A 57,671-nucleotide genomic window follows, 5' to 3' on the forward strand; every position below is an offset into this window, starting at 1 on the left:
AATCGCTGCTCTCTATGAAATTATTGAATGGATTGCGGGCAAGATAGCAAAACGTGAAACTAAAGACTTTGTTGGTGCTCAAGGAGATATATGGGATGCTCAATGGGACATGTCACTTACGCTACTCGGTTCATTCATCGCATTGCTATTACTCACTTCTTGGCATAACAAGTTGATTGAAAAAAATAAGGGATAATTAGCTGTTTCATTAGTATTAGATCTATTCAAGATAAATCCTTCTATTGTTTTCCCTTTTTTCGTCCTATACAAAACTGAGGTGAGAAAATGCAAAAGGTAACTTCAATGGTTTTTACATTTATTGCAGGATTTTTATTGTTCTTCGCATGGTCAGGGTATTTAAGTGAGGAATTTAACATAAGTGAGTTTCGAGGTAACATCGTTAAAAAAGAAAGAATGGAAAAAGTAATAAATATTGGAGATTCCTTTGTAACAGCACCACATTACACGGTTTTCTTCGAGAACGGTAAGAAACTGAGTGTGCCAAAAGCTATCTATGTGAAAATAAAAGAAGGCTGTTATACCGTGCTCATGAAACAAAATGAAACCATCACTTTAATGAATTAAAGAGACTGAAATGATATTCAGTCTCTCAATCTGATAAGGATCTTACATCTGTATTTGGCAGAAGAGGGTATTGGATAGAAAGAAGATAAGCGAGTCCTAACAGAACAAGAAAATAGCATAAGAAAAATAGATCATTCCTTGAAAAGCCGATCTCATAATAATAGGTCCTCTTTCTGTTCGATTGAAATCGTTTTGCTTCCATTGAAATGGCTATCCGATAAGCTCTGCGAATGCTTTGGGATAATAATGGAATCGCGATCCTTTGCATCCTTTTAAGAAAGTTATTCTTTTGTTCGAACCCTCTTATTTTTTGAGCATTCATAATGATTTGGTATTCCTCCACCATGATAGGAATCAATCGGATGGCTGCCATAAAACTATAAGCAAACTTTGGAGGCAGTTTAAGCTGTTGCATGAGCGAGTAAAACAATCTAACTGGTTTGGTAGTTAAAGCAAATATCAATCCAAGCATTGCGAAAGATAAAGCTCTAAATCCTAAGTGAATGCCTCTTATCAAACTCTCTTCTGATATTTGAACATATGCCCATTTAAACAGAATCGTTTCTCCCTTTCCAAAAAGAATCATAGAAGAAGAAGTTGAAAGAAAAACAAGCAAGAAAGGCAGAGATAGTAAGAGTAATTGCTTATAAGAGTAGCCTGTACCAAATATAAACAAGGTTAAGATCACACATGAAAAACCAAGCATAAAATTAAGATAATGAATGTTGATGGCGAATCCGAACAGACCTACTATCGTTAATAGTTTTAAAGAAGGGTTTATGCTGTGTAACCAAGTGTACTTTCCACTAAATAATGAGTTCATTCAGCATCTCCTTCTGTACTTTACAACTGTTATTAAGTTGACGATCAGCTACAATTTTACCGTTCTGTACCTTCCATAACCGTGTTGCAAAACGTTCGGTGATATGTTGGTCATGTGTGACCATGAGAATGATGGTTCCTTTTTGACGCTCTTGTTCAATCCATTCCAGAATTCTGAACGTGTTTATAGAATCTTGACCAAAAGTTGGTTCATCAAGAAGTAATACAGTTGGCTTTTGCAAGAAAGCGGTTGCCACGCTTAGGCGCCTCTTCTGACCAACAGAGAGATGATAAGGATGTTGATTTATTTTGCTCGTCAACTTAAGAGAAGAAAGTATCTCTTTTGCATCTGCTTCAATATTCTGCTGGTTTTGTAATCCATAGGTTATTTCATCGTAAACAGAATGCGTTAAAAACTGATATTCTGGGTTCTGAAATACAAGGTAAACAAGTCCAGAGATGTCCTTAATTTTTTTTACAAGGAGATCATTTATAAAATAGTTTCCAGATGTTTTTATGAGCTGCATAAAAGCTAACAATAATGAGCTCTTTCCTGCTCCGTTTTCACCAATGATCGTGATCCATTCTCCCGATTGAACCTCCATGTCATCAGCCCATATCTTAATTTCCTTGATTCGATACCCTTTAAAATCTTGCAACTTCAATGTGTTCTGATATTCAAACTTATTTTCAGCAAGTCGTTTAAATTTGTATTCATCCCATGCACCAGGATACCAGATTCCATACTCTTTTATCTTTTCCTTATATTGAGTAAAGACCATTGAAGTGTTGCCATCAGCAAGAATTTCTCCACCTGGTGTAAATACAATTAGACGATCGGCGAAATCCATGATTTTTTCAATTTTATGTTCTACAATGATTAACGTCTTATCTTTCCATATTCTTTTAACCGTTTCCCAAATTTGTTCTGTTCCCTTTTCATCTATAAAAGCAGTAGGTTCATCTAAGAATATGACATCCGGTTTCAGTGCTAGTACAGATGCGATCGCTAACCGCTGTTTCATTCCACCTGATAGATGTTGAATCGGTGTATGAATGTTATCAAGTTCAAGCCCAACCTCTTTTAATAAAGAACAAATCTTGCTGGACATCTCTTCTCGAGGCACCTGTAGGTTCTCAAGAACAAAAGCTAATTCTTCATCAACATATGGCATACAGAATTGCGTATCAGGATCTTGAAATACAAATCCCCATTGATCAGGGATCTGTATTTCATCAAACTTTATAGGTATGTCTATCGTTTGTGGAACAAGGCCAGAAAGGACTTGTAACAATGTGGATTTGCCACAACCGGAGGTGCCAAGAAGTAGCACTTTTTCACCACGATTAATAGACAAACTCATATCTTTAAACAACATTTCTGATTCGCCCGGAAACTTTAATCTTAAGTTCTTCACAGATGTTATGCTGGTCATATTACCACCTCAGTTATTGATCTAATGCTTCGTGATCTTCTTTTGAAGACGATCGCACTAAATTTGTCACACCTGTAGCTTCTAAAGCTTTTGCGATAGAGATGGCAAACAATCCTGTAAACAATATAGAACCGATTATTCTAAATACGATAAATAAAGTTAGGTTCCATGTTGAAAGATCTCCGATATATCCTTTGTAAAAGTCCATGATTAAAGATCCTGCACATGAACTGAACGCAGCGAGTGAGATGACGAAAAGGTCAAACCGTTTATAACGAAATGCAAATAGGATAAATTCTGCAAACAATCCTTGAATGATTCCGTATAATAACACTTCAAGTCCAAATTCAGAACCCATTAAAAATTCTCCTGAAGAAGCAGCGATTTCAGCCAATAGGGCAACTCCAGGCTTTCGAATGATGAGGAACGCAACTGTTGCTGCCATGAACCACATCCCATATATCAACTGATCGATGTGAAGGCCAAAAGGTTTTACGGCATAATATAGAGGTCCCCAAATCTTATATAAAATTCCAAATGCGATTGAAATTACGATCGTTACAAGGATATCGGTTAACTTTAACCCTTTTTGCATGCTACCCTTCACTTCCAATCGGTGTTGTGGTCATGCTGAATGGAATTGGCCACTTTTCTAACGTATATGCCATTTCCCAAAAGGAATACTCATACTGACAACTGATCAAGAAATGTTGAATCATTTTGTTTTTTTCATATTCACTTGCTTTTTCAGCCAATTGATTCAATCGATCAATCTGTTCTTGTACAAGTTCTGAGAACCATTCTCCTCCATAGGCAGCGATCCACTCTTGATAGATCGGCTCTTGTGGAGTAGCCCCTTTGAACGTTTCACCAATCTCTTGATAGATCCAATAACATGGCAGAATGGCTGCGATAATTTCTCCTAAACTTCCAGACTCTGCTACACGATATAGGTGAGATGTATAATTGTATGCAGTTGGGGCAGGTTCAAAGTTAGCTAGTTCTTCTTCTGTCACACCAAGCTGTTTCATAAATGTCTCATGAAGTCCTAACTCCGCATCATTCGTACCTTGTGCATGCGCGGCCATCCTAGAAGTCGTATACAAATCTTCAGCTCTTGCCGCACCCATCGCTTGTATTCTTGCAAAATGAGATAGGTAATACGAATCTTGTAAAACATAGTACCTAAAGCGTTCTAAAGATAGGTCACCATCTGCAATTCCCTTCACAAATGGATGTTGAAGGTTCGCTTCCCAAATGGAAGCCGCTCTTTCTCGCAAGATATCAGTAAATGTGTTCATATGAATCCTCCTTGTTTTATCCAACAAAAAAACCACTCTCAGCTTAGAAAGTGGTTGTATATGGAGAATTCAAGATAGGAATAAATACTCCGCAACACCACTTCCCTACGCTGGTATAATCCAGATCAGGTTCTAAGAGTCTCAAAGTTTCACTTTGATCTCAGCCTTATAAAAGGCACCCCTAGTGGTTAGTTTTTATGTAGTTGGTTTCTGTCTTAAATGATAGCAGTCTCTTTTAGATTGTCAATACTGTTTTTATGAAGCACAAATATTGAATGGCACAATAAAAGGGTAAAACCTTCGTTTGGTTTTACCCTTTTGGCACTTATTTTACTTACTCATTGCTTCTGTTAATACAGGTACGATTTGTTTTTTACGAGAAACAACACCTTTAAGAACAGCTGTATTGTTCTCTAATTTAACGTTATATGCTTCTTCGACAGATTGTGAACTCTTACCAAGAGCTAGAGCTGTTGAATCATTTGTTAAGATATCTGTTACAACAAACATGAACAGGTCCAGACCTTTGTCAGCAATAACTTTAGTAATGGCTGATTCTAATTCTTCTTGATGTTTCATTACATCGCTAGCATCCACGGTATTCACTTGAGCAACTTCAATTTTGCTTTCACCGATGTTAAATTCTTTCGCATCAAGTGAGATTAACTCTTCAACAGATTTATCACTTAGGTCTGCACCTGCTTTTAGCATTTCTAAACCGTACTTTTCCGCATCTACTCCTGCAATTTCAGCAAGTTCGCGTGCTGCAGCAACATCTTCTTCTGTGCAAGTAGGTGATTTGAACAACAAAGAATCAGAAATAATCGCAGAAAGCATAAGTCCTGCAATATTTTTCTCTACTTGAACACCGTTCTCTTTGTACATCTTGTTCAAGATTGTAGCTGTACAGCCAACAGGCTCTGCACGATAGTATAACGGATCGCTTGTTTCAAAGTTCGCGATGCGATGATGATCAATAACTTCTAATACTCTTACTTTTTCAATATCATTTGCACTTTGTTGACGTTCATTATGGTCAACTAAGATTACTGCGTTTGCTTCAGCAGAGACATGTTCAACAAGTCGAGGAAGCTCAGCATTGAAATAATCTAATGCATATTGTGTTTCACCGTTAATTTCACCTAGGCGAATAGCTTCTACATTTTGTCCTAATTTAGATTTTAAGTCAGCGTAAACGAGTGCTGATGTAATCGTGTCAGTATCTGGATTTTTGTGTCCAAAAATAAGTACTTTTTCCATGCGTCTACTCCTTATAAATGAAAAATTATGTTTTACCTAAGCCTTATTTTATCATAGATAAAAAGCTTATGGCTTTTGGAGTTTATTGTAGCATGGAAAAAAGTATTAAGGCAAAACCGTACTGCCCATCAACGATAGATCAACTTGACGTGCACAATCACGACCTTCTTGAATTGCCCAAACGATTAAACTTTGACCTCGTCTAGAGTCACCGGCTGCAAATACCCCATCTACATTTGTACGATAGTCACCATGTTTCGCACTAACTTTATTTTTATTAACTTCTACACCAAATTCTTTTAAGACTGGCATTTCTGTACCTTCAAAACCGATCGCAACAAAAACAAGATCTGCTGGCCAAACCTTCTCTGATCCCGGGATTTCTTCAAAAACCATATTTCCAGCACCATCTGACGTACGTTTCATTTGAATCGTATGAAGTTCTTTTAATCGACCATTATGATCTGATACGATTTTTTTCGTTTGTACAGAGTACTCTCTTGGATCATGTCCGTATTGAGCAGTCGCTTCTTCATATGCATAATCCATTGTAAAAATATTAGGTTGCTCAGGCCACATGTTTGCATCACTGCGTACATCAGGAAGTTTAGGATGTTTGCCAAATTGAACGACACTCTTACACTTTTGCCTTAGAGCTGTAGCCACACAGTCAGCACCAGTGTCGCCTCCACCTATTACGATGACATTCTTACCTTCTGCATCAATAAGTGGTTCAGAAAATTCAATGTTCAATAATCTTTTTGTTGCCTGAGTTAGATAGTTCAAAGCAAAATGAACACCTTCAGCTTCTCTTCCAGGAAGAGTCAAATCTCTTTGTTTCTGTGCTCCTGTACATAGAATGATTGAATCAAATTCATTTTTAAGTTCTTCAGAAGTAATATCTTTTCCTACCTCTGTGTTAAGGATAAAATCAATGCCCTCTTGTCTTAATAACTTGATTCTTCTTTCCACTACATCCTTATCTAATTTCATGTTAGGAATTCCATACGTTAACAATCCGCCAGCTTTGTCTGCTCTTTCATAAACTGTAACAGAATGACCCGCTTGGTTCAGCTGATCTGCTGCTGCAAGCCCGGCTGGTCCTGATCCAACGATTGCGACCTTTTTTCCTGTTCTTTTATCTGGAATTCTAGGGTGAATCCAGCCGTTTTCAAAACCTTTATCAATGATTGCTTTTTCAATGTTCTTTATCGTAACAGCAGGACCAGCTAACTCAACTGTACATGAACCTTCACAAGGAGCCGGACAAACTCTACCAGTAAATTCAGGAAAATTATTTGTTTTTAATAGACGATCAAGAGCTTCTTTCCATTTCCCTCTATAAACAAGATCATTCCACTCTGGAATGAGGTTATTAATGGGACAGCCAGCCGCAGCCCCATTAATCTCTATACCAATATGACAAAAAGGTGTTCCACAATCCATACATCTAGCGCCTTGTCTTTTTAACATATCTTCAGGTTGTTTTTCCGTATATTCTTTCCAATCTTTAAGACGTTGGAGAGGCTTTCTCTCTATCGTTTCTTCTCTTGGGTATTCCAAAAATCCGGTTGGTTTGCCCATTTAAATCTCTCCTCTCATCTCAATTTATTTCAGAATTAATTTTGTTGGTCCGGGTCTACCACTTGCTTTCGCTGAGCTTGATCCAGCTTCAAAAGCATTCATGATCGCTTCATCTTCTGTATACCCCGCTTTTTTCTCTTCTTCTATTTTCTTAATCATTTCTTTATAGTCATGTGGGATGACTTTCACAAAATGTGACTGTTCTAATTTCCAATTTTGCAGAATAGTAGAGGCTTTTTTACTCTGAGTGTATGAAAAATGATTAATAATCATCTGCTTAACCGTTTCTGTTTCTTCAGAATCCAGTAATCTCTCAAACTCAATACCTTCTTTGTTGCATAACTGTTTTAATAAAAGTGGCTGATGCGTGTAGATATAGGCGATTCCTCCACTCATACCTGCACCAAAGTTCTTTCCAGTATCACCTAAAACAACTACTCGACCACCTGTCATATATTCACAGCCATGATCTCCGATTCCTTCGACAACGATGTTAGCTCCACTGTTTCTAACTGCGAATCTTTCACCAGCTAAGCCGTTAATGTATGCTTCGCCACTCGTTGCGCCATAAAAAGCAACATTACCCAGAATGACATTGTCATCAGCCAAATATTCTGCTGATTTAGGAGGTGCGACAATTAATTTACCCCCTGATAATCCTTTTCCAAAATAGTCATTGCTGTCTCCGTTCAAATAAAGCGTCATGCCACGTGGCACGAATGCTCCAAAACTTTGTCCAGCAGACCCAGAAAAGTTAAGAGTTACGGTATCTTCAGAAAGACCTTCTTCTCCAAATCGTTTCGTTATTTCACTACCAGCAATTGTACCTGCTACACGATTCGTATTTTTAATCGGTAGGTTGAGTGAAACAGTCTTCTTCATTTCTAAAGCTGCCTTTAGCTTCGGTAAAATCTCATTCATATCGAGTGATTGATCGATCTTATGATTTTGAGAAGTCTGTTTCGTACGAATTCCGTCTGCTTGATAAAGGAGCTTAGATAAGTCGAGATGCTTCGCTTTCCAGTGTTTTTTTGCACGGTCACCAACTGTTAAAACGTCAGTGCGCCCGACCATTTCTTCCATCGTACGGAAACCGAGTTCAGCCATAATCTCACGAATTTCTTCAGCCACAAATCTCATATAGTTGACCACATGATCAGGGTCACCCATATATTTTTTTCTTAATTCAGGATTCTGTGTAGCTACACCGACAGGACATGTATCAAGATGACAAGCACGCATCATGACACAACCTAATACAACGAGAGGCGCTGTAGCAAAACCATATTCCTCAGCGCCTAACAATGCAGCAAGCACAACATCTTTTCCTGTCATCAGCTTTCCGTCTGTCTCAAGTGTTACACGTTCACGAAGACCATTAAGCATCAACGTTTGATGGGTTTCTGCAAGTCCTAACTCCCATGGAAGACCAGTATGCTTGATACTTGTTTTTGGAGAAGCTCCTGTACCTCCGTCATAACCACTGATTACGATTACATCAGCTGCACCTTTTGCAACACCTGCAGCAATCGTACCAACACCGGATTTCGCAACAAGCTTAACGCTAATTCTTGCTTCACGGTTTGCGTTCTTCAGATCATGAATAAGTTGTGCCATATCTTCAATCGAGTAAATATCATGATGTGGTGGAGGGGAGATCAATCCTACCCCAGGAGTTGATCCACGAACATCTGCTACCCAAGGATAAACCTTGTTACCAGGCAACTGCCCGCCTTCACCTGGTTTAGCTCCTTGTGCCATCTTGATCTGCAGTTCATCTGCATTTACAAGATAGTGGCTTTTTACACCGAATCTACCTGAAGCTACTTGTTTGATACTGCTTCTCCGGTTATTGCCAAGTTTATCAGGGATAAAACGAGCTGGATCTTCTCCGCCTTCACCACTATTGCTCTTTCCACCTAAACGGTTCATCGCGATAGCAAGAGATTCATGTGCTTCTTGACTAAGAGAGCCAAAAGACATCGCGCCTGTTTTGAAGCGCTTTACAATCTCTTCTACAGGTTCAACTTCATGGAGTGGTATAGACGTTGTTTCAGGCGCAAACGAGAATAAGTTTCTTAAAAAAGTTGTTCTCTCGTCATCAGCCAGTTTTGAGAACGTTTTAAACAGTGAATAATCATTCTTACGGCAAGCCCATTGAAGGGTATGGATTGTTTTAGGATTAAAAGCATGGTGTTCACCAGTATTTCTCCATTGAAAATCACTTCCTGAATCCAAAGTATCATCGATGGTCTCTTTAAAGCCTTGTTGATGTCTTAGAGTAGCCTCTTTTTCGATCTCAGCTAAGGTGATTCCATCAATTTGAGAAGAAGTAGCTGGGAAATAAGAATCGATCACTTCTTTTCCGATTCCGACTGCTTCAAAGATTTGAGCACCTCGATAACTCTGAACCGTTGAAATACCCATTTTTGACATCACTTTAACGATGCCATCTGTTATTCCTTGTTTATAGGTTCTGATGGTCTCAGATAAAGAAAGTTTGATGTGTTGATCTTGAATCGCTTCTTCAAAGGTTTTATAAGTTAAATAGGGATAGACAGCATCTGCGCCATATCCAATGAGCGCTGCAAAATGATGAACTTCTCTAACTTCACCTGATTCAACGATCAAACTTACTTTTGTGCGGAGTCCTTCTTTTATAAGATGATGATGCAGAGAACTTACAGCAAGTAAGACAGGAATAGGAATAGAAGATTTATTCATTTCTCTGTCTGACAAAACTAATAACGTTGCTCCATCTTGAATGGCTTCTGCCGCATTTTTAAATAGAGATTGCAATCCGATTTCTAAATCTTCCGAAAATAAAGTTTGCAGAACAGCCGTTTTAAATTCATAAATCATGTTATCTGTTATTTGATTAAACTCATTCGATGTTAACACAGGAGAGTTCAATTGAATTCTCTTCGCATTCTGTGGCCCAGGATGCAGAAGATTTCCTTCAGCTCCGAGCAGCGTCATCGTAGAAGTAACAATCTTCTCCCGAATAGCATCGATCGGTGGATTCGTAACTTGGGCAAATAGCTGCTTAAAATAATTAAATAGGGACTGCGGGTTATCAGATAAAACCGCTAAAGGTGTATCGTTCCCCATTGACCCGATTGGATCTTTCCCTTCTGTAATGACAGGAATCAAATATTTATGAATATCTTCATACGTATAGCCGAATGCTCTTTGTTTACTTCTTACATTTTCTATATTGATTTCTGGCTCTTCGCCATTTTCATCCAAGTGATGCAGTCCATTCGTCAGCCATAATTCGTAGGGTTCTTTACTAGCCATTTCTGTTTTGATCTCATTGTCTGTAATTATTCTTCCTTCTTCTAAATCGATAAGAAGCATTCTTCCTGGACTTAACCGCTCTTTATATAGAACATTCTCTTCTTCAACTTCAATAACTCCTACCTCAGAAGAGAAGATAATGTAATCATCCTTCGTTACATAATATCTCGCCGGCCGGAGACCATTTCGATCGAGTATGGCTCCAATTTGCTTTCCGTCTGTGAAAGAGATAGCAGTTGGCCCATCCCATGGCTCCATCAGGCAACTATGATACTCGTAAAATGCTTTTCTCTCTTCTTCTAGATGAGGATTCTCACTCCATGGTTCTGGAATTAGCATCATAGCTGTATGGGAAGGCTTTCTCCCTGCCAGTACAAAAAATTCAAAGGCTTGATCAAGGATAGAAGAATCACTGCCATCGGCATCAAGAATAGGAAGCAGCTTTCCAATATCATCTCCGAATGCTTCAGAAACAAATTGCTTCTCACGTGCCTTCATCCAGTTCATGTTTCCTTGTAAAGTATTAATTTCTCCGTTATGAATAATGTATCGGTTTGGATGTGCTCGTTCCCACGTTGGAAACGTATTTGTGCTAAAACGGGAATGCACTAAAGCGAATGGAGACACGAAATCAGTATCTTGTAGATCAGAATAGAAGGCATCCACCTGTTCTGGTGTTAACAGACCTTTGTATACGATCGTTTGTGATGATAGACTAGCAAAATACGTTTGAAGTCCGTGTTCTCTTGCCCAGTGCTCTGCTTGCTTTCTGATTACAAATAGTTTTCTTTCAAAAGCTAGGTTCTCTGAAATCGTTTCGTTGCATGCAATAAAAACTTGTTTAATTAAAGGACAAGTTTCTTGAGCCTTTTTCCCGATTGTTGTTACGTTGACGGGTACCGTTCTCCAGCCTAATAGTTGTTGTCCTTCGAGTTTAATAAATTGATTAATTTGATTTTCTAACTTCTGTTGAGCTCCCGTATCATTGGGAAAGAAGATCATTCCTACCCCGTACCGTCCTTTTTCAGGCAGTTCAAAATCTGTGACTTTTTTAAAGAAATCATGCGGTATCTTTGTCATTAAGCCTGCTCCATCCCCCGTCAAAGGATCACTTCCTTGTCCTCCCCGGTGATCAAGCTGGCATAGCATATGAAGTCCTTTTTCAACAATCTCATGGGTAGCATGCCCTTTCAAATGAGCATATAGACCAATGCCACAAGCGTCATGTTCATTCTTAGGATTATATAAACCTTGTGGTTCTGGAAATTGACTAAAGGTCATTTTGAACTCCCCCTTAAGTTTATCAACTTTAAATATTCGAAACTTTCTTTCATTTAGTTTAGGTTTTATAATTAATCGAAACAATATATAATTTAGATTAAAACGATCTCAAATTGAGAATGATTGGTTGTGACAACGCATGGAATTCAGACAATTACAGTATTTTATTGAAGTTGCAGAACGAGAACATGTTTCGGAAGCAGCAATTGCTTTGCATGTTGCACAATCTGCAGTCAGTCGTCAGGTTGCAAACTTAGAAGCTGAACTTGGCGTAGAGTTGTTTGAAAGAGAAGGTCGTAATATTAAGCTTTCTCCTGTTGGTAAACTGTTCTTGATACACGCAAAAACAGCTATGAAAGCGATCGAACATGCAAAAAAGCAGATTGATGAATATTTAGATCCTGAAAGAGGAACAATCAAGATTGGATTTCCTACAAGTCTTGCAGGACATCTTTTGCCAACTGTTGTATCAGCTTTTAAACGCGAACATCCGAATATTGCCTTTCACTTAAGACAGGGTTCTTATCGATTTCTTACAGAAAGCGTTAAGAGTGGAGATATTGATCTAGCTTTTTTAGGACCTGTCCCTACAAATGATCCTGATTTAGAAGGACATATCCTTTTTACTGAAAAAATTTCTGCACTATTACCTGAACAGCATCATCTAGCAGAGAAAAGAAGTTTATTATTAAGTGATTTACGAAATGATGAATTCGTTCTATTTCCGGATGGGTATATTTTACGAGATGTAGTAGTAAATGCTTGTAAAGAGTCAGGCTTCGTTCCTAAGATTGCATGTGAAGGTGAAGATCTAGATGCGATAAAAGGGCTAGTTACTGCTAGTATGGGTGTTACCCTATTACCCGATAGTTCCTTTTATGAAACGAAGCCACGGTTTACAGTGAAAATACCGATCGAGATCCCTGATGTTAAGCGCACGGTAGGAATCATCACCCCTAGGAGTCGTGAACTAGCACCTGCTGAACAAGTCTTCTTTGAATTTGTGATTAAGTTCTTCTCAGTTTTGGAGCAATATCAGTAATTTTCTGTTACTTAAAGATGTTGAATAATGAACAGAAAAAAGCTTGGCAATTTTTTTGCCAAGCTTTTTTATCTTAGTCAATTACTTTTAACTTGCAACATGAGATTGATTGTTTTCTTTTCTTATGTTCCGAATATTGATGCGAATAAGCAGGGAGATCGCAAGGGCCAGAACAAACGCACCTGTAAAGATATACAGCGTTAAAGAATAACTGTTCGTGGATTCACGTATCCAAGAAACAACTAATGGACCTACTAGTCCAGCTGCTGCCCACGCGGTTAGAATATACCCATGGATCGCTCCCAGTTGCTTCGTTCCGAACAAGTCTCCTATATATGCAGGTATAGAAGCAAAACCTCCTCCATAACAAGTAAGAATTAAATATACAAGCAACTGAAAGAAAAAGGCGTTCGTAACATTCGGTAAAAGGACGAATGCCACCGTTTGTATCGCGAAAAACGTAGTGTAAACGTTGGGGCGACCGATATAATCTGAAATCGACGCCCAGCCGATTCTACCAAAACCGTTAAACAATCCCATGATCCCAACCATCGTAGCAGCTGACGCGGCACTGAGATTTGCAATATCTTGTGCCATTGGAGACGCTACAGAAATAATGGCGATCCCGCATGTAACATTTATAAATAACATCGCCCATAAAGCCCAAAAACGGATTGTTTTAACTGCTTCATTTGCCGTTAATTGGGCAAGATCTTTTGTTTGATCATCTTTATTCTTAGTTTCATCTTTCATTCCTTCTGGCTTCCAATTCTTTGGAGGTGGTGTTAGATATAAAGAAGAAAGTAACATAATAGTAAAATAAACAGCACTTAATACGTAAAACGTATTAGAAATACCTATACCTGTTATAAGCCTCGCGATTACAGGGCTAGCAATAAGGGATGCAAAACCAAACCCCATAATAGCAAGACCTGTTGCTAATCCTCTTCGATCAGGAAACCATTTTACAAGTGAAGAGACAGGTGTGATATAGCCAATACCCAGTCCGATCCCTCCTAAAGCACCATAAAAAAAGTAAAGCAGATAAATAGAGCCTAATTGATCAGCAAAGCCTGAACCTAGCAACCCTGCACCAAAACAAAATGATGCTATGATGCCAGATTTACGAGGTCCATATCGTTCAACAAAATGCCCCATAAAAGCAGCGGATAAACCTAGAAACAAGATTGCGATACTGAACGTTAAAGAGATTTCACTTAGCCCCCAATCGTGTTCATCCCGGAGCGGATTTGTGAATACACTCCAGGAGTAGACAGATCCGATCGATATGTGAATACCTACAGCAGCTGCAGCAATCAACCAGCGGTTTTTCACCTTTTTAGCCATCCGGATTACTCCTCTACACTTTTATTCTAAGGTTTTTCCCTTACTCTGATTTATACGTTTTTGAGGTGAGTTCCCTGTTGTCTTTTCAATATGTTCTGTTTCTTGGCCCATCCCCTTTAGGAACTGCATGAGTATGGTCACAGCTTTATTAATTTCAGGATCTTTAAGTGAACGAACTAAATCAAAGTAACTCGTCTTCTCTTCCGTATCTTTGTATTCAGCAACTCTTGCAATGCCTGCATCTATTTTTAAAAGAAAAGGTTCAAGTTGCTTTACATTAATCATTCCTAGGGTACCTAAGAGCAATAGAAGATTTTTTAAAGTATTTGTGTTCTCAGGCTTATCCATCGCTTTGACCGCAATATCCATTACTTTATCTCCTTGCCCGAACAATCCATTTAATAGAGGTAAAATTCCTTTATCGTGCATATGGTTCATGATCTCAAGTGTTTGTAGAATCGCAGTCTTGTTTTGAATGAGAGCATCTTCGACTTCTCGGAGGTCATTAGAACGTTTCTCTTCTGCTGTTATCGTTTGTTTTTGAACGTTTTTAATCGGTTTAGCCATGTTGATTTCGCTCCTTTTTCACAGCATCGCCTGGGAAGATATAATCTTTTCTTTCCCACTTCTTCTCTACGTTAACTCCTACTTGAGGTTGTGGATTTCCATACCTAAAATTTGTTTTAGGCAACGGACTAACACCCTCTTCCATCAAGATCTCAAGCTTGGCACTTGTCTCTTTGTAGGCAGGTGTATCTGTATCTTTATCTGAATAACTGCTCGTAAGCAGATTTATAGCCGCTTCTCCGCTATCGTTCATTGGTAGATATACTTCTTTGCCTTTTACACGATCTGTTATTAAACAATGAACTTTTACATTTCCATAAGGCGACGATAATCTTACTAGTGTCCCATCTTTAATTCCTCGTTCTTTTGCTAGTTCAGGAGAGATTTCAAGAAAAGTGTTAGGCGTCTTAGATGTAATGCCCTCAGATTGATACGTCATGTTCCCTTCATGAAAATGTTCTAAAAGTCTTCCGTTGTTAACGTGAATATCGTATTCTTCTCCGAACTCTACAGGCTCCGTCCAGTTTACTGGAAATAGTCTCGCTTTCTTATCTTCAAAAGGAAATCCTTCTTTAAAAAGTATTGGAGTATCCGTTCCGTCTTCAGCCACAGGCCACTGAAGGCTTTTGTATCCTTCTAATCTTTCATAGGATACTCCCGCAAATAATGGTGCTAGTTGTGCAGCTTCTTCCATAATGTCACTCGGATGTTTGTAATCCCATCCAGCTCCAAGCCGATTTGCAATATCACGGATAATCTCCCAATCTGGTTTAGAATCTCCGAGTGGCTCTAGCACCTGATACAATCTTTGGATTCTTCTCTCCGTGTTTGTGAAAGTACCTTCTTTTTCGAGGCTTGGACTTGCTGGTAAGACAACGTCAGCAAACTGAGCCGTTCGTGTAAGGAATAGATCTTGAACAACAAAAAAGTCTAGCTTCTCATAAGCCGCGTGAACATGGTTTATGTTTGAGTCAACGATTCCCATGTCTTCGCCTTTTAAATACATACCTTTTACATGACCATCATGAATACCTTGAACCATTTCATGATTGTTAAGACCAGGTTCTTCTGGAATTTTTACACCCCACGCTTTTTCATACTTCTCTCTAACCTTTTTATCGGCAACTTTCTCATACGAAGGTAAGCGATCTGGCATGCTACCAAAGTCACTCGCTCCTTGAACATTGTTATGTCCGCGTAACGGATAAGAACCTACCCCTTCTCTTCCATAGTTTCCTGTCACTAAGAGTAAATTGGATATAGCGGTGCTCGTATCACTTCCTCCCATATGCTGTGTAACGCCCATTGCCCAGAGAACACAAACACTTTTAGATTGTGAAATGGTTTTTGCTAAATGGATAAGTGTATCTTGAGTGAGACCTGTTACTTTTTCTGCATACTCTAAAGTGAACGTTTCAAGGTTCTCTGTAAAAACATCTAAGCCGTTCACATGCTGTTGTAAAAAATCATGATCAGCTAATCCTTCATCTAAAATGTACTTCGTTACAGCAGATAGCCAAACGAGATCTGAACCTGCCCGTGGCTGGATAAATAGATCGGCACGTTCAGCCATCTCATGTTTTCTAAGATCAGCGACGATTAATTTTTGGTTGTGTAACTTATGTGACCGCTTAACACGGGTTGCTAAGACGGGATGAGACTCTGATGTATTTGACCCGATTACGATAACCAGCTCTGATTTTTCAATATCTTTTATAGATCCTGAATCACCACCATGTCCTACAGTTCGAAACAATCCCATAGTGGCAGGAGTTTGACAATAACGCGAACAATTATCAATATTATTTGTGCCGATAACACCACGTGCTAATTTTTGCATCAGATAGGATTCTTCATTCGTGCACTTAGATGAGCTGATAAACGTAAGTGCTTGAGCACCATCCTTATCTTTTATCTCTGTAAATTTAGAAGCGATTAAGTTGTATGCTTCGTCCCAAGAGGCTTCTCTAAACATATCACCTTCACGAATTAAAGGTTTTGTTAATCGTTCTTCACTGTTAACAAAATCCCAACCGAACTTCCCTTTAATACAGGTTGAAATCCCGTTTGCAGGAGCTTCGATCTGCGGATCTACTTTTAGAATTTCTCTGCCCTTCGTCCAGACATCAAAGCTACATCCTACGCCGCAATATGTGCAAACGGTTTTTGTTTTCTTTATTCTTTGTTCTCTCATCGCAGCTTCCATATCTGAAATAGCGAGTATAGACCCATAACCTGTCTCAACACCTTTTGTGATCTCAATCATCGGACGAAGTGTCTCGCGATTGATCCCCGTCATATAACCTGTTTCACCTTCCATCCCTTTTTCCATCATGGCGTTACAAGGACAAACAGTAGAACAGTGACCACATGAAACACAAGATGATTCATTGATCGGAACGTCTTTGTCCCAAATTACTCGTGGCCTTTCTCGTTCCCAATCAATCGTGAGCGTCTCTGTTACTTGGACATCTTGGCATGCTTCAACACATCGTCCACACAATATACATTGATCAGGGTCATACCTATAAAAGGGGTTAGTTTGATCAACTTCATATGGTTTATGTTCAAAAGGAATGCTTTGGTGGTTGATCTTCATTTCTTTAACCGTGTTATGTACTTCACAACCGCCATTGTTATAATCACAAACCGTACAATATAACTCATGATTAAAAAGGATTCGATCCATTCCGATCACTTGAGCTTCTCTTACCTCATCAGAATTTGTATCAATGTTATCTCCGTTATTAATCTTCGTCGAACATGCTCTTACAAATTCTCCATTCACTTTAACGATACAAGTATCACAAGTTTCGATCGGCCCTAGGCTTGGATGGTAACAAACATGTGGGACTTGATCCGGTGAACCATTTAATAAATTTAATACCGTTTCTCCCTGAACAGCTTTTCTTTCAGTTCCATTTATTATTATCTTAAATTCTTTCAAATGATTTACACCCTTTCCTAAAAAGTTAACATACAAAACATTCTGACATCTCAAACATCCGTTTCCCTAATCGTAATTTCCTTAAACAAATGTGATTTTTTTATTTGTTTACACACAAAAAGACACTCTTAATGAGTGCCTTCAAAATTAGTCATCTAAATCAATCTCTATTAGATCATAGGAAGTAAAAATGCCTAATGGCTTTTCGTTCTCACTTCCATTTAAAGTAATGATGATAGCCTCAAGCTTTTTACCTTCTTTATGAATGTTTTCGAAAATCTCCTCTGCTTTAAAAATACTTGAAGTTTTTGAAATAAATGCTACCAGTTGTTTTTGTTCATTGTCTGCAATATCTGATATTCTTGCATTGTTAAGATCGATCACTTGATCAGCAAGCCGGTCTGTCAACCAATTCAATAAGTATGTAGCCGTTAATAGCCAAAGGTACTCTCCTTTGTCGTTATAAATAGGAAAACGTGAATACGATGTTTTTCGAATACAGCTTAAAACATCTTCCAACCGGTCACTTTCTTTAAAATGATGAACCTTTTTTGTGGCAATGTTCAGCGCAGTTTCAGGTTTCATAAAATAACCAGCAATTTTTTCTATTCTCTCAACGATCTCTAGATGAGGTTCAGCGATATAAAAATCATGATCAACTTTTTCATGTACAATAGCATTTCTTAGTTTCGCAAACTGACCGAGCTCATTATAAAAAGATCGAATTAGAGAATGCTTTTTCATTCCTGTTTCCACTAGATTTTTAAACCGATCATCTTTCGTATCTTTTACTTTGTCGATTAAGCATTTGTGAATCTGATTAAAAGCAATTTCAAATCGTTCAGAAAGGCTATTTTCTGTATTAGATTTTATATGAGTGACGGTCATCATTAATCTCTCCTTCTCTCTTCCACTACCCTTTTACTACCCATTTTTTTAACAACTTTAAACTAAAACTTCTAGTCAATATGTAAAGTTATGGAGAGTGCTATGCTAATACTTAACTAATCATTTAGAGAGTTTTTAGCAAAATAAAAACGAACCCAAAATGGATTCGTTTGTAAAAATTATTCACTTTCAGGGAATCGAGGTAACGGGTCTTCAAACTTACCCCAATCTTCTTTATTCATTTCAGAGTCGGTTAATAAGCAATGATCTAACTGTTCTATCAGTAGTTCTTTGTTGTAATCAATTCCTATGAACACTAGTTCAGTAATTCGATCACCATATTCTTCATCCCAGTTTGGATTATGACTTCTTTCTTCTTCTACCATTTCTTCTTGTTCTTCTTTCTTCAGTGCTGCCACCCATTGACCTGCTGGCTGGAAGATAATACTCGTACCTGCTTGACTTAACAAAATTGCCCAATCGTTTCGAGAGGCTACCCAAATAAATCCTTTTGCTCGAACAATTTCAGCTGGCCAATTCTCTAAAAAACTAAAAAGTCTTGCTGGGTGAAAAGGTCTTTTCTTTCTATATACAAAAGAAGAGATTCCGTATTCATCTGTTTCTGGAATGTGTTCTGTTTCAAGCTCTTTCATCCATCCTGCAGATTCACTGGCCTTCTCAAAATCAAAAAGACCTGTAGAGAGAATATCCTTTGGATCTATTTTACCGAATTCTGTTTCAATCAGTTTTGCTTGTGGTTGTAATTTTTTCAATACTCTTTTGAGTTCTTCTCGGTCCTCTTTCTCCAATAAATCACACTTATTTAAAACTAAAACATCACAAAATTCTATCTGATCAATTATCAGGTCTACTACTTCTCTCGTATCGGTCTCATCTAATGCTGCTTGTCGATCTAATAAGCTTTCTCCAGATGCAAAATCGTTCCAAAATCGATTTCCATCAACTACAGTTACCATCGTATCCAACTTGCATAAAGAAGCAAGATCAACACCTGATTCTTCATCCAAATAAGTGAAAGTTTGTGCAACTGGAATAGGCTCACTTATGCCCGTTGATTCTATCAGAATATAATCAATATCACCGTTTTTTACGATTCTTTCTACTTCTATCAATAGATCCTCTCTTAGGGTGCAGCAAATACAGCCATTTGTCATTTCAACGAGCTTTTCTTCTGTTCTAGATAACTGCGTCTCATTTTTTATTAATGCAGCATCAATATTGATCTCACTCATGTCATTAACGATTACAGCAACCTTTAAACCATCTCGATTTGATAAGACATGATTCATTAATGTTGTTTTACCTGCTCCTAAAAATCCACTCAACACGGTTACTGGTACTCGTTTTGTCAATGTATGTAACATGTATTAAAAACTCCTTTTTAAATCGTAATGATTACGATTAATATCGTAAATCAGGTTACAAAACAAGTCAAGGCTTAAATACTTAAGTTCTTATTTTTCTCATGTTTATGGATAAAGAAGCACAAAAAAAAAGACGTGTGTTCACTACGATACACGTCTTTTTCTTAATAATCGTTCCATTCAATTTTTCCGCATTTATTTTCGGGATCAAGTTCAATTGCAAAATTATGCTTCTCATAAAAATGAATAAGTCGCTCTACATGTCCCCAGTCTCTTTTTGCAATATCTCCTTTGATTGTTGGGATATTCTTATCTGATGCCGTCTCTTTCAAATAATGCATACAGATTGAGCCGTACCCTTTATTAGCAGGTCCTTTAATATCACCAATATGAAGGGTGTTTTCATCTTCATAAACTGCATCAATTGAAAAATCCCATCCATCATACCTTGATTCACAGTCATTGATCATAATTTTACATTGATCCAGTTGTTCAGATTTATATACGATCACAAGGTTATCGTCTTTTGTTTGATCCACACCGATCACATCATAACTTTTAGCAATTTGCTTCATATCGTTTTGCATACGCAATAATTGAAACTCGAGTTCGTTGCGATCTAGTTTTGTTTCTTTATCTTGCTCTTGTCCAAGCAATAGCATTTAATCTAATCTCTCCCTTACAACAAGCTGAAACACACAGTTTCTCATTGTACTAGAGGAGAATAGATATTTCAAATGTATTTTATTTCCATTTAGGCTCAATTAGATAAAATTCTGTTTGTCTCCCTGTTAAAAATTGCATCTTACCTTCTTTAAAACAAACCGTCTCTTCTAGATAGATCGGAACAGCTTTGTTCCATTCAGGGATGAAATGTCTAATGTTAAATTCTAGTGCATAGCACGTGTTATTCTCCATCCTTAACTCTCCTCGAACAGGAATATATTCTTGTTTATCATACAGTCCGATAATCGGTCCTGCTCCATGACAATGATAGCCGATCGGATGTGAATAAAGCATTGCGTCGAGATGATTTAGTTTTGCTTTTTTTAGTACACTTAAAAAAACTTCATTACCCGTCATTCCTACTTTACTTTCTTCAAAGAAAAAATCTTCAAATTTGTTCGCCTCACTTAATGCGTTTAGTAACCCTGCAGGAGGTTCTTTTTCGTTATCTCTAAGAACATAAGCTAATTGTTGTGTATCTGTGCAAAGACCTAGATATTCAATGCCAAAGTCTAGATGCAGAATATCACCTGGAAGTATAACATCTTCCAATCTGTCTGAAGATCCATCTTTTCTTTGAATATCTACGGTAGGATAGAAGGATGTTTTCAACCCTAAGTCTCTAACGTGTTGTCTGATCCAACAAACTATATCTTGTGTTGAGGTTACATGAGGTTTGATTCGTTCGTTCGTAAACGTTTGTTTCACAATTTCTTTTGTTATGCCTTCTAATGTTTTATACCAATTAAGTTCAGACTCTGTCCTTGTTTGAAGCCAGTCAATTGCAATGGATTCGGATGACATCAATTTTTCTGCATCTCGCTTCCCTAAGACTTTTACTAGTTCCACATAATTTGAGTGACTTAATCCATCACAAAAAGCATAATGGAATGATGTATTAACTGCTATTGATTCAGGGTCGTAATTATCAACCAACCGTTTTAAACCTGTAAAAGAATCTTCACTATCTCTCAACGGAAAACATGAGTAAAAAGGTTCGAAGTTTTTGTTTGAAGAGATAACAAACCGTTTAATTTCGTCAGAATGGATATCCTTAACAAATGCAAAAACGGTTAGTCTTCTTGAACTATCGATCAGAGATGGAAAGAAAGTCTTTCCTAGTGGATCTTCCTTGTATTCTTTGCCGATCGTCAACCACATGTCTACGTTATGTTTCTTCATTAATAAAGGTAACAAATGTTCCAATCTTTCAAATAGCCACTGATCCATAATCTTTTCTTGTTCTGACATGGATAGAATTTGAATTGCATTTTGTTCTGTATGTAATGTCACAATAATCTCTCCTTGTTATGCTATAAGCTTATCTTTCTCTTTCAATGTTTAAAGTCCTTCGAGGTCTTGTTTCATTTTTTTTGCATATGAATAAAAGGACAACGTGTACAAGGAGATGCACTCATCGTATGAATATATTTTTCAGAGGAGTATTGCTGCTTGCTGCAGCTGCATTAGTCGGTGAAAGTTTAGAATTTATTGTGAACATGGTGTTAGCTAGAGAATTAGGTGAACTAGGACTTGGTCATTATATGTCGATCTTTCCGACAGTCATCTTAATTATCATTATCGCGAGTTTGGAATTGCCAATCTCCATCTCAAAGTTCGTTGCAGAGAAAGAAGAAAAGCAACACTATAGCATGTTAAAACATGCTACAAAAATGACAATTTTATTGACAGTAGCAATGATTGTACTTGCATTAGTAATCTTGCCTTTCATACCTGTTTTCAATAGTTATCATCCTTTAGTGCGATGGCTTATGGTCATATTGATCCCTTTAATTTCCTTAACATCAATCGCTCGAGGGTTTTTTATGGGCAAACAGCAGATGGGAAAGCTGGCGTTCTCAAACTTTTTTCGAAAACTAGCTCAGCTCATCTTGTTAACAGGTATCTATCAGTTGTTCTCATTTGATAATGAAACAGCAATCCTTATAGCTTTAGCAACTTTTGTAGGTAGCGAACTTGTTGTTTTTGTTTATTTATTCACCGCTTATTTGATTCAATTCAAAAGAATGCAAACTCAAAATAATGAACATCTCACTTCAAACGAAGTAACTAGAAGTCTTATGGCCGTAACGATTCCAACTACGGGCTTGCGACTGTTTCACGCTGTTACGAACGCTATACAGCCATTTTTAATTAAATATGCGTTATCCCTTGCAGGCTTTTCTGGAGTGGCAGCAACGGAAGAGTTTGGGTTATTGGCAGGAGTAGCATTATCAATCGGTTTCTTCCCAGCGTTTATTGCGCACTCGCTTTTGGTCGTATTGATTCCTACTGTTTCAGAAGCTACGGCTAAAAAAGACGTAGAGAAATTAAAAAGCCTTCTAATTCGTGTAATGGGTATAACTGCATTATATGGGTTTCCAGCCGTTGCAATCTTTTTAATGTTTTCAGAAAAACTTACCTTAATGTTCTTCCATTCACAATCCGCAGCCACGTATTTAGAACTATTGTGGCCGAGTTTTTTATTTACTTTTTTCTTAATACCTCTTCAAGCATATTTGATCGGCCTTGGTTTAATTACAACAGCATTTGTTCAGTCAGTTTGGTCAACTACTTTATCATTTGTTCTTATGTACATGTTAGGATCTCAACCATCATTAGGAATGCATGGCATCATTATTGGAATGAACGCAGGTTCCGTGCTCTTAATGCTTCTTCATTACTTCTCTGTGTGTAAAGCGATCGGTATAAACACATGGTTGAGTGCAAGAAATAACTATCAAGATTAAAAAAAGCGCTTAAGCAGGATATATTTCCCGCTCAAGCGCTTTTTTGTTATCTACACGCTAGTTGAAATTGTTTGCTTTAAGAAAGCCTGAACACCGTACTTTGTATGTTCTTGCTTTTTGAATACCCATTGCGAAGGGATTCGTGAACGAAGAAAATCAAGTTGCTCATCAGAGAGGTTCATGTCGATTCCAGATTCATTCATTAAAAAATCTTCGTTTTCTATTAGCTTATATTTGGTCTGTATTAAGTTCAACAATCCCCGGATCGTAATAAACTTAAACGTGTAGCCCATTGTAATCGCAGAAACAACTGTTTCCCAGTTCTGTTCTGCAAAATCAAAAAAGTAAGCCCAGCTTGACTCTTCTTTACCCACATGCCGAAGTGCTTCGTAATTTCTTGTCCTGATCACTTCTAGCAACCGGTCACCAGAAACTCCGCCTGCTAAAGCAGATTCCAACAATAAGCCGACAGGCATCGATAATTTAACCATTCTTTACTCTCCTCTAAATCCTATTTCATTGCTACTTCTCCATTTCTTCTAGTAGCAAGGTTCCAAATAATGAATAATAAAAGTAAAATAGCTAACGTAAAACTCGTATAGGTAAGAATATCGATCTCACCCTTATGTCTAAACCCTATTCCGACATATGCCCATACAAAGACAAGTGGATAAATAACATCTTTGTTCAAAAGGGTAAAAAAGATTGCTAATCCTGTACCAACGATTAGCATGATCACAGTCCAAGTAACAGACGAAAGTCCAAAACCATTCCAGCCGCTATATTTTAAAACAACTGCGGTATTCACGATTGTCGCCACACTGATCCATCCTAGATATACCGAGAACGGAAGTCGAATGAACGAAGATTTGTTATCTTGATTTTGAATCTTCGTATAGATCATAATGAGTGACAATAAGAGGCAAATCATAACAATCCAAGACAAACCTAGAAGTTCATGATGCCAAACAAATATCCATGTACAATTTAAGATACAGTTCAAAACAAACCAAAGACCGATACTTTCATATACGGGTTCATTTCTGTTCTTAGCCAGCACCTGAATGATCACCCAGATCGTTAGCAGTACATAGATGAGTCCCCATATGGAAAATACATAACCTGCTGGAGTGATCAACACATTGTATTTTGCTGATAATTCTCCTGTTGTCCTTCCATTCAATGGTAGTGCATTAGCAAGATAATTAACAAAGATTACTGCTGCAAGTGCTACAATGTTCAAAATAGCTCTAAATGTTGCTGACATGAATGGTTCCCTCCTTTGATATATAGTTTCATATATACCCAAATTGGAGTGGAATTATGAGGGAAAGGCAATTTAAACTAAATTGCCTTTCCAAACTTAACTACTAAATGCCTGTGTACCAATATCCGCTTCTCGTTTAAACAACCTGCTGTATACACCATTATCAGACTTCAGCAACTCCTCATGAACTCCGTCTTCGATCATTACTCCGTTCTCGATGACAATCACTCGATTAGCAGCCAAGACAGTTGAAAGTCTATGGGAAATTATAATGAGCGTTTGTTTAGATTTTCTTTTATTGATCGCTTTATTGACTTGAACTTCTGTGATAGGATCTAAAGCAGAACTTGCTTCATCAAGAACAAGAACGGCGGCATCTTTTACTAGAGCTCGTGCTAATGACAACCTTTGCTTCTGACCTCCAGATAACAAACTTCCTCTTTCACCGACAAGGGTGTTCAATCCTTCAGGAAGCGTAAGTAAGAAATCACCAAGACCACTGTCTTGAAGAGCAGAAATCAATTCTTCATCTGTTGCTTCAGGTTTGGCGATTCGTAAATTATCAGCTAAAGAACCATTTCGAAGCTGGACATCTTGTGAAACGATCGCAATTTGTGAGCGAAGCCATCCAGCATCAACCGTTGATAGCTTTTCTCCATCTATAAAGATAGCTCCACTCTCAGGCTCATACAATCGTAATAATAAATCTACAACCGTTGATTTTCCAGATCCACTCGGCCCTACAAGTGCTACTGCTTCTCCAGGCTTTACTGAAAATGATAAACCTTTTAATACTTTATCTTCTTTTTCAGGATAACCGAATGCAACATCTTTAAATTCGATCTCTCCTTCAACTTCTTTAGGTATAAATCCTTTTTCTGTTTCCGCACTCGATACATTTTGACTGAGTAAAAGTTCAGATCGATCTAACGCAGGACCAGTTCTTCTTACGGAAAGCCAGTTTCTTAACATTCGTTGCATCTCATTTGCGGCGATTGCCACGAGTCCAGCTGCAGTCAGCATCTGACCAGCAGTTAATTTATCGTTCCAGATCAAGTACGCGCTTAGTCCATATACGACAGCTAATGCAAGACCGTTGTAGCTTCCAATAACCACAATCGATTGCATCCTGGCTTTTAATTCGTGTCGAGATTCTCTAATGAACGATTTTCTAATCTCAGCTACGCTTGATACCTCACCATCAGAAACGCCTAATACTCTTGAAAGATGAATGCCAGTTACTGACTCACGAAGCCTCTCTAGATAACGAGAAGCTTCTTTTCTCGCATTCGCCGAAGATTGCCGTGTCCTTTGACCGACAGCATTTGATGTTAAATAGAAGATAATACCTAACACAACACTCGTAATCATTAAATAGGGATGAATCCAAAGAAGCACGATGCTGTATAAAATAACACCTTGAACGGATGCCATAAAGGTCGAACCTTCCCAAGCCAGGAAATTATGGAGTGTATCTGGATCATCAGAAACACGAGCCATCATTTCACCAGATTGGTTGTTTTGATAAAACGAAAAGGGTAGGTTCTGCAGATGTTTAAACAATCTTAACTTTTGCCAGTTCGTTACGGTCTTCGCAACTTGGTGACAAAAATATTCATCAATAACCATTAGAATCAAGTCAGCAACAGCAGCAAAGATTAATAGCCACATCAACCCCCATAGAAGTTGATTAGACTTACCAGGTAAAATGGAATCGACAAGCCAGCCTAGTGCGAGCGTCGGAATTAGTGCAGAAAATACTTGAGATATAGCAATTACAAACGCATCTGCAAATACCCATTTTTTATGTGGCTTTAAAAAGGCTAGAACGCGTCTGCCGTCTCGATTTTTATGTTTCAATGCTGTCTGGCTCATATCGCTCTCTCCTTTTCTAATTCACTGTACTGCGCCATATAAAGTTCGTAGTACTGTCCACGTTCTGTAAGAAGCTCGTCGTGTGTACCAGATTCTGCTACAACACCTTTGTCTAAAAGTATAATCTTATCTGCATCCCTAACCATGATCAGCCGGTGAGCAATCGTGATTGTCGTTCTGCCTGGTATGAGCTCTTCAAGAGCGGATTGCACACGTTCTTCTGTCTCCCCATCCAGTGAGGAAGTTGCTTCATCAAAGATTAACAGCGCAGGGTGTCGAAGAATTGCTCTTGCAAGTGCAACACGTTGTCTTTGTCCACCAGAAAGTTTAAGCCCCCGCTCACCAACGATTGTCTCGTAGCCTTCTGGCAAGGCAGCGACAAAATCTGTAAGTCCTGAAGCATCACATGCTGCATCTAAATCGGCTTGAGTTGCACCTTTTCTTCCATATAATAAGTTCATCCGCAGTGTATTGTTTAAAAGAAACGTTTCCTGCGAAACGACTCCTACCTGCTGACGAAATGAATTCCTATTATACTCAAACAAGTTTTGTTGGTCGATTTCAATAGAGCCTGCCTCAGGTTCATAAAGACCGAGCAGCAATTGGATGAGCGTAGATTTTCCGCCGCCGCTAGTACCGACAATACCAATATGTTGGCCAGCTTTCATATTCAATGAGACGCCTTTTAACACATATTCTTCGTTGCCCGGGTAACGAAACCAAAGATTATCAATATCAATATCCCCTCGAACAGGTTGCATCTTTGGCAGATCATCTTCATGTTCCTTTGGTAAATCAAAATATTCATAGATTCGCTGAAGAGCAGGAATAGCCTGCTGTATGATCAATGCATTCTCAGCTAGTGAACGAATGGGAAAAAACATCGTAGGAATAAACCCTAAACAAGCAACAAGTGTACCGACAGAAATCGTATTATTCCAAACTGCCATTCCTCCAACAAGCATGACTACGCCTGGTGTAGCGATATTGAATAGATTACCAAGACGCCAGTTTACTTTTCCGATTAAAGCGGCACGAATGGAATAATTCTTCCAATCTGTAAGCTTTGTATCTTGTGTATGTATTTCTCTTTCTTGTGTTTGAAACGTACGAACTAGTCTCGTTGATTCGATACTTTCTTGAAGGTGGTGATAAATATCTGCACGCATATCCCTCTGAACAGCACTCATTTTTCTCATAGTCGTTCCAAGTTTAAATGATGGGTACAGATAGATAGCGAATACACAGAACATAACGATCGCAACTGGCCAGTATAGAGCAAAAACTGCAATAAAAGCAGCGACCGCACTAACTACTTGTTGTACGAATCGAGGCACGACCGTATTATTTAAGTTCTGTACAGCTTCTACGTCGTGAGTGAGACGATATAACATATCACCACGAGGTGTAGTCGTAAAAAAGGACATCGGTGTTTTATGCAGCCGTCCAAATGCACGCATCTGCATATCTGTGATAACATCTAAACCGATCTGAATTTGTATAAATTCTTGTAATGATTCAAATACCACCTTAAACAAAAATGAGAAAAGAACTCCAGCTACTAGCCAACCGATCATATCCGTCATCTCATTCGGCAGAATTTCATCAACAAGCTTTCCTGCTAGTATGGGTGGGATTACGGTAAAAGCGCCACCGATCAACGAACAGATAAAAGCTAGAAGAAGCCCCCTCCAATAAGGCTTAAAGTGCTTTAATGTCTCTCTTAAAAGCTTCATATATCATTTCCCCCTCTCGCTTTCAAGCACTTTATTTTATACTAAATTCATAAAATTTTCATTATTTTTACTTGTTATTTTTTTGAAAATATAAGAATTTTTATTTAGTTAGCACACTATATTAAACATGTAAGATTATCATTCAGATTTAGTGCTCAATCAAAAAAAATAACTTATTAAAGCAAATAAGCACTTTAATAAGTCATCTTCTTGTTCGTTTATTGTAGTTCTACACGTTTGAGAGGTTTTTTCGCTGGCCCTTCAACGACGGAACCATCGAATGAAAAACGTGAACCATGACACGGACAATCCCATGTTCGATCGCCGCTGTTCCATTCTGTTTCACAACCGAGATGTGTACACGTGGTGTCTACAAGATGAAGTTCACCATCTTGATCACGATAAGCCCCACACCTTTCTCCATTAACCGTTACGGCACATCCTTCATCTTTATTTAAACTTCTTGGATGTTTAGACGGTTTGTCTAATTTCCCAGAAACAAAATGCTTTGCGACATCTGCATTTTCTTTTATAAACTGTTTAATATCAGAGGGATCACCTTGAAACCTTTGTGGTTTGTATAGGTCAGCATATTCATTCTCTTTACCCATGATATGATCTCTTATGATTAATGCAGCAAGAGTACCTGTCGTCATCCCCCATTTTTTGTAACCGGTAGCTACAAAAATGTGATCGTGCTTATGCGTAAGCTTGCCGATGAATGGTATTTTATCAAGTGTAATCAAATCCTGAGCCGACCAGCGATAAAGGACCTTATCTAATTTTAATGATTTTCTCGCTTCTTTTAGTAATGCCTCATAGTGCTGATGTGTTGGAATTCCCTGTCCTGTTTGATGACTTTCTCCACTTAATAGCACGATCTTTTCACCATCTTGTAAGATAGAACGATAAGAAAATGAGGTTTGATCTACTCCCATATACATCCCATTAGGAAATGTATCTTGTGTTTTTACGGCCAATACATAAGAACGCTCTGCCATCATTCTTGTAAAATAAAAACCCAATCCATCAAAAAATGGAAAATGCGTGCAACAAGCTACAAAGTCAGCTGTAATTTTGTGTCCGTGACTTGTTTGCACCACAGCTTTTTTGTTATTCTCTTCTATAATATCTGTTGCTGTCGTGTTTTCATAAACCTCAACGCCTAATGAATCCATTTCTTGTAATAGCGCAGTTAAATATTTGACAGGATGAAAATGTGCTTGATTCCTCATAACAAGCGCTTTTTTATGCGGTATATTAAATGGAAGTTTTTCGACCAACTCTCCTTCAATCTCTAACTTTTGATAAGCATCAGCTTCTTTGTTAAGCTTTTTGATTCCTTCCTCGGTGTTGGCGTAAAGATAGGCATCATGTTTTTCTAAATTACAATGAATATTGTTTTGTTTAACAAGACTCTCAATAAACTGTTTAGCTTGTTCGTTTGACTCATAATAAAGTCGTGCCCGATCTAATCCGATGTGTGAAATAAGGTGATCATAAATAACATCATGTTGAGAAGTAATCTTTGCAGTTGTATGACCAGTCGTTCCATTAATCACTTTACCTGCCTCGATTAATGTAACCTTTTTTCCTTCTTTTGCTAGAAGATAAGCTGTTGTTATTCCGCTTATCCCAGCTCCTACAACCACTACTTCTGTTTGAATATCTTCATTTAACACAGAGTATGTAGGTAGGTTTAATTGTTGCCTCCAGATTGGTTCTGGAAACTGTGGCATGTTATTTTCATAGTTACTCATAAGGTACCTCCTGTTTAGACACGTTTTCTCACCATTATTCCCCATACCTCGAAAGAACAATCAGTTGAAAATGGAAAAGAAGGCTCTTTTCTAAAGGAATGTTTTTTGAATAGGTTGAAGGTTAAAGTTTTGGAAGTAGTTAATTTTCCGTTCCAGGCTGTTCGCTTTCTACGGGGCAGTCGATGGGCCACATTCGTACGTTTCACGTATAAGTGTCTCACCTGGCTAGTTGCAGTGGCTAGTCCCTCGAGGTCAAAAGTTAAATAGACCATGAAGGCAAAGAGCGTCTTCATGGTCTATTTCACCTTTTGCTTGTCGGAGCTGGAAGAGCCACTTCCACTTCACCGTACGCCCCGTGAATGAAAACTAACACTTTAAAAAACAAGAAGGTATAAATAAAAAGAAACAGGCTATTCAAAATAACCTGTTTTTCAGTAGAATAGTTAAATTAATTGCTTAACCGCTTTTCGAGTGCATAATCAAAATTTCCATTATAACTCTCTAGGCTTCCCTCTTCTAACCAAATGGTACGTTCAAAGAGTTTGTTCATAAAATATCGATCATGTGAGACTGATAGAATCGTACCATTAAATTCTTCTAGTGCTTGTTCTAATGCTTCACGTGAATCAATATCCAAATGGTTTGTCGGTTCATCCAAGATTAAGAAGTTGAATCCTTCATAAACAAGCTGTGCAAGCCTGAGTCTTGTTCGTTCTCCACCACTTAACTCATTTCCTTTCCTATAAACAGATGCTCCGTAAAACAAAAACTTTGCTAGATGATGACGAGCTTCGCCTTCTTCCATCGGTACTCTTTCTCTGAAAATATCAAGTACAGTCCCAGTAGAATCAGCAGTAAGTCCCCTTTGAGAAAGATAACCAATCGAAACAGATGGTCCAAGTTTTATATTGCCGTTGCTGTGATCTAGAGTTTGTATGGTCTCTAGCAGTGTCGTTTTTCCTGAACCGTTTTTACCGACGAGGGCTACCTTCTCACCATATCGAATCTGTAGTTCAAGATTACTTAGGATGGAACGCCCTTCAATCGATTTACTTAGCCCTTTAATTACTGCGACGTCCTGACCGCTTCTCTTGTTAACTGAGAATTCAAATGCCGCTTTTTTACGTTCCAGCTTAGGGCGTTTCATACTCTGTATTCGTTGAAGTGCTTTCTCCATGTTCCTCGCTCTTTTGAAGAATTTCTCATTTCCTGATCGAGCGCCCCAGTCTCTTAGTTGTTTTATCGACTCTTTAATCTTTTTAACTTTCTTTTGCTGTTCTTCATATTTCTCAAATTCTAGAAGAAGATTATTTTCTTTTTCTTTGAGAAAACCTGAGTAACTTTGATGATATAAGGTACATTCACCATCTTCTATATCAATAGTTTTTGAGGTTACTTTATCTAAAAAATAGCGATCATGACTGATAATTACAACGGAACCTTTGTATTTTTGAAGATAGATTTCAAGCCAATTCATCGTTTCGATGTCGAGATGATTGGTAGGTTCGTCTAAGAGTAAAAGCTCTGGCTCTTTTAATAACAAACAAGCTAAACCGACCTTCGTTTGTTCTCCTCCGCTTAGTTGCATAAAAAGATGCTGAGAGAGTTGAGTTAAACCTAAACCAGCTAAAACGCCATTTATCTTCGACTCAATCGCATAACCACCGAGCTCTTCAAATTCTTCTTGCAGTCTATAGAGCTTATTCAGATTTTTATCTAATCGGTGTGTTTGCTCTGGATCACTTAACAATGCATTAACCTGCTGAATTTTAAGTTCAATTTCATTGATTTCTTGAAACGCTGATGATACCACATCATAAACTCTCATATTCTCCGTATGCTCAGGAAGTTGTTCCAAATAACCGATCTCTGCGTCCTTCCTGACGGCTATAGAACCTGAATCAGGATGATCAACACCACTTAACAGCTTAAACAAAGTCGTTTTTCCTGAACCGTTCTGTCCCACTATACCTATACGATCTTGTTCGTGAATTTCAAAAGATATATTTTTTAGAATCTCATTTCCGCCATATATTTTTTTAACTTGATGAACAGTGCAGACTATCATTTTTATTTTTCTCCTTTTAATCCAATGCCACTGTCCTTTTTTGTATACAAAAAAACCATGAGCAACATACCTGCCCATGGTTACTAACAATTAAAAAAGGATAGGGTAAGGTTACTTTGTGATGTACTTTAGTGTTTTAACTGAAAATAGACAGACTCCGCCAATTTTTGAAAATACATAAGTAATCGCACGGAAAACTACCAACCAGTCAAACATTTGTACACCTTTAAGCATGCCTTACACCTCCTTTTAAGAATTTATAAAATATTCTAGTAATAGTATATGGTATTATTACTTAATATGCAATTAGGAATAAAGTTGAATAAAAAGAAAGGGTATTTGCTTTTTTTGTCGAAATAGTTTTAAATATTTATATTATTCTGAAAAGGGTGTGTACTATGAAAGTAAAATCCAACTATCTAACTAAATCTAAAGTAACGTATGTTACAGAAAACATGTCAATCAGCGAAGCTCGATATACCATTATTCAATCCGGGTATCGCTGCATACCCGTTTTAGATGAATCCGAACAAAAATTTGTAGGGCTTCTTTTTAAAGAGACTACATCTGATTATATTATTGATAATGTCGGTTCAGTTAAAGATCATGTTAGTAGAATTGTAGAAGAGAAAGACGCATTTATTCATGAGAATACGGCTTATTTTAAGGTGCTTTTCACGATCAGACGCCTGCCGTTTATGGCAGTTGTTGATGATGATCATAATTTCCTAGGTATCATTACTCACTCAAAAGTTATGGACATTCTAGAGGATTCTTATGGTATCAAGAAGGGTGGATACTCTTTAACAGTTTCTACTACTGAGGGTAAAGGTTCGTTAAGAAAACTATTTACAGCAATCCATGAAGAATACAATATTGAAGGTGTTTTCACTCAAGACGCGGGTAAGCAATTTCTTCGCAGAGTTGTTATCACTTTCAATGAAAGTGTATCGCGTGAAGAAATCGATGAACTCGTTCACCGAGTGGAAGCGAATGGATTCAAGGTGGCAGACATTGAAGATCTTCGAACATTTTCAAGTGTTCAATAATACAAAAAAACGTTCCCGTTTAATAACAGGGAACGTTTTTCTTTATGATGAGAGGACATTCAATTGTTCAAAGAATGAAGGATATGAAACAGCAATCGCTTCACTGTTTGTAAGCGTTGTTTCGCCTTCTGCGATACAAGCGGCAACACTCAACATCATTCCAATTCTATGATCACCGTAGCTTTGCACCGAAGCGCCTCGCAGTGAGGATTTTCCCTGTATGATCATACCGTCTTCTGTAGCTTCTATATCTGCACCCATCTTTTTAAGTTCGTTCACAACGGTTTCGATTCGATCTGTTTCTTTCACTCGAAGTTCATGCGCGTCTTTTATAATTGTCTTTCCTTCTGCTTGAGTTGCGGCCAAAGCTATGATTGGAATTTCATCGATCAATCGAGGGATAAGATCTCCTTGGATAACCGTACCTTTTAAATCAGAGCTTTTAATAATCAAATCTCCAAATGGTTCCGAAGCTGTCTCATTGATATTTTGGTAAGTAAGATCTGCCCCCATTTCTTTTAGAACATCCAGTATTCCGGTACGTGTTGGATTCAACCCTACTTTTCTTAGAGTAATCTCACTGTTTGGTACAATGGCACCTGCTACTAAGAAGAAAGCGGCTGAAGAAATATCACCTGGTACTTCAATATGTGTTCCCTTTAACTTCTGGCCACCTGCGACCGAAACAGTTAGATCATCGCTTTCAACTTCTACTCCAAACGCTTTCAACATGCGTTCTGTATGGTCTCTTGATTTGAAGGGTTCTTCTACAGATGTGGTTCCTTCTCCATCTAATCCAGCCAGAATTATAGCCGACTTAACTTGAGCACTGGCGATTGGAGAGGTGTAATGAATACCTCGTGTTTCGCCTCCTTTTATATGAAGAGGGACCTTATTTCCTGAATCATTCCCATCAATCGCAGCTCCCATTTCTTTTAAGGGTTTGGTAACGCGATTCATCGGCCTTTTTGCAATTGACTCGTCACCTGTTAAGGTCGATTCAAACGGTGTATTAGCGAGTATTCCTAGCATCAGACGGATCGTAGTACCTGAATTCCCTACATACAAATCTTCTGAGGGTGGGGTTAATCCCGCAATTCCTTTTCCTTCTACTGTTACTTTTTCATCTTCTTGTTGTATCGTAACCCCAAGTTTCTTGAAACATGAAATGGTACTTAAACAATCTTCGCCTGTTAAAAAACCATCGATTGTCGTTGTACCCTCAGCGATGGACCCAAACATGACTGCTCGATGTGAAATAGATTTGTCACCAGGCACTTTAATAGATCCTTTTAATTGTTGAATAGGTTGTAATTGCTTTGTCATAGAATAGTGCCTCCTTATAAAGTGATTTGTGTTAAGTAATCCTCTTTTTGTAATATTTCTTGTGCCTGATCTCGATCATTGTCATCTTGAAAACTCAATCGAAGTACCCCATTTAGTCCTTCTCTTACTTCTAAAATACTGAGGTTGATTATGCTGATCTCTGATTGTGCCAAAAGAGCAGTGATATGAGACAGAGCACCTACTCTGTCGAGGATATCCACATATAGATCCGAGAACGGATGAATCGCACCTTTTGACCGAACTGGTAAGGCATCTCGGAATGATTTTGCTCCATCAAAGTATTCATAGAGTTCCGTTTCATCTCCCTTTTCTACAAACTCTATAACCGTATCCATCTCATTTTTCCATTCGTGTAAGAGAGTAAGAAGATGTGACTTGTTTTGACTGACTATATCGCTCCACATTTTAGGTGAGCTTGAAGCTATGCGCGTAATATCTCTGAATCCTCCTGCTGCAAGTTGCTGAATCAACGGTTTTTCCTTCGCATGCTGCTGTGCAATCCTCACAAGGCTTGAAGCGACAAGATGCGGAAAGTGACTTACAATGCCGGTAAGAAAATCATGTTCATCTGGATCAGTAACGAGAAATTTAGCTCTTGTCCCTTTTAGCCAAGTCTTAGCTTCATCAATATCAATATCTGTAGTTATAGAGTTTGGTGTTAGAAAGTAAAAGGCATTTTCTAATAGATGGACTTTCGCACTTTCCACTCCCGTTTTATGAGATCCAGCCATAGGATGACCTCCAATAAAACGAATTCCAGTAGCGGCCATCTTTTCTGCTTTATGCATAATGGATTTTTTTGTGCTTCCAACATCCATTACTAACGCTTTAATGACAGGTGAAACAGAAGCTAATTTCTCCATCACCTGTAACGTTGCTTCAACAGGTGTTGCAATTATGATAAGATCTGCTAAATGAGCAATCTCTGTGAAGTCTGAAACAGCTTCATCAATTACGCCTATTTCTGCTGCAGTTATACTATTTTGAGCATAAACGTCATACCCATAGATTGTTGCTTCGTGTTCTTGTTTGATAGAAAGAGCGATTGAACCACCAATCAATCCAACCCCTATTAGTAAGACGTTCTTCATTTACTCCTACTCCTTTTTAAGCCTCTTCTATAAAAGAAGATAGTTTTCTCTCTAATGATTCTGAAGTAAAAGGTGATAAATAGGGCTTACCCAAACCGTTCAGAAGCACCATTTGAATCATGCCTTTTTCCGCTTTTTTATCTTTTTTCATTCGATTGACTAGTGAGGAAGCAGATATGTGCTTCGGGAATGATGGAAAACCTAAAGTTCTTAACCACATTTTTAGTTCTTGTCCTAAAATTTCAGTGTCCTCTTTTAGCGAAAGTGCAAAAAGCATACCTATAGCTACTGCTTCACCATGGGTGATGCCTTTATATTGAAGTTCCCCTTCTATAGCATGGCCAAGTGTATGACCAAAGTTCAGATAAGCCCGAATTCCTTTTTCTTTTTCGTCTTGTGTAACGATCTCATTTTTGATTTTAATACCTTGTATGAGAGCTTTCTGTAGGGAGTCACCTTTTAGATCATCGATGTTTTTAACGTCCGCACGTAACGAACGATATAGATTTTCATCAGCGATCAATGCGTGTTTAATAACCTCCGCAAAACCAGATCTTTTTTCACTTGCTGGTAAACTAGTTAAGAAGTCTGTCGAATAGATCACAGCTTCTGGTTGATGAAAGACACCGATCATGTTCTTACCTTCATGATGATTAATACCTGTTTTTCCTCCTACTGCACTATCATGTGCGAGAATAGTAGTCGGAATTTGAATAAAGCGGATTCCTCGCATATAGGTGCCCGCCACAAATCCAGCAAGGTCGCCAATCATGCCTCCACCAAGTGCAATAACAACAGATGTTCGGTCCAGTTCTTTACTTAAAGCAAAGCTTTGACAAGCCATATAATTCTCAAATGACTTTTGATCATCACCAGCCTGAATCTGAATTGTTTCATGAGTGAAAGCATCGCCAATCACTCTTTGTACGGTTTCTAAATAGAGATATCCAACGTTTTCATCTGTTATGATCAATAGGTTCTTAGGTGAAGGGCTAAGGCTTTCTAAGACTGATTTAAGTTCATCAATTACGTTATCACCTATAAAAACCGGGTAGTTTTTTGAAGGTGTTGTTATGTGAATCGTATTCATTTAAAACACCCTTGCACGTTCTTGGTGCTGAGAGATGTTTTTCTTAATCACTTCCATGTTATCTTGTCCAAATTGATTAACTAGCGCACTTGCGAGCTCCCATGCAACAACTGACTCTGCTACAACACTTGCAGCAGGAACTGCACAACTGTCAGAGCGTTCAATGCTTGCTGCAAAGACTTCTTTTGTTTCAATATCCACGCTGTTCAGCGGTTTGTATAAAGTAGGAATCGGCTTCATCACACCACGAACAATAACTGGCATTCCGGTCGTCATTCCTCCCTCAAAGCCTCCTGCGTTGTTTGTTCTTCTAGTATAGCCGCGTTCGATATCCCAAACGATCTCATCATGTACTTCACTTCCAGGTTTTCGTGCTGCTTCAAAACCAATACCGATCTCAGCACCTTTAAATGCATTGATACTCATGATTGCTGCTGCTAATTTGGCATCTAACTTATTATCATAATGTGTGTAGCTACCCACGCCTACTGGCATACCTTCTACGATTACTTCTACGACCCCTCCAATTGAGTCGCCGTTTTCCTTTGCAGTATCGATTGCTTCCATCATCGTCTTTTCAACATTTTTATCTAAACATCTTACAGGAGAAACCTCTGTTTTTTCGCGAAGTTCTTCTAAAGATTCATATGAAGTATTCTCAGCTACGACACCACCTAGTTCTAACACGTGGCCTCCAACTTCAACTCCAAGCTCTTTTAGTACCTTTTTCGCTACAGCTCCTGCTGCTACTCTTACTGTTGTTTCACGGGCTGAAGAACGTTCTAGCACGTTTCTCATATCTCTATGGTTGTATTTGATAGCACCGTTTAAATCCGCATGGCCTGGTCGAGGTCTAGAGATAACACGTTTCACTTCTGCGTTCTCGTCTTCGAGAGGTTCAGCACCCATGATCTTCGTCCAATGAGTAAAGTCTTTGTTCTCTACTACAAGTGTAATCGGTGAACCAAGCGTTATTCCGTGTCGTACACCACTTACGATCTGAACCTGATCTTTTTCAATCTGCATACGTCTTCCACGTCCATGCCCTTTTTGACGTCTTGCAAGTTCCTCGTTAATATCTTCTGCTACTAGAGGCAAACCTGCTGGTACACCTTCAATGATTGTTGTGAGTTGAGGGCCATGTGACTCTCCTGCTGTTAAATATCTCATTTTCTATTCCTCCTGTTTGCCTGTTTTTTATAAAGAAAACTTTTCTAAACCTCGATGATCCAGTTACATTTTTAGTTCTGATAGTACAAAAAAATCCCTGCTAATAAGCAGGGACGAATAATTATCGCGGTACCACCCTGACAGCAAAGACTAGATCTTTGCCACCTTCATTTTGTTAACGGAAATTTTTCCGGCTTTTTTCCAAAGCATGCTCAAGAATTGTAATTCGTGAAAGGCTGTGTACTGATTTGCACCACCATCAGCTCTCTAATAACAGGGAACCATTCCACTACTGCTGTTCTATCATTGCGATTTGTTTTATAAAGTTATAAACAGTTTTAGCACGTTGAAGCGCTGTTGTAAAGGAAATTCATTCATTTTTCTTAAAATTTACATTACCTTCATCTATATGTCAAAAAGCACTTAAAAGAGCTTTAAAATTATTTTAAATCTTTTTTCGCGTAAGTACTTGACATTCTTTTGAAATCCCTTTAAAGTTACAAACAATACTTTATGAGACACACGCTTTAAAGCGCGAAAGTGTCTATGTTACGATGTATATAAATAAGCCTATGAGCGGCCGCGATATAGGAAATAATGACAAGAGTATAAATATGGGGAGGAACCACACATGTCAAACGAATTAGTAGACTTACGCAAACAGATGGATGATATTTCTTTAAAGATTCTAGATCTTTTAAACGAACGAGGAAACGTGGCACAACAAATTGGAAAGCTTAAAGAAATGCAAGGTGTTAAACGCTTTGATCCTGTTAGAGAGAGAGAATTGCTTGATCTAATCGCTTCTCATAACGATGGTCCTTTTGAGACGTCTACGGTACAACACATCTTCAAACAGATCTTCAAAGCAAGCTTAGAGCTTCAAAAAGACGATAATCGAAAAGCATTACTCGTATCTCGTAAAAAGAAACCTGAAGATACAATTGTAAATGTAAAAGGTGAAAAGATCGGTGATGGCAATCCTCACTTCATCATGGGTCCTTGTGCGGTAGAAAGCTACGAACAAGTGAAGCAAGTAGCAGAAGTCATTGCAGAAAAAGGATTAACTTTAATCCGAGGTGGCGCATTCAAACCGCGTACGTCTCCTTACGACTTCCAAGGACTTGGACTAGAAGGGTTAAAAATTCTTCGTAAAGCAGCAGATGAACATCAGCTTGCTGTTGTGAGTGAAATTCTAAATCCGAACGATATTGAGATGGCACTAGATTATGTTGATGTGATTCAGATCGGCGCACGTAACATGCAGAACTTTGATCTGTTAAAAGCAGCTGGATCAGTGAACAAACCTGTATTGCTGAAGCGTGGGTTAGCTGCGACGATTGAAGAATTCATGTACGCAGCTGAGTACATCTTGGCTCAAGGTAACTCCCAAGTCATTCTTTGCGAACGCGGAATTCGAACGTACGAAAGAGCAACAAGAAACACGCTAGACATCTCTGCGGTACCTATTCTTAAAAAAGAAACGCATCTACCTGTAGTCGTGGATGTAACACACTCAACAGGGCGCAAAGACCTTCTCCTCCCTGCTGCTAAAGCGGCAATGGCGATCGGTGCAGATGCAGTTATGGCTGAAGTGCATCCTGACCCAGCAGTAGCACTATCTGATTCAGCACAACAGATGAACATTCCAGAATTCCACGAATTCATGGATGCTCTTCTAAACAAAGAAAAAAAGAAGATTCATTCTTAATAGAAAGAAAAAGCCTGGCTCACTGAGTCAGGCTTTTCTTTGGTTGCTCTAGAGCTTACCCTTCGAAATATTCTTTGTAGTAACCGCCTATTTTCCCTGTGTTATCTACTACAAAATAAAATTCCTCTGTTTCATTCTTTAGTTCATAGGTTTTACCAGCAGTCAAAGCACGGTTAACCATATATTTTTTTGCATCCGTATGTACACATTTAATCTCGCGAATTGTTTCTCTGTTCGCCCACTCTAAATGAATCATTTAAGTCTCTCTCCTTTAAGAATTGCTTTTGTTAAATCATAATGTGCCCCGCTCTTTCTGTCAAATTCATTCCTTAGAGACTTCTTTCCTAGTATTACATAGATTGTTTCGGTTACTATGATAAAGAACATATTATAAGAATGGAGATTTACATATATGAAAGCATTGGTTTTTAACAACTTCGGAGGTCCAGAAGTTTTAGAATATCGAGAAATCAAAGACCCAATTATCGGAGCACACGATATTTTAGTGGAAATGAAGGCCATTGGCTTAAACTTCGCTGATGTTTATAGAAGAAAAGGAAATTATCATCTTGAAGGACAGCCTCCTTACATTCTAGGCTATGAAGGAGCAGGAATCGTTAAAGAAGTTGGTAGTGCTGTGAATGGTGTTTCAGTTGGAGATCGCATCGCATTTGCAGATGTACCCGCAGCTAACGCGGAACTCGTTGCTGTCCCTTATGAAAAAGCAATACCTATTCCAGATGGGGTTTCATTTGAATCAGCAGCCTCACTTTTGTTACAAGGGTTGACTGCACATTATCTAACGCGGGATAGCTTCTCCATTCAAAAAGGTGACGTGGCATTGGTTCATGCTGCTGCCGGCGGTGTTGGACAGTTATTGATTCAAATCATCAAGTTGCTTGGCGGAAAAGTTATTGGTTTAACGTCTTCAGAGAAAAAGCGTCAATTCGCTCTAGAAGCAGGTGCTGATTTAGTATTCCTATATAATGATAATTGGAAAGAAAGCGTGTTGAATGAAACTTTTGGCAAAGGTGTAGACGTTGTTTACGAGTCGGTCGGTTCTACGATAATGGATAGTTTTGAAGTAACAAGGATTGCCGGAACCGTCGTATTCTTCGGTATGGCGGGTGGTGACCCTGTGTCCATTGATCCTCGAATGCTCATGGATACTTCTAAGACGTTGACCGGAGGCGACCTATGGAATGTCCTAACCTCACACGAAGAACGTGTAAAGCGTTCAAGCGAGTTGTTTGAATGGATTAAAAATCGAGATGTAAAAATTACAGAAACATCTTTCCCCTTGCATGAAGGTGAAAAAGCTCATGAATATTTAGAGAGTAGAAAAAGTACGGGTAAGATTTTGTTGATTCCTTAATAAAATATTGGTGTTCCAATTTGGACGGCTGCAGATTGCAGCTGTCTTTTTTATGCATTGGTTGCAGAATGCAAACTTTAAATCGTGGTAATGCGTGTGTTTTGCAACTTTAATTACTTGCAGATTACAAATGATATAAGGATATATATTAGTAGGTTTTTATCTCACTTTTTTTATTAGATTAAAATAATTATATGTTAGTTATGCTATTCAGGAATCGGTAGCTGGTACGTTGCTGAATTAGTAGGTCCGCTCGGAGTAAGATTTATGGATTTCAGAAGGTTTTTCATACAAGTGGATGAATCGATGTGTAAAAAACGTCTTAACGTTTTATTCTTAACGGGGTGATCAAAGATCAGTGCGTAGTCTTGTATAGCTTTTATATGAGCATCTTTGGATTTTATATTGCACTTAGAACAAACCCAAGTACTTCTCTCTCGCCGCATAGGAATATGATTGCAGTCTGGACAAAAGACTCCGGTGATAATGTCCGTTTGATTGATGTTGTAAGTTTTTAATAAGTCGGGGTTATGTCTTTCATGTTGCTTTAGCAGTTTTGAAGTTATTTTAGAGAGGTCCTTCTTTGAGAGGGTTTCTTGATGGTACGTTGAAATTTGTTGAACTTTATTAGCTAGACTCTTAGTCCGAATAATATGGCCCGCTTTTTTGCCATAATGCGGTGATAACGTAATAAAAGATTTAGGATTTGTTAGAACAACGAGGGAATAAAGCGGGATGTTAGGCAACTGATTTTTTTTCAACCAGCTTTCCAGATATATTGTTTGTTGTTGGACCTGGCTTACTGGATCAGGGAATGTTTCATCTACCCCATTTTTCGTTCGTTTCATCTGATCGAAGTGATGATCAAAATAAAGGTCACCTGAGAGATTTTTAACTTCGAGCAAAACGCCAAATGAAGAATGAAGGATTAGACAGTCAATTTGAAAATAGTACTTCTTTTCTTTATCTCTTGGAAGTCGCAAGTCATGAAAAATGAGGTACGAATTTTCATCTAAATCGTGCAGATAATAATCTAATGCTACTTCGCCTCTATAGCCTGCCGCGTATTTCGTAAACTCAGTTTTTAATTCACCATATTTCGGGTGACTGGGTATTAATCTCTGGATGATGGAATCCAATTTTAATAATTTTAGGGGCTTAGTACGTGGTTTTTTTATCAAGAAATCACCTCTTGCTTTTTAGTACATATCTCATTCAAGAAAACTGGATAAAAATCCTTTATTTTCAGTAATGATTTGATGATTATTTTCCATTTGGAAATTAGATTGTGCACAATTAAGTCTAATTTGAAAAAATCAAGTCGGAATGAACGTTAATTAAGTCGTTTCGCTCATCAATTAAGCCGTTTTCAGCCACGATTAAGTCTTAATCCAAAAATAAAGGCCATTCGACAAATCCCAAGGACTTACTACCCGGAACACCCATCAGCAGCTGCACACACCACAGCCTCCTTTACAAACCCACAAAAAAACACCCCCTGCAAGCAAGGGGCGTTCCATATCATCATTATATTCCTAAACATTAACCTTCTAAAAGAAGTGATTCTGGATCTTCCAGAAGTGATTTGATCGTTGTTAAGAAGCTTACTGCTTCTTTTCCATCTACAATACGGTGATCATATGAAAGCGCGATGTACATCATCGGACGGTTTTCCATGCGCTCTTTATCGATCGCTACTGGTCTCCATTGGATTGTATGCATTCCAAGGATACCAACTTGAGGTGCGTTCAAGATTGGTGTTGAAAGCATAGATCCGAAGATACCGCCGTTTGTGATTGTGAAAGAACCACCTTGAAGGTCTTCTAACGATAGCTTTTTAGAACGTGCCTTCTCAGCTAAGTTTCCGATCTCTTTTTCGATACCAGCGAAGCTTAGACGGTCAGCGTTGCGAACAACTGGTACAACTAGTCCTTCTTCTGCTCCAACTGCGATACCGATATCGTAGAATTTCTTAAGAACCATTTCATCCCCTTGAATCTCAGCATTGATTGCAGGGAACTTTTTCAGTGCTCCTACAACAGCTTTCGTGAAGAATGACATGTATCCTAGTTTAACACCGTTTTGCTCATAGAACTTGTCCTTACGACGAGCACGAACTTCGTTGATCGCCGTCATATCAACTTCATTAAACGTTGTTAGCATCGCTGCAGTTTGTTGAGCTTCAACTAAACGTTTAGCGATCGTTTGACGTCTGCGGGACATCTTCACGCGCTCTACAGGTTTCTCAGGATTTACCGCTTCAACAGAAGCAGCTGGTTTAGAAGCTGACGCTGCTGGCTTAGATGCCGGAGTAGCCTTCTCCGAGCTTCCACCTTCCGCGTGACGTTTCACATCTTCCGTGCGAACGCGTCCTAGAGGATCGCGAGCATTAACTTCAGAAAGATCGATACCTTTCTCACGAGCAAGCTTGCGAGCTGCAGGAGATGCGATTGGACGGTCAGAAGCTTTCACTTCTTCTTCAGCCGCGTCTTTTTCTACGATTGGCTCTTGTTTTTGTTGAGTTGGAGCTGCCTTTTCTTCCGTTTTCTCTTCTGCTGCTGGTTCTGCAGACTCAGAAGCACCGCCTTCAACGATGGAAGCGATAATATCTCCAACGGCTACAGTGTCACCTGGTTCAACTTTGATATTTTTTAGAACGCCATCTCGCTCTGCACTAATCTCAATGTTAACTTTATCAGTTTCTAGCTCTACTAAATCTTCGCCTTTAACAACTGTGTCGCCTTCTTTTTTAAGCCATTGTGCTACTGTACCTTCTGAAATTGATTCGGCTAATTCCGGAACTTTAACGTCAAACATGTTCACGGCCTCCCTCTCGCGATTGAATGTCTAGTGCTAATGCTGTTTGGATGATTTGTTCTTGTTCTTTTTTATAGATGTCTGGTTCCCCACCAGCCGTACTCGAACGTTCTTGACGTCCAATATATGAAACATGTGCTTTTGGTGCTACAGCACGAAGTTTAGGCTCAATGTATAACCAAGATCCCATGTTCTTCGGCTCTTCTTGCACCCAGATCAAGTCTTCAACATTTGGATACTCTTTTAACAGAGCATTCATCTCTTCTTCTGGGAACGGATAGATCTGTTCAACACGGACGATATGCATTTCTGTTCTTGCTACCTGATCTTGTTCAAGCGCTTTTTCAAGATCGATCGCAATCTTACCAGAGCAAAGCAAGATTTTCTTCACTTTGTCTTTTTCTTTGCCTAGGCCAGGCTGTTGTAACAATGGCATAAAGTGGTCACTTTCAAATGCTTCAGCCATAGATGCTACTTTCGTGTCACGCAGCAAGCTCTTCGGTGTCATAACAACCAACGGACGAACTTCATCCATAGATAAGAGCTTCGCTTGACGTCTTAGCAAATGGAAGTACTGAGATGCAGTACTTACGTTAGCAACCGTCCAGTTATTTTCTGCACCTAACTGTAAGAATCTCTCTAGACGTGCACTTGAATGCTCAGGTCCTTGACCTTCATATCCGTGAGGAAGAAGCATCACCATACCTGATTTTTGTCCCCACTTCGCACGGCCAGCAGATAAGAACTGATCGAACAGAACTTGTGCAACGTTTGCAAAATCACCGTATTGCGCTTCCCAAATAACAAGGGTTTCAGGTGCAAACACATTATAGCCGTATTCAAAACCAACAACGGATGATTCTGAGAGTGGACTGTTATGAATCGCAAACGAAACATTGATGTCATCCATCGCATGCAATGGAGAAAACTTCTTTCCGCTCTCACTATCGTTCAGAACAAGGTGTCTTTGCGCGAACGTTCCACGCTCAGAGTCTTGCCCGGTAATACGAATCGGCGTTCCATCCTTAAGAATGGAAGCGAACGCTAATGATTCAGCCATACCCCAATCGATCTTTTCACCTTGGAAAGACTTGCGTCTACGCTCAAGGATTCTTTTGATCTTCGGGTAAACGTTAAAGTCTTCAGGGAACTTGAGCATATTCTCTGTCAGTTCTTGAAGATCACTAACTGAGATTGTGGTATCGATATCAGGAAGTGCTTTCGATAACGGATCAGGAAGTCTCGTGTCTTCCAATTTGAATTTTTCTTTACGGCCTTGAACTTTTTCATATTCAGTCTGATGCTTTGTTAATACATGATTTTCAATGGATTTTACTTCTTCTTCAGAAAGTACTTCTTCTTTAACAAGCTGCTTAGCATAAACGTCACGAACTGTCGGATGACTATTTACTTGTTTATACAATCTTGGCTGTGTTGCAGATGGATCGTCCATTTCATTGTGACCGAATCGACGATATCCGATCAGGTCGATCAGAACGTCTTTTTGGAATTTTTTACGATACTCATAAGCAAGATGTACAGCTGCAATACATGCTTCTGGATCATCTGCATTAACGTGAATGATCGGAATCTCAAAACCTTTTGCAAGGTCACTCGCATATTTCGTTGAACGAGAATCACCACTATCCGTTGTGAAACCTACTAGGTTGTTAGCGATGATATGAAGTGTTCCACCTGTTTGATATCCTCTAAGACGACTTAAGTTCAATGTTTCAGCAACGATTCCTTCACCTGGAAAAGCAGCATCACCATGAATAAGGATCGCAAATGCTTTAGAAGTATCTTGAACTGGATAACCCTTCTTGTCACGTGTTTCTTGAGCTGCTCTTGTATATCCTTCAACAACTGGATCTACATACTCTAAGTGACTTGGGTTATTAGCAAGTGAGATTTTAATTTTATGAGATTGATCTGTTTCGACCAATCGGCTAGCACCTAGATGGTACTTTACATCTCCAGTCCATCCAAAGTTAATTCCTCTCGAACCTTCAGAAGGAATTAGTTCCTTGTTTGGAGAATGATGAAATTCTGAGAAAATTAGTTCATAAGGTTTGCCAAGCACGTGAGCAAGTACGTTTAGACGCCCACGGTGTGCCATTCCGATCAGAGCATGTTCAGCTCCGTCACGGCATCCTTCTTTAGCTGCTTCATCTAGCATCGGTACCAGCATATCAACGCCTTCAATAGAGAAACGCTTTTGTCCAACGAATGTCTTATGAAGGAATTTCTCAAATCCTTCAACTTCACTCAATCGTGTTAAAAGGTTCTTCTTATCTTCAGCAGAAAATTTAGGATAGTGTTGGCTTGTTTCAACCATGGTGTTTAACCATTGGCGTTCTTCAGTCTCATGAACATGACTGAATTCATAAGCGATTGTTTTCGTATACACTTCCTGTAGCATTTGGATCGCTTCATAGCCGTCTTGAACGCTTGATGGCGCTTCTTTCCAAATAAAGGAAGGTGGTATCGCTTTCAAATCTTCTTTTGTTAAGTTAAATTCTTTCGGGTCAATATGGTGGTTATCTTTCGGAAATTCCCCTACAGGATATAAGTCAGCTGCTAAGTGACCGTATGTGCGAATGTTTTCTGCTAATTTTAATGCAGCTGCTAATTTCTCGAAATCCAATCCATCAAAACTCTGTGCAGTACGTTGATTTGATTTAGAGTCCTCAATTGGAGGCCCCCAAGCATCAAATTTCTCTTTGAATGAACTGTCAACAGATTCCGGATCCACACTATATTGATCATATAGTTCAAGGATGTAGGCCATATTTGGTCCACTTAGTCCCTGCCAAGGATTTTCTGATTTGGAACGTTGATGACTCATCTTTTGTTCCCTCCTGCTTCCCTTTGTAAGTATTGTGCTGTTGCTGTTAACAGGTGATTCATCATTTCTCGCCATTGAATTTTTCCCTATTTAAAGCGCTCTCAAACAATGAATGAAAAGAACCTTATCATTGATAAGGTTTCAACTGTAACAATGGTCATTGCCATTATACTATATTTTCGCAGAAAGTGAATTTTGTTTTTTACGATTTATGAGATAATTTGCCCATTTTGTTTTGCTGACCGTAAAAATAAGGAGTGCAACCCATATCATGGTGAATGAAATGACATGAATCTTACTGAATGTTTCCTGATACAAAAATACACCTAAAACGAGCATGATTGTAGGAGCAATATATTGTAGAAAACCGATCATCGTCATCGAGATCCGCTTTACACCTTGCGCAAAGCAAAGTAAAGGTACAGCAGTAACGAGACCTGCTCCCCAAAGAAGCAATGTCGTAGAAGTGCCTCCAGAGATAAATGATGCCTCCCCGTTCCATTGAAGATAGACTAAATAAAGTAACGCTAATGGGAAGACAAACATCGTCTCAAATGTTAAACCTGTTAGCGAGTCAAAACTCCCAAGTTTTTTTACAAGTCCGTACAGGCCAAACGAAAGCGCTAAAGAAACAGCTACCCAAGGAAATTCTCCATGTTGCCATGTTAATAGAAAAACACCGCAAGCAGCTAACAAAAAGGATATGAGCTGCCAGCTGTTTAATTTTTCTTTTAAAACAAGCATGCCTAAAATCACACTAACGAGCGGATTAATATAATAGCCTAAACTCGCTTCAACGACATGATCAGTATTAACCGCCCAGATATACATGACCCAATTTCCACTAATTAATAGCGAAGCAGTCAACACGGATATAAACTGCTTTTTTTGACTAAAGAGCACTTTCACATCTCTTATGAGTGTCTTTTTCTTTTTCAATAAGAACATAACCGCGATCATTAAAAGAAATGACCATAGAATGCGATGTGCTAGGATTTCCACAGAACCCGCGGATTGGAGTGGCTTCCAATATAGCGGAAGAAATCCCCATATTAAATAAGAAAAAGCGGCATACCATATACCCTTCGTATGTTCATTTAATTTCATTGTCCGTTCCTCGATCCCATGTTTTATATGAAGTTATAAGATTATATAACGGAATCTAGATGGTTAGCTACTAAATAAACTCTGCAGCAAAATAAAGGGTAACTTTACATTTTATTCGGTGTTTGCACGCCTAATAATCGTAATCCTTCTTTTAAGACGATCTGAACTGCTGCACAAAGTGCTAATCGTTCTGGCGTTTCTTTACTATCTAAGATTTTTACATGAGCATAATAATGATTGAACTTATGAGATAGTTTTAAGACATATTTTGAAATAATAGAAGGTTCTTTTCTGTGAAACGCTAGTTCAACAACTTCAGGAAACTCGCTTAATACAGATAGAATTCCCCAGCTTTCAGATCCGATGGAGAACTCTTGTGGAACATTTCCGGTAAAGTTCCCTTTGTTTAATAATGTTTGAATTCTAGCTGCTGTATACTGTACATACGGCCCTGTGTCGCCCTCGAATTTAAGCATCATCTCAAGCGAAAATTCCACATCATTTCCCTTTTCATTTTTCAAATCATGAAAGATAACAGCCCCCACTCCTACTTGACGAGCGACAGTCGCTATTTCATGGAGTTCAGGATTCTTACTTCGAATATTTTGTTCTGCTAACTTAACTGCTTCTAAAATAACTGTTTCTAATAGGACTGTTTTTCCTTTTCGAGTACTCATCTTCTTACCGTTCTGTAAAATGAGCCCGAATGGAACATGGTGCATGTGATCTGCCCAATCATGTCCGAGCTTTTTCAGGACTCGTTTCACTTGTTCAAAATGTAGAGATTGTTCGTGACCGACAACATATAATGCTTCGGTAAAGTCATATGTGCTCTTTCTATAGATAGCAGCTGTAATGTCACGAGTGGCATAGAGAGTGGCACCGTCTGTTTTTTTGATTAAACACGGTGGTAGATCATCACCTACCCTTACAACCTGAGCACCTTCTGAGAGTTCTAACAAATTCTTTTCTTGCAGTGCTTTTACAGAAGCATCCATCTTATCGTTAAAATAGGCTTCACCGTTATAGGAATCGAATCGGACATCCAATAACTCATAAATGTTCTGAAAAGCCTCTAAAGATACTTCTTTAAACCAGATCCAAAGTTCTTTAGCTTTTGGATCATGATCTTCTAATTTCTTAAACCACATTCTACCCTCATCATTTAACGAAGGGTCTCTTTCAACTTCTTCATGAAAACGTACGTAAAGTTTAGTCAGCTCTTCGATCGGATTATTTCGGACTTTATTTTCCTCGCCCCACTTTAAATAAGCTGAGATCAATTTTCCAAACTGAGTTCCCCAATCTCCTATATAATTTATTTTAACTGTCTGGTAGCCGCATTTTTCGCTGATAGCAGCTATTGAGGAACCGATTACAGTTGAGCGTAGATGTCCCATTGAGAACGGCTTTGCGATGTTTGGTGAGGAAAGATCTAAAAGAATCGTTTTTCCATGACCGAAACGATGGTTTGCATAAGCGTCCTTCTCTTTTAAAATTTGAGTCAGCAGCGATAGAGCTTCTGCTTTTTTATTTAAAAAAACATTTACATAGCTCCCCACTGCTTCAATTTTCTCAAACTCACCTGAGATGTTTCCTTGAGCTAACTCTTTTGCGATTTCATTTGGGGATTTCTTAAAGATCTTAGCTAACTGAAAACATGGAAATGCAAGATCACCATGTTGGATCTGTTTAGGCTTTTCTATAGAGGCTTCAATTTGTTCAAATGTTAAGTCAGTACCAATGTGATCTTGTAAGTAAGCTGCAAATAAATGTTTTCCGTTCATTCGTTTCCCTCCCTAAAATAAAAAAAATCCGCCCCTTCTAAATTAATAGAAGAGACGGATATTAACCGCGGTACCACTCTCGTTGCCAAAAGGCCACTTGACTTGTTAACGGGAAGTCCCGGTCTGCTCTACTTCGTTTCAAGCAAACATTTCCAAAGTGCGCTTCGTCTGTAAGTAGTGCAAGGCTTACACCGATTCCTTGCTCGCTATGAACATCCTTACAGAGTACTCTCTTTTTCATAAATGATCTGAGTTATAGTTTTTCATATTATATGAGGGCAAAAACAAAAAGTCAACTTATTCCTTATTATCAAAATCCAAGTAATCTCTCATGCGTTTAATGTATCTTTTTAACCGAAATAACGTTTCAGTACGTAAATATTTTGAATTAAAAGCCGCCGTAACTGCTGGCACTGATACAAAAACTCCATGTTCTGTAACTCTGACCGGTATTACGCCTGTATAAATTGTTTCCCCACTCGTTTTATATAAAAGCTCTGTTGATACCAGTACAATCTTTTCTTCGTTTTTCTCTCCTGGCAGAACAGATTGAACTTCAAAAAGAAATTGAACACTCATAGTTTCTCCTTCACGTATATTAGTTATGTTTTATGATATAATGCATTGTCTCGAATTGACAGTTTAATACTAAAGGAAGTATGCATATGATACAGACATATTCGTTAAGAGATAAATACAAAAACTTCTTAATCCTTGTTATTCCAGTCTTGATCACTCAGTTAGGTTTATATGCCATGAATTTTTTAGATACCGTTATGAGCGGAAGATCTGGGGCTGATCAACTTGCAGGTGTAGCCATCGGATCGAGTTTATGGGTTCCTATCTTCACTGGACTAAATGGTATCCTAATGGCATTAACACCCATCGTATCACAGTTAGTAGGGGCTAAAAACACAAAATATGTACCTCGATCAGTTATGCAAGCCGTCTATTTATCAGTCGTAATATCCGTGATCGTTGTTGCATTAGGTTCAATGGTTTTAGATCCTATTCTAGGAGCGATGACTCTTGAGAAAGAAGTGGAGCACGTTGCAAGAGGCTATTTAATCGCACTCTCTTTCGGGATCATGCCGTTGTTTTTATATGGAGCACTTCGATCTTTTATAGATGCGCTTGGTCAAACTAGAATTACAATGTTTATTACTCTTGTCGGACTACCCGTAAATGCGATCTTTAACTACCTATTTATTTTTGGTAAAGGTGGTTTTCCAGAATTAGGCGGAATAGGTGCAGGTGTTGCAACAGCTATAACGTATTGGGTAACCGCAGTTTTTACCGTGATAATTGTCGTTAAAGTGAATCCATTTAGAGGATATAAACTGTTTAGAAACTTCTATAAACCTTCTTTGACCGCATGGAAAGAACAGTTGAAGATCGGGGTCCCGATTGGTCTAGCCATCTTTTTTGAAGTAAGTATATTTGCGGCCGTTACATTGTTAATGAGTGATTTTAACACGATAACCATTGCTGCTCACCAAGCCGCACTCAACTTTGCTTCGTTCCTGTATATGCTGCCGCTAAGCATCTCTTTTGCACTTACGATTGCAGTTGGTTTTGAAGTTGGTGCGAAACGCTTTAAAGATGCAGCACAATATAGCTATATCGGAATTGTAACGGCGGTTGGATTTGCCCTAGTTCTTTCAGGCCTTTTAATGATTTTCGATGAACAAGTAGCAAGCATGTATTCAAACGAAGAAGAAGTTATTCAACTGACGACTTCGTTTTTATGGTATGCGGTGTTCTTTCAACTGGCGGATGCTATAGGAGCTCCGATACAAGGTGCGCTAAGAGGCTATAAAGATGTAAATGTGACCTTTATGCTCTCATTTATCTCATATTGGGTGCTTGGTCTACCGGTAGGATATTATCTCGCTAATTTCACAACTCTTGGTGCCTATGGTTATTGGATCGGATTAATATCAGGTCTAACAGCTGGAGCTATTATTCTATTTACGCGATTAAAATACATTCAGTCCCATTCTTATTCCTCTTCTGAACAAAAATAAACCAGCTTTGAGCTGGTTTATTTTTGTTCAAACAGAGTGAGATATTCTCCGTATCCTTTTTCTTTTAGTTCGTTCTTAGGAATAAAACGAAGTGCTGCAGAATTTATGCAATATCTTAATCCTCCTCGATCCCGAGGACCATCAGTGAATACATGTCCTAAATGAGAATCTGCATCCTTACTTCTTACTTCCGTTCGGATCATACCGTGAGACAGGTCTTCTTTTTCTTCCACGGTAGATGAACGAACTGGCTTTGTAAAACTCGGCCACCCACAGCTGCTATCAAATTTGTCTAAAGAACTGAAAAGAGGTTCCCCAGAAACGATATCTACATAGATACCTTCTTCAGTATGATTCCAAAATTCATTTTGAAAAGGAGGTTCAGTTCCATCGTTTTGTGTAACGTTATACTGCATAGGATTTAGCGTCTTTAGTATTTCTTCTTTTTGCCCATTGTCTACCCAATGTGATTTGATAAAGACATCTCGACCTGAGCCTTGACGATAACGTTTGTAATGAAACGGATTCTTTTTGTGATAATCTTGATGATATTCTTCAGCCGGATAGAATGTATCAGCTGGTAAAATTAAAGTTGCGATAGGTTTGTCGAATCGGCCGCTCTCTTCAAGTTCCTTTTTTGATTTCTCAGCAATCGTTTTTTGTTCATCATCATGAAAGAAAATGGCAGTGCGGTAGGAATCTCCACGGTCGTAAAATTGTCCTCCAGCATCAGTAGGATCAATTTGTTTCCAAAAAACAGAGACGATTTTCTCATACGAAATGATGGATGGATCAAATGTAATTTGGACTGCCTCAAAATGGCCAGTTGTTTCACTGCAGACTTCTTTGTATGTCGGGTTCTCTTTGTGACCACCTGTATAGCCCGATTCTACAGAAATGATACCTGGCCACTCTTCAAATGGTGTGACCATACACCAAAAGCATCCTCCAGCAAAAGTAGCTTTTGCATAGTTACTCATAAAATCAATCTCCTTTTTTCATCTGTTTGTTTCATCATATAAGAATGTCATACAAAAGCATAGAAATAGGCTCTTACCCTTTTTTTACAATGGGACCTGATGTGACTGGCGGCTTGATCGGTGCAGGGGGTGTTCGTTTATTTTGTTTTCGAGTATTTTGCAAGAAGTAATACAGTCCCGCTAATACGATAGCACCGCCACTCCATTGGGAAAGAGTTAGTGATTCATCAAGAAACATGTATGCTAACAATGTAGCCCCTACAGGTTCACCTAATATTGCCATTGATATCGTAGCAGCTGTTACATATTTTAATAGCCAATTAAACAATACATGTCCAAACACAGTTGGTATGATGGCAAGCAGTAAAAAGATTCCCCAATCCTTCTCAGGATAACCAGTCATCGGTATATCTAATGTTAGATTATAGATTCCAAATACAATGACCGCTACAAGAAATACCGAAAAACTATAAAGCGTTGCAGGAAATGTCTTAAGAAGCTTTTGGCCGATCAACATATGGGCAGCAACTACAATCGTGCCTAAAATAGATAAAAGATCTCCTTGTATATGCTTTGTGGAGATGCCAATGTCTCCCCACCCAATCATTATTGCGCCGATGATTGCAACCATCATTCCAATGATCGCAGCTTTAGACGTTTTTTCCCGAAACGCTATGTATGCTCCAATCATTACAAAAACAGGCTGTAGGGAAAGTAATATCGTTGAACTTGCTACGGTAGTTAACTTTAATGATCCCATCCAGAATAAAAAATGAAGAGCTAGGAAGGAACCCGATAAAATTAGTAAAAAGGTTTCTCGCCAATTGATCTTTTTCAAAAATCGTACTTGTTTCCAAACAAACGGCAACATCATGATTAAAGTAAATAATAATCGATACATCCCTTGAACAGAGACCGGAGCATCTGACCACTTAACAAAAATGGAAGAAAATGATATTGCGATAATCCCTATTATTAAAGGGATAAGAACAGGTATCTTTAAAGAAGTGTTATTCAAGTTGTCACCTTTCACTTTCTAGGCATATTTATGATATTATCTATAACTAATACTTTTATAAAAAACTCTTATACAGGAGGGTATATATGAAAAAAAGATATATCATCTCCTTGTTTATTTTGCTGTTGGTCATAAGTGCAGTCGGATGGTACTACTATCCACAATATAAAATAGCTCAAATTAAAAAAGAATCTGTGATCAATCAGGACGGTCCTTCGGATCCTAAGCAGATCACTTATCTTGATTATCTGAAAAAATCTCCAAAGTCTACATTGAATCACCTCGTACTCGGTGATTCTGTTGCTGAAGGTAGAGGCTCTGAAGAAGGCGGTTTTGCCAGTAAAGTTAATGAAAATCTTCAGAATTTAACAGGTAAAACCATCATTCTCGAAAATCAGGGTGTTTCCGGTTTCACGAGTCAAGGCTTATTGAATCAATTGGAGATTCCAGCCGTTCAACAATCTGTTGAAAAAGCAGATATGATTTCAATCAATATCGGCGGTAATGACCTCGTACAAATAGCAAAAAAACAAGGTCCTCTAAAAGCTATACAGAGTTATGATGATGTTAAAACGGAGTATCAGCAGAATTTAAATGACATTTTTGAAAACATCAGAAAACATAACCCGAATGCAATAATCGTTTTGAATGAATTATACAACGTTGTAAAAGCTGAGCAAAAATATTACCCAGCTACTGAAAAACTTTTAAATGATTGGAATTTAATCGCTTACGAAACAGCACTTACACACAAACCTGCCCTGGTTGTTCCTGTTAGTGATGCCCTTCAAACTGATGATATGGATAAATGGCTTTTTGATTCCATCCATCCAAATGAAGAAGGGTACGATCGAATTGCAAATAAAACCGTTACAACCTTTCAAAATCAATCTTATAAAGAGAAACAATAAGGTACAGAAGAGCTGCATAATGCAGGCAGTTCTTCTACTACCCCATTCCAATGTATGATCTCTGGCAGATAATAAAATGTAGTAGCTTCTGTTAATTTTTCCAGCATACCTTCTGGGTCGTACAAGATTACGGTTTTCTTATTTCCCAAAGCAATGCCAAGCTCTGTATGACACCCTTTTCCACCAGGTAATACTACGATCGTTATATCCGCTGCCATTACGGCTTCATATTCTTTAATTCCTATTTCAGCTAAATCTTCTTTCGTCTCAGCCCTATCATTTAGCGTCCAATCATAAGTCAGCTGCCATTTAAAATTCTTTTGTAGGTCATTCCCTATCCTTTTTACAAGTTCTTTATTTTGAAATCCTGAAGCGACGTAAAATTTCATCCAAGCTCCCCCTTTTATTTCCTTATGTAAAAATCATATTACAATCAGATAGAAAAGAACATAACGACTTGCATATATTTGTGAAGATGTTAACATAGTACTTTATAAATAAGTAAAATCATTGAAAGAGGGGTTGCATGTTAAAATACAGAAATATTACGTTTATTGGTGCAGGTTCAATGGCAGAAGCAATGATTTCGGGGTTGATCAACAAAGCTGGAATTTCTCCTGATCGAATCATAGCCGCGAACCACACGAATGAAAACAGAAGATTAGAACTAACTAACAAATACAACATTACAACAACTTCAGTTCGAGAACTCTCATTAACAAACACAGACGTGATTATTCTTGCGGTAAAACCAAAACAAGCGGAAGAAGTACTTCAACAACTCAGACCCGCTCTTCAAGATCACCATGTCATTTTATCCGTTCTTGCCGGAATATCCACATCGTATATAGAGGAGATCATCGAAAGATTTTTGCCTATTGTTCGCGTGATGCCTAATACTTCAAGTATGATTGGTGAATCTATCACAGGTATTAGTGCCGGTAAGTATGTGAAAAATGAAGATTTGGATTTAGCTCAAGAATTATCGAAAGCAATCGGTAAAGTGAAAATTATTTCCGAAAAACAGATGGATGTTTTCACTGGAATAGCCGGTAGTGGGCCTGCTTATTTTTATTATCTGCTGGAACATATGGAAGATGTAGCAGTAGAAAACGGACTCGATCGTGAACTAGCGCGCGACATCGCTGCACAAACTCTTTACGGCGCAAGTAAGATGGTGATGGAATCTTCTGATTCACCTGCTGAACTAAGAAAGAAAGTGACTTCACCAAACGGTACGACAGCTGCAGGTCTAGAAGCACTTGCAGAGAATGGCGGTGGTGTTGCCATTGAAAAAGCAGTAGAACATGCTGCAAAACGATCAAAATCACTCAGAAAAGAATTTGAAAAAGTTCCTGTTATGTAAAGAAAAATTCCGGAGAGGAGCTGTCATTAATGTGGCAGCTCTTCATTTTTTTGTTTATTTGCTGATTTTATCTTTTTAAAAAAAAATATAAACTTACGGTACGTGAAATTTTATTGACTATGAATATAAAACATCTCGTCATTCAATTTCAGGGAAACCTAAATCAAACAAAGAAACGGCTATGACTTGATAGCCTTTTTTGTTTGGATGAATCGTATCAAAACATACGAGCTCACTCTCTCTACCCATAAAGACACTGTATAGATCTGCTACTTTCACATATGGCATCTTCTCATAGCTTTTGATCAAATCATTAAACATGTTGACCCATTGCATGGCTTTACTCCATTTAAAGTACGGGTTATACAGCGTGCATATTCTGATGATAAACGGCTCCGTTGAATTTCTTTTTAATTTATAGATCTTCTTAAAAATTTTGTTGAGATTTTTTTTGCAATTTTTAAGGGCCAAGTAGATCAATTCTTCTTCTTTCGTAAACATATATTTAAAAGCCGCTTGAATAAGATCGTTCCCACCAGCTGTGATTAGTATGATCTTAGAATCCTTGATCGACCGTTTGATCTCTTTGTCTTTTAGGGAATTTAATATTTCTTCAGATGTTGTTCCTGTTACTGCGAAGTTTTTTACTAAGATATGCTTATCAAAAGTGGTTTGTGTGAAGTTTACATATCTTCCAACATATCCTTTACCAAGCACTGGTGCCCCTACTCCAACAGTTAAGGAATCACCTATCGCTGTTAACAACCATTTATATGAAGTATGATCATCAGACATAAATCCCTTATCCTCCTTTTCAAAGCACACATTTCTATTAATAAAATATGATGTGTTTTAAATTTGGACAGGGCGTTTTCATCAGTTCAAAGAAAGGGTTATGTCCCTTTTTCATTCTTTGAATATACATATATAGAAACTATTATGAGGTGATTTTTTTTGAAAGAGAAATCTGTAAGAATGTTCCCATATGGCGGATACGACCCTTTTACTACACCCACTGCAAAGGGATATGCAAATAGCCAAACGGTACCCGGCAGACCGCCATACACACCTGCAGCTCAAGCTCCAGCTATACCACATCAGCAATATTCACAAGGATTAACTCAACAGCCTTTCATGCCATACATGATGCCCATGATGCCTCCTGGCGGGATGCCACATCCAATGATGCAGGGAATGCCTTTTAGTCCCCAGCAAAGCCAGGGCAATCAAAGCTCAATGGGCATGATGCCGAACAATCAAGGATCTGGACTTAACTTCGGAAAAATGATGGGCGGAGCAAATCAAGTGATGGGGCTTGCACAGCAAATGGGTAACATCCTTTCCTTCTTTAAATAGAAGCCTTTATCAAAGGTTTCTATTTTTTTTGAGCAACTTATAATATCGATTGAAAAGAAACACAGACTCAATTTTGTGAAGACCAGACCAATACGTCATCCATGTTAAGGGAGAAGGTTTATTCAGTAACTTCATCTTCTCTAATACAAACTCTTCATCTTCAAACCAATTCGAACCAAGATAAGGTCCATTAAAGCTGTACTTCCATACATCTAGAAGAAATGGACTATATATTTTCGTGTTATTTTTCACTTTGAAAAAAGATAGCTTTTCTTTAGGAAACTTTTCAAGAGAAGTATTGAAAGCTGTAAAACTATCATCATCATAATCACATCGCGATCCAGTATGAGGAAATGTATTTGCAAAGCTGTGTATCTTTTTAACAAATTGCGGCTGAAATAATGTGGCATATAAGTTTTGTCCTAATGAAATTCTTTCGTCTAGATCTTTAAAGTGGTTCATGTTTCTTCCTATCGAATGTTTCAACGGCCATGTAGGAAACAAAATTTGAGAAAGTCTCAGCCATTCTTGCAGTCGATATGTGAAAGAATTTAATAATTCTTTATACTCTTCTGTTTGAACAAGTGATTTTTCAATATGACTTTGTTCATTAATAATTTGTGCGACAGGTAATAAAAAGCTCTGATCTTCTCGGCGTATATAAACCTCCCAAACTCCTTCAATAAAAGGAGAA

At 38.4% G+C, this 57,671-nt stretch carries 48 protein-coding genes, 1 riboswitch and 2 other annotated features (2 of these 51 only partly in view); of the genes, 11 read left to right on the forward strand and 37 right to left on the reverse strand.

Translation table 11 applies throughout. The features are described 5' to 3' along the window. Positions 1-196, forward strand: partial view of a DUF2238 domain-containing protein gene (locus tag FS458_RS10600; protein WP_144700378.1) — the end only. It extends 413 nt beyond the left edge of the window; the window shows 196 of its 609 coding nt (coding positions 414-609); its start codon lies off the left edge, out of view; the stop codon is at positions 194-196. A gap of 89 nt (positions 197-285) precedes the next feature. Next, the gene (locus tag FS458_RS10605) at positions 286-585 is read left to right on the forward strand and encodes a hypothetical protein (RefSeq protein WP_144700380.1); all 300 of its coding nucleotides are present in this window, start codon (positions 286-288) and stop codon (positions 583-585) included. Between the two features lie 25 nt (positions 586-610). Here the strand turns inward: FS458_RS10605 and FS458_RS10610 are convergent, their stop codons facing one another. From FS458_RS10610 to gltB, 7 genes are all read right to left on the reverse strand, one after another. After that, positions 611-1,408 carry an energy-coupling factor transporter transmembrane component T family protein gene (locus tag FS458_RS10610; RefSeq protein ID WP_144700382.1) on the reverse strand — a complete coding sequence of 266 codons (798 nt, stop codon included), beginning with the start codon at positions 1,406-1,408 and terminating at the stop codon, positions 611-613. Beyond that, positions 1,392-2,843 (reverse strand): ABC transporter ATP-binding protein, encoded by a 1,452-nt coding sequence (locus FS458_RS10615; RefSeq protein WP_144700384.1) that lies wholly within the window; start codon positions 2,841-2,843, stop codon positions 1,392-1,394. The genes FS458_RS10610 and FS458_RS10615 overlap by 17 nt, the downstream gene beginning before the upstream one ends. A 13-nt stretch (positions 2,844-2,856) precedes the next feature. After that, positions 2,857-3,438 carry an ECF transporter S component gene (locus FS458_RS10620; protein ID WP_144700386.1) on the reverse strand — a complete coding sequence of 194 codons (582 nt, stop codon included), beginning with the start codon at positions 3,436-3,438 and terminating at the stop codon, positions 2,857-2,859. A gap of 1 nt (position 3,439) precedes the next feature. After that, the gene (gene tenA / locus FS458_RS10625) at positions 3,440-4,144 is read right to left on the reverse strand and encodes a thiaminase II (RefSeq protein ID WP_144700388.1); all 705 of its coding nucleotides are present in this window, start codon (positions 4,142-4,144) and stop codon (positions 3,440-3,442) included. A gap of 85 nt (positions 4,145-4,229) precedes the next feature. Next, positions 4,230-4,337, reverse strand: a riboswitch (TPP riboswitch). Positions 4,338-4,474: 137 nt separating this feature from the next. Then, positions 4,475-5,404, reverse strand: a complete 930-nt coding sequence (locus tag FS458_RS10630) for a manganese-dependent inorganic pyrophosphatase (protein ID WP_144700390.1) — start codon at positions 5,402-5,404, stop codon at positions 4,475-4,477. 105 nt (positions 5,405-5,509) lie between these two features. Then, the gene (locus FS458_RS10635) at positions 5,510-6,988 is read right to left on the reverse strand and encodes a glutamate synthase subunit beta (protein WP_144700392.1); all 1,479 of its coding nucleotides are present in this window, start codon (positions 6,986-6,988) and stop codon (positions 5,510-5,512) included. A 24-nt stretch (positions 6,989-7,012) separates the two neighbouring features. Then, positions 7,013-11,569, reverse strand: a complete 4,557-nt coding sequence (gene gltB, locus FS458_RS10640; RefSeq protein WP_144700394.1) for a glutamate synthase large subunit — start codon at positions 11,567-11,569, stop codon at positions 7,013-7,015. Between the two features lie 139 nt (positions 11,570-11,708). Here gltB and FS458_RS10645 point away from each other — a divergent pair, with 139 nt between their 5' ends. Beyond that, positions 11,709-12,611, forward strand: coding sequence for a LysR family transcriptional regulator (locus FS458_RS10645; protein WP_144700396.1), 903 nt, complete (start codon positions 11,709-11,711; stop codon positions 12,609-12,611). A gap of 87 nt (positions 12,612-12,698) precedes the next feature. On the opposite strand, the gene FS458_RS10650 is transcribed toward FS458_RS10645, so the two are convergent. The 7 genes from FS458_RS10650 to FS458_RS10680 all read right to left on the reverse strand — a co-directional run bounded on the left by FS458_RS10650 (position 12,699) and on the right by FS458_RS10680 (position 21,764). Next, positions 12,699-13,958, reverse strand: a complete 1,260-nt coding sequence (locus FS458_RS10650; RefSeq protein WP_144700398.1) for an L-lactate MFS transporter — start codon at positions 13,956-13,958, stop codon at positions 12,699-12,701. 21 nt (positions 13,959-13,979) lie between these two features. Next, positions 13,980-14,525: a DUF1641 domain-containing protein gene (locus FS458_RS10655; protein WP_144700400.1), complete on the reverse strand. Its 546-nt coding sequence runs from the start codon at positions 14,523-14,525 to the stop codon at positions 13,980-13,982. Next, positions 14,518-17,472 (reverse strand): formate dehydrogenase subunit alpha, encoded by a 2,955-nt coding sequence (gene fdhF / locus FS458_RS10660; protein WP_144700402.1) that lies wholly within the window; start codon positions 17,470-17,472, stop codon positions 14,518-14,520. The genes FS458_RS10655 and fdhF overlap by 8 nt, the downstream gene beginning before the upstream one ends. A gap of 147 nt (positions 17,473-17,619) precedes the next feature. After that, positions 17,620-18,363 (reverse strand): CBS domain-containing protein, encoded by a 744-nt coding sequence (locus FS458_RS10665; protein WP_260858561.1) that lies wholly within the window; start codon positions 18,361-18,363, stop codon positions 17,620-17,622. Between the two features lie 176 nt (positions 18,364-18,539). Further along, positions 18,540-19,745 (reverse strand): GTP-binding protein, encoded by a 1,206-nt coding sequence (locus tag FS458_RS10670; RefSeq protein WP_144700404.1) that lies wholly within the window; start codon positions 19,743-19,745, stop codon positions 18,540-18,542. A gap of 164 nt (positions 19,746-19,909) precedes the next feature. After that, positions 19,910-20,407, reverse strand: a complete 498-nt coding sequence (locus FS458_RS10675) for a hypothetical protein (RefSeq protein WP_144700406.1) — start codon at positions 20,405-20,407, stop codon at positions 19,910-19,912. Between the two features lie 82 nt (positions 20,408-20,489). Continuing rightward, positions 20,490-21,764: a M24 family metallopeptidase gene (locus FS458_RS10680; RefSeq protein ID WP_144700408.1), complete on the reverse strand. Its 1,275-nt coding sequence runs from the start codon at positions 21,762-21,764 to the stop codon at positions 20,490-20,492. A 128-nt stretch (positions 21,765-21,892) separates the two neighbouring features. On the opposite strand from FS458_RS10680, the gene FS458_RS10685 reads away from it, so the two are divergent. Continuing rightward, entirely contained in the window at positions 21,893-23,221 is a 1,329-nt protein-coding gene (locus tag FS458_RS10685; protein ID WP_144700410.1) for an oligosaccharide flippase family protein, read from the forward strand. 50 nt (positions 23,222-23,271) lie between these two features. On the opposite strand, the gene FS458_RS10690 is transcribed toward FS458_RS10685, so the two are convergent. The 7 genes from FS458_RS10690 to FS458_RS21035 all read right to left on the reverse strand — a co-directional run bounded on the left by FS458_RS10690 (position 23,272) and on the right by FS458_RS21035 (position 32,161). Continuing rightward, entirely contained in the window at positions 23,272-23,712 is a 441-nt protein-coding gene (locus tag FS458_RS10690; protein ID WP_144700412.1) for a hypothetical protein, read from the reverse strand. 20 nt (positions 23,713-23,732) lie between these two features. Beyond that, complete coding sequence (locus tag FS458_RS10695; RefSeq protein ID WP_144700414.1) at positions 23,733-24,488, reverse strand: TspO/MBR family protein; 756 nt, start codon at positions 24,486-24,488, stop codon at positions 23,733-23,735. A gap of 96 nt (positions 24,489-24,584) precedes the next feature. Then, complete coding sequence (locus FS458_RS10700) at positions 24,585-26,363, reverse strand: ABC transporter ATP-binding protein (RefSeq protein ID WP_144700416.1); 1,779 nt, start codon at positions 26,361-26,363, stop codon at positions 24,585-24,587. After that, positions 26,360-28,099 carry an ABC transporter ATP-binding protein gene (locus tag FS458_RS10705; RefSeq protein ID WP_144700418.1) on the reverse strand — a complete coding sequence of 580 codons (1,740 nt, stop codon included), beginning with the start codon at positions 28,097-28,099 and terminating at the stop codon, positions 26,360-26,362. Before FS458_RS10705 ends, FS458_RS10700 begins: the two co-directional genes overlap by 4 nt. 218 nt (positions 28,100-28,317) lie before the next feature. Further along, positions 28,318-29,859: an FAD-dependent oxidoreductase gene (locus tag FS458_RS10710; RefSeq protein WP_144700420.1), complete on the reverse strand. Its 1,542-nt coding sequence runs from the start codon at positions 29,857-29,859 to the stop codon at positions 28,318-28,320. Between the two features lie 448 nt (positions 29,860-30,307). After that, positions 30,308-31,927, reverse strand: coding sequence for a ribosomal protection-like ABC-F family protein (abc-f, locus tag FS458_RS10715; RefSeq protein WP_186320520.1), 1,620 nt, complete (start codon positions 31,925-31,927; stop codon positions 30,308-30,310). 111 nt (positions 31,928-32,038) lie between these two features. Then, positions 32,039-32,161, reverse strand: a complete 123-nt coding sequence (locus tag FS458_RS21035; RefSeq protein WP_255548939.1) for a hypothetical protein — start codon at positions 32,159-32,161, stop codon at positions 32,039-32,041. 164 nt (positions 32,162-32,325) lie between these two features. On the opposite strand from FS458_RS21035, the gene cbpA reads away from it, so the two are divergent. Further along, positions 32,326-32,976: a cyclic di-AMP binding protein CbpA gene (gene cbpA / locus FS458_RS10720; RefSeq protein WP_066394129.1), complete on the forward strand. Its 651-nt coding sequence runs from the start codon at positions 32,326-32,328 to the stop codon at positions 32,974-32,976. A gap of 42 nt (positions 32,977-33,018) precedes the next feature. On the opposite strand, the gene aroA is transcribed toward cbpA, so the two are convergent. Genes aroA through aroC form a run of 4 tightly spaced genes read right to left on the reverse strand, consistent with a single transcriptional unit; the run spans position 33,019 to position 37,674 of the window. Then, entirely contained in the window at positions 33,019-34,302 is a 1,284-nt protein-coding gene (gene aroA / locus FS458_RS10725) for a 3-phosphoshikimate 1-carboxyvinyltransferase (RefSeq protein ID WP_144700424.1), read from the reverse strand. Positions 34,303-34,316: 14 nt separating this feature from the next. Beyond that, on the reverse strand, positions 34,317-35,414 hold the full coding sequence (locus FS458_RS10730; RefSeq protein ID WP_144700426.1) for a prephenate dehydrogenase: 1,098 nt from the start codon (positions 35,412-35,414) through the stop codon (positions 34,317-34,319). Between the two features lie 16 nt (positions 35,415-35,430). Continuing rightward, positions 35,431-36,504 carry a 3-dehydroquinate synthase gene (gene aroB, locus FS458_RS10735; protein ID WP_144700428.1) on the reverse strand — a complete coding sequence of 358 codons (1,074 nt, stop codon included), beginning with the start codon at positions 36,502-36,504 and terminating at the stop codon, positions 35,431-35,433. Then, a complete protein-coding gene (gene aroC / locus FS458_RS10740) occupies positions 36,505-37,674 on the reverse strand; it encodes a chorismate synthase (protein ID WP_144700430.1) in 1,170 nt (389 codons plus the stop codon). Positions 37,675-37,780: 106 nt separating this feature from the next. Next, positions 37,781-37,990: a binding site (T-box leader), on the reverse strand. 315 nt (positions 37,991-38,305) lie between these two features. Here aroC and FS458_RS10745 point away from each other — a divergent pair. After that, on the forward strand, positions 38,306-39,385 hold the full coding sequence (locus FS458_RS10745; protein WP_144700432.1) for a bifunctional 3-deoxy-7-phosphoheptulonate synthase/chorismate mutase: 1,080 nt from the start codon (positions 38,306-38,308) through the stop codon (positions 39,383-39,385). Positions 39,386-39,440: 55 nt separating this feature from the next. On the opposite strand, the gene FS458_RS10750 is transcribed toward FS458_RS10745, so the two are convergent. Continuing rightward, positions 39,441-39,641, reverse strand: a complete 201-nt coding sequence (locus FS458_RS10750) for a DUF6501 family protein (protein ID WP_144700434.1) — start codon at positions 39,639-39,641, stop codon at positions 39,441-39,443. A 156-nt stretch (positions 39,642-39,797) separates the two neighbouring features. On the opposite strand from FS458_RS10750, the gene FS458_RS10755 reads away from it, so the two are divergent. Then, on the forward strand, positions 39,798-40,760 hold the full coding sequence (locus tag FS458_RS10755; protein ID WP_144700436.1) for a quinone oxidoreductase family protein: 963 nt from the start codon (positions 39,798-39,800) through the stop codon (positions 40,758-40,760). Positions 40,761-40,966: 206 nt separating this feature from the next. On the opposite strand, the gene FS458_RS10760 is transcribed toward FS458_RS10755, so the two are convergent. The 6 genes from FS458_RS10760 to FS458_RS10785 all read right to left on the reverse strand — a co-directional run bounded on the left by FS458_RS10760 (position 40,967) and on the right by FS458_RS10785 (position 49,898). Next, complete coding sequence (locus FS458_RS10760; protein WP_144700438.1) at positions 40,967-41,941, reverse strand: nuclease-related domain-containing protein; 975 nt, start codon at positions 41,939-41,941, stop codon at positions 40,967-40,969. 361 nt (positions 41,942-42,302) lie between these two features. Then, the gene (gene odhB / locus FS458_RS10765; protein ID WP_144700440.1) at positions 42,303-43,577 is read right to left on the reverse strand and encodes a 2-oxoglutarate dehydrogenase complex dihydrolipoyllysine-residue succinyltransferase; all 1,275 of its coding nucleotides are present in this window, start codon (positions 43,575-43,577) and stop codon (positions 42,303-42,305) included. Continuing rightward, complete coding sequence (locus tag FS458_RS10770) at positions 43,570-46,425, reverse strand: 2-oxoglutarate dehydrogenase E1 component (RefSeq protein WP_144700442.1); 2,856 nt, start codon at positions 46,423-46,425, stop codon at positions 43,570-43,572. The genes odhB and FS458_RS10770 overlap by 8 nt, the downstream gene beginning before the upstream one ends. A 171-nt stretch (positions 46,426-46,596) precedes the next feature. Next, positions 46,597-47,532: an EamA family transporter RarD gene (gene rarD / locus FS458_RS10775; protein ID WP_144700444.1), complete on the reverse strand. Its 936-nt coding sequence runs from the start codon at positions 47,530-47,532 to the stop codon at positions 46,597-46,599. Between the two features lie 104 nt (positions 47,533-47,636). Beyond that, positions 47,637-49,319: an arginine--tRNA ligase gene (gene argS / locus FS458_RS10780; RefSeq protein ID WP_144700446.1), complete on the reverse strand. Its 1,683-nt coding sequence runs from the start codon at positions 49,317-49,319 to the stop codon at positions 47,637-47,639. A 47-nt stretch (positions 49,320-49,366) separates the two neighbouring features. Further along, positions 49,367-49,569 (reverse strand) — a binding site (T-box leader). A 47-nt stretch (positions 49,570-49,616) separates the two neighbouring features. After that, positions 49,617-49,898 (reverse strand): hypothetical protein, encoded by a 282-nt coding sequence (locus FS458_RS10785; RefSeq protein WP_066394101.1) that lies wholly within the window; start codon positions 49,896-49,898, stop codon positions 49,617-49,619. A gap of 86 nt (positions 49,899-49,984) precedes the next feature. On the opposite strand from FS458_RS10785, the gene FS458_RS10790 reads away from it, so the two are divergent. Then, positions 49,985-51,346, forward strand: coding sequence for an MATE family efflux transporter (locus tag FS458_RS10790; protein ID WP_144700448.1), 1,362 nt, complete (start codon positions 49,985-49,987; stop codon positions 51,344-51,346). Between the two features lie 17 nt (positions 51,347-51,363). Here FS458_RS10790 and msrA read toward each other — a convergent pair whose 3' ends face one another. Continuing rightward, the gene (msrA, locus tag FS458_RS10795) at positions 51,364-52,326 is read right to left on the reverse strand and encodes a peptide-methionine (S)-S-oxide reductase MsrA (RefSeq protein ID WP_144700450.1); all 963 of its coding nucleotides are present in this window, start codon (positions 52,324-52,326) and stop codon (positions 51,364-51,366) included. A 73-nt stretch (positions 52,327-52,399) separates the two neighbouring features. Further along, the gene (locus FS458_RS10800; protein WP_144700452.1) at positions 52,400-53,344 is read right to left on the reverse strand and encodes a DMT family transporter; all 945 of its coding nucleotides are present in this window, start codon (positions 53,342-53,344) and stop codon (positions 52,400-52,402) included. Positions 53,345-53,430: 86 nt separating this feature from the next. Between FS458_RS10800 and FS458_RS10805 the strand changes: the two genes are divergently transcribed. Next, complete coding sequence (locus FS458_RS10805; RefSeq protein ID WP_144700454.1) at positions 53,431-54,255, forward strand: GDSL-type esterase/lipase family protein; 825 nt, start codon at positions 53,431-53,433, stop codon at positions 54,253-54,255. Here the strand turns inward: FS458_RS10805 and FS458_RS10810 are convergent. Continuing rightward, positions 54,237-54,644 (reverse strand): group-specific protein, encoded by a 408-nt coding sequence (locus tag FS458_RS10810; protein WP_144700456.1) that lies wholly within the window; start codon positions 54,642-54,644, stop codon positions 54,237-54,239. The two genes, FS458_RS10805 and FS458_RS10810, sit on opposite strands and share 19 nt — an antisense overlap. 137 nt (positions 54,645-54,781) lie before the next feature. Here FS458_RS10810 and proC point away from each other — a divergent pair, with 137 nt between their 5' ends. Further along, positions 54,782-55,621 carry a pyrroline-5-carboxylate reductase gene (proC, locus tag FS458_RS10815; RefSeq protein ID WP_144700458.1) on the forward strand — a complete coding sequence of 280 codons (840 nt, stop codon included), beginning with the start codon at positions 54,782-54,784 and terminating at the stop codon, positions 55,619-55,621. A 138-nt stretch (positions 55,622-55,759) separates the two neighbouring features. On the opposite strand, the gene FS458_RS10820 is transcribed toward proC, so the two are convergent. Beyond that, the gene (locus FS458_RS10820) at positions 55,760-56,416 is read right to left on the reverse strand and encodes a GDSL-type esterase/lipase family protein (protein ID WP_144700460.1); all 657 of its coding nucleotides are present in this window, start codon (positions 56,414-56,416) and stop codon (positions 55,760-55,762) included. A gap of 159 nt (positions 56,417-56,575) precedes the next feature. On the opposite strand from FS458_RS10820, the gene FS458_RS10825 reads away from it, so the two are divergent. Then, positions 56,576-56,977 carry a hypothetical protein gene (locus FS458_RS10825; RefSeq protein WP_144700462.1) on the forward strand — a complete coding sequence of 134 codons (402 nt, stop codon included), beginning with the start codon at positions 56,576-56,578 and terminating at the stop codon, positions 56,975-56,977. Positions 56,978-56,986: 9 nt separating this feature from the next. Here FS458_RS10825 and FS458_RS10830 read toward each other — a convergent pair whose 3' ends face one another. After that, positions 56,987-57,671, reverse strand: the 3' portion of a protein-coding gene (locus FS458_RS10830; RefSeq protein ID WP_144700464.1) for a DUF2515 family protein. 533 nt of this gene lie beyond the right edge of the window; only the last 685 of its 1,218 coding nucleotides appear in the window; its start codon lies off the right edge, out of view; the stop codon is at positions 56,987-56,989.

This window comes from Fictibacillus phosphorivorans, from assembly GCF_007673525.1.
Taxonomy (GTDB): Bacteria; Bacillota; Bacilli; order Bacillales; family Fictibacillaceae; genus Fictibacillus; species Fictibacillus phosphorivorans_C.

Excerpts from the sequence above, each read along its gene's own strand:
- rarD (WP_144700444.1), bottom strand. The coding sequence starts at position 47,532 with ATGAAATTAAATGAACATACGAAGGGTATATGGTATGCCGCTTTTTCT.
- FS458_RS10605 (WP_144700380.1), top strand. The coding sequence starts at position 286 with ATGCAAAAGGTAACTTCAATGGTTTTTACATTTATTGCAGGATTTTTA.
- FS458_RS10675 (WP_144700406.1), bottom strand. The coding sequence starts at position 20,407 with ATGCTATTGCTTGGACAAGAGCAAGATAAAGAAACAAAACTAGATCGC.
- FS458_RS10695 (WP_144700414.1), bottom strand. The coding sequence starts at position 24,488 with ATGTCAGCAACATTTAGAGCTATTTTGAACATTGTAGCACTTGCAGCA.
- FS458_RS10810 (WP_144700456.1), bottom strand. The coding sequence starts at position 54,644 with ATGAAATTTTACGTCGCTTCAGGATTTCAAAATAAAGAACTTGTAAAA.
- FS458_RS10805 (WP_144700454.1), top strand. The coding sequence starts at position 53,431 with ATGAAAAAAAGATATATCATCTCCTTGTTTATTTTGCTGTTGGTCATA.
- FS458_RS10655 (WP_144700400.1), bottom strand. The coding sequence starts at position 14,525 with ATGGCTAAACCGATTAAAAACGTTCAAAAACAAACGATAACAGCAGAA.
- FS458_RS10670 (WP_144700404.1), bottom strand. The coding sequence starts at position 19,745 with ATGTTACATACATTGACAAAACGAGTACCAGTAACCGTGTTGAGTGGA.
- FS458_RS10650 (WP_144700398.1), bottom strand. The coding sequence starts at position 13,958 with ATGGCTAAAAAGGTGAAAAACCGCTGGTTGATTGCTGCAGCTGCTGTA.
- abc-f (WP_186320520.1), bottom strand. The coding sequence starts at position 31,927 with ATGATAGTCTGCACTGTTCATCAAGTTAAAAAAATATATGGCGGAAAT.
- FS458_RS21035 (WP_255548939.1), bottom strand. The coding sequence starts at position 32,161 with ATGCTTAAAGGTGTACAAATGTTTGACTGGTTGGTAGTTTTCCGTGCG.
- FS458_RS10615 (WP_144700384.1), bottom strand. The coding sequence starts at position 2,843 with ATGACCAGCATAACATCTGTGAAGAACTTAAGATTAAAGTTTCCGGGC.
- gltB (WP_144700394.1), bottom strand. The coding sequence starts at position 11,569 with ATGACCTTTAGTCAATTTCCAGAACCACAAGGTTTATATAATCCTAAG.
- FS458_RS10790 (WP_144700448.1), top strand. The coding sequence starts at position 49,985 with ATGATACAGACATATTCGTTAAGAGATAAATACAAAAACTTCTTAATC.
- tenA (WP_144700388.1), bottom strand. The coding sequence starts at position 4,144 with ATGAACACATTTACTGATATCTTGCGAGAAAGAGCGGCTTCCATTTGG.
- FS458_RS10645 (WP_144700396.1), top strand. The coding sequence starts at position 11,709 with ATGGAATTCAGACAATTACAGTATTTTATTGAAGTTGCAGAACGAGAA.
- argS (WP_144700446.1), bottom strand. The coding sequence starts at position 49,319 with ATGAACGGAAAACATTTATTTGCAGCTTACTTACAAGATCACATTGGT.
- FS458_RS10745 (WP_144700432.1), top strand. The coding sequence starts at position 38,306 with ATGTCAAACGAATTAGTAGACTTACGCAAACAGATGGATGATATTTCT.
- FS458_RS10685 (WP_144700410.1), top strand. The coding sequence starts at position 21,893 with ATGAATATATTTTTCAGAGGAGTATTGCTGCTTGCTGCAGCTGCATTA.
- FS458_RS10705 (WP_144700418.1), bottom strand. The coding sequence starts at position 28,099 with ATGAAGCTTTTAAGAGAGACATTAAAGCACTTTAAGCCTTATTGGAGG.
- aroC (WP_144700430.1), bottom strand. The coding sequence starts at position 37,674 with ATGAGATATTTAACAGCAGGAGAGTCACATGGCCCTCAACTCACAACA.
- FS458_RS10770 (WP_144700442.1), bottom strand. The coding sequence starts at position 46,425 with ATGAGTCATCAACGTTCCAAATCAGAAAATCCTTGGCAGGGACTAAGT.
- FS458_RS10785 (WP_066394101.1), bottom strand. The coding sequence starts at position 49,898 with ATGAGTGTTCAATTTCTTTTTGAAGTTCAATCTGTTCTGCCAGGAGAG.
- FS458_RS10820 (WP_144700460.1), bottom strand. The coding sequence starts at position 56,416 with ATGTCTGATGATCATACTTCATATAAATGGTTGTTAACAGCGATAGGT.
- proC (WP_144700458.1), top strand. The coding sequence starts at position 54,782 with ATGTTAAAATACAGAAATATTACGTTTATTGGTGCAGGTTCAATGGCA.
- FS458_RS10750 (WP_144700434.1), bottom strand. The coding sequence starts at position 39,641 with ATGATTCATTTAGAGTGGGCGAACAGAGAAACAATTCGCGAGATTAAA.
- FS458_RS10755 (WP_144700436.1), top strand. The coding sequence starts at position 39,798 with ATGAAAGCATTGGTTTTTAACAACTTCGGAGGTCCAGAAGTTTTAGAA.
- FS458_RS10730 (WP_144700426.1), bottom strand. The coding sequence starts at position 35,414 with ATGAAGAACGTCTTACTAATAGGGGTTGGATTGATTGGTGGTTCAATC.
- FS458_RS10690 (WP_144700412.1), bottom strand. The coding sequence starts at position 23,712 with ATGGTTAAATTATCGATGCCTGTCGGCTTATTGTTGGAATCTGCTTTA.
- FS458_RS10620 (WP_144700386.1), bottom strand. The coding sequence starts at position 3,438 with ATGCAAAAAGGGTTAAAGTTAACCGATATCCTTGTAACGATCGTAATT.
- FS458_RS10700 (WP_144700416.1), bottom strand. The coding sequence starts at position 26,363 with ATGAGCCAGACAGCATTGAAACATAAAAATCGAGACGGCAGACGCGTT.
- FS458_RS10630 (WP_144700390.1), bottom strand. The coding sequence starts at position 5,404 with ATGGAAAAAGTACTTATTTTTGGACACAAAAATCCAGATACTGACACG.
- FS458_RS10710 (WP_144700420.1), bottom strand. The coding sequence starts at position 29,859 with ATGAGTAACTATGAAAATAACATGCCACAGTTTCCAGAACCAATCTGG.
- aroA (WP_144700424.1), bottom strand. The coding sequence starts at position 34,302 with ATGACAAAGCAATTACAACCTATTCAACAATTAAAAGGATCTATTAAA.
- FS458_RS10665 (WP_260858561.1), bottom strand. The coding sequence starts at position 18,363 with ATGATGACCGTCACTCATATAAAATCTAATACAGAAAATAGCCTTTCT.
- cbpA (WP_066394129.1), top strand. The coding sequence starts at position 32,326 with ATGAAAGTAAAATCCAACTATCTAACTAAATCTAAAGTAACGTATGTT.
- odhB (WP_144700440.1), bottom strand. The coding sequence starts at position 43,577 with ATGTTTGACGTTAAAGTTCCGGAATTAGCCGAATCAATTTCAGAAGGT.
- FS458_RS10635 (WP_144700392.1), bottom strand. The coding sequence starts at position 6,988 with ATGGGCAAACCAACCGGATTTTTGGAATACCCAAGAGAAGAAACGATA.
- aroB (WP_144700428.1), bottom strand. The coding sequence starts at position 36,504 with ATGAATACGATTCACATAACAACACCTTCAAAAAACTACCCGGTTTTT.
- FS458_RS10610 (WP_144700382.1), bottom strand. The coding sequence starts at position 1,408 with ATGAACTCATTATTTAGTGGAAAGTACACTTGGTTACACAGCATAAAC.
- msrA (WP_144700450.1), bottom strand. The coding sequence starts at position 52,326 with ATGAGTAACTATGCAAAAGCTACTTTTGCTGGAGGATGCTTTTGGTGT.